The sequence below is a fragment of the Pseudomonas xanthosomatis genome, assembly GCF_019139835.1.
Lineage (GTDB): Bacteria > Pseudomonadota > Gammaproteobacteria > Pseudomonadales > Pseudomonadaceae > Aquipseudomonas > Aquipseudomonas fakonensis.
On record NZ_CP077075.1, the window covers coordinates 4,042,654 to 4,100,324 of the forward strand.

Sequence of the window (57,671 nt, forward strand, 5' to 3'; positions counted from 1 at the left end):
ACAAACCACACCAGCAGCGCGGTCAGCAGCACCAGCAGCAGGGTCCAGACCCAGGTCCTGGTCAAGAATGCCCAGGTCTTGCGGAAAAAGTTTTTCATTGTACGTCCCTGAAATTACGACTTGGCCTGGACCACGACCGGGTCGGCCGGCTGGTAGCGCTGCAGTACCGCTTCGCGCTTGCCGCCCAGCACGTAGGCGAAGCCCGAGAACATCACCACCAGGCAAATGCCGGTGAACGCCGCCACCAGCCACCAGGGCACCATGCGCACCACGCTGCGGCGGGTGTCGGTAAGGCCGGCCCAGTGCGGCGACAGCTCGCGCGGCACGTCGCCACGCAGTTGGCGGATTTGCCGGTAAACACTGTCGCGGATGGCATCCAGCTCGATGTTGCCGCGCGCCTGCACGCGGAACTTGCCCTCGAAGCCGAGCGACATGCAGATGTACATGAGCTCGAGCATGGCCAGGTGCTTCATCGGGTTGCGGCCCATGTTCTCCACCAGCTGGAAGAACTTCTCGCCACCGAAGGTTTCGTTGTGGAAGCTGCTGAGCAGGCTGATGCTCGACCACTCGCTCTCGTTGCCCCAGCTGGTGGTCACCACCGCTTCGTCGGTGACGGTGCACAGCACGTAGCGCGCCATCATCACCTCGCCGTGGTCCACGCCCTCCTCCAGCGCCCGCGTTTCAAAATGGCGCAGGTGCTCGATCAGGCTGGTCTTGAGCGTGTTGAGGTTGTTGGCCTCGGCGCGGGACTTGATATCGATGATCGCCGACAGCAACGGCGAGGCGGCCGACACCAGCGGGTTGAGGCTGATGTTGAAGGTCTGCTCCGGGCGCCGGCTGGAGGCATACACCATGCGCTCTTCGAGGTCCTCGTAGCGCGGCGGCCGGGCAAAGTCGGTCAGCGGCTCATGGCTGGGCCGCTCGCCGTGCTGGTTGAGCAGGACGGTACGGTCGTCCTGGCTGTACTCCATATCCCTGATCATGCTCATGCGTTCCTGATGGCCCAGAATTTCAGTTCAAGCTCGGAGAACTCGCCCGAGACGTGGAAGGCGAAGCCGCCGGAGCGCTCGAGCTGGGCCAGGTCCTCGGCGCTGAAGTCCAGGGCGAAGTAGGTCTTGTCCGAGTGGAACGGGATCTGCCGCGGCGCCACCGGCATGGGGCGCACCTTGATGCCCGGCAGGTGCAGGTTGACCAGTTGGCGAATGTGCTCCACCGGGCCGACCTTGAGGTGGGTGGGCAGGCGGTGGCGCAGCTCTTCGGTGTCGCAGTTGGCCTTGGCCGCCAGCACGAACGAGGCGCGGCCGAGCAACTGGTGGTCGTGCAGCGGCGCGACCAGAATGCCGTACTGGCGCTCCTGCAGGGCCATCTCGATGGCGTGTTGCTCGAGCACCATCGACAGCACCTGGCGGATCGACTCCATCAATTTTCGGAAACTCGCGCCCTGGTCGCTGTGCTCGTAGCGGCTGTCGTTGCGCGGGCGCTTGCTGTCGCTGGAAAACGCCGACAGGTCGCCGAACAGGGTCAGCAAGGTGCGGTACAGCTCTTCGGGGTGCACCTGCTCAACGCCCATGTAGTGGCGCAGCAGCAAGCTGGTGCGGTTGATCAGCTGCAGCATGAGGAAGTCGCCCACCTCGGCGCCGCCGACCTTGCCGTTGGCGCGGATGCGGTCGGCGAGGATGTCGCCACGGTTGTCGAGGATGCTGATCACTTCTTTGAGGCACGACAGCAGGTAGGGCGAAGAATGGCTGTCGACGAAGCTCGGTACAAAATCGCTGTCCAGGGTGATCACGCTGTCGGGAGAGGTGTCGTTGATCAGGCACACCTTGAGCTTCACGTAGGCCTGGTCGTTCTGCTGCTCGCCCAGCAGCAGACGGAAGTCCGGGCGGGCGCAGCTGACCTGGCTGCTGGCGTCTTCGCCGGCGTTGGAGTCGGACACTTCAAGGCCATAGGCGGTGTAGCGCGCCAGCACGTCGGGCTGGTCGGCGCGGCGGGCTTCGATGTGGCCGCCGGTGACCAGCGGCAGGGCCAGGTACACCGGTAACTTGGTGATGTTCGGCGGCACGTCCACGGCCAGCGGCTCGGCGCTGCTCTCCAGGTTGAACAGGGTGCCGTCGGGCAGCACGCCGGAGGCCTGGCTGACCACCAGCTTGCCCATGTTGAGGAACTGCAGGTCGATTTCCAGGCTGAGGAAGCCCCAGTTGTAGCGGCCCAGCAGCTGGGTGCGCGACTTCATCTGGTTGTCGTAGTAGCGATCGTTCTGCTGGAAGTGCTGCGGGCGCAGCAGCATGCCTTCCTGCCAGATGACTTTGTCCATGTTCATGTGCGGTCATCCACCTTGGCGACGGGCTGGGCGGCATCGTGGATGCCGTTCTGGTCCAGGACCAGCTGAATGCGGGTGATTTCTTCGGGCTGCACGGTGATCACGTAGCGCCACTGGGTGTCGGTGATGTCGCGGTAGGCGGCCATCACCCCGACGTAGCGGCTGGTGCCGGCGACGGTGAGCTTGAGGTCCATGGTCTGGCCGGGGCGCAGCTCGAGCTCTTCGCTGTTGACCAGGTCCTGGGCCAGCACGTCCTTGCCGCGCTCGTACAGGCTGAAGAAGTCGGCGTTCTCGAACGCCACCGGGTGCTTGAGCTCGTACAGGCGCAGCACCAGCGGCGAGGCGCGGCCGTTGACGTCGAGGTTGAGGTGCTCGTTGCTGTCCAGGGTCAGTTGCAGCTTGGTCTGGGTGGAGTACGGCGACAGCGCCGAGCAGCCGGCCAGCAACAGCAGGCCCAGGGCGGTAGCCAGGTTCTTGAGGCAGGTCATGGGGTTCATCCTTCGTGTTCGCTGTGCAGGGTGGCGATCAGGCGCACCTGCTCTTCGTAGGCCTGGGCGAAATCGCGGGCCAGCAGGCGCTCGACGAAGTCGTCGTCAAGGCTCAGGGCTTGGTGGTAGCGCTGGAAGGCGCGCCAGCGGCTGCCAGACGTAGCCACCAGCGGCTTGCCGCGCTCGCGCTCGAAACGCAGGCTCAACTGGCTCGGGGTGAAGTGCTCAAGCGTGCTGTGCACCACCGCGCGGCTGCCGGCCAGCAGCGCCACCTGGTGCGCCTGCAGGTCACGAAAGCCCCGGGCCAGCGCTTGCTCGGCGCTACCCTGCCCGGCCTGGCCCGGCTGCAGCATCAGGCGCAGCGCCTGGCCACTGTCGCCGGCCTGGCGCAGCGGGTTGCGGCTGCTCTGCTGGGCGGTGGTGTGGCCAAGGCGCAGTTCGTTCTTCAGGTCGCTGCGGGTGCGCAGGCTCTGCTGCAGGCCGGCGATGCTCTGGTTGAGCAGGCCGGCGGCCTTCACTGCCAGGGCCTCGCGGGCCGGGCCGTCAAGGGCTTGCAGGTCGATCCCCAGGGCCTGGCCGAAGCGCGCCCAGAACTGCTCGGACACCCCCTCGCCCCTCGGCGCCGGGGCTTCGTATACCGGTGCGGCCACAGGTTCCGGCACCAGCTCCGGCACGATCAGGTTCTCGGTGTCGATGCGCGCCGCGTCGCTGCGCTGCGCCGGCTCGCGCCAGGCGCTGGCGAAGGCATCGTCGGCACCCGCTGGCGCTTTGAAGGCGTTGAGCGGGTCGAGGTCGAGGAAGGCGTCGTCCGGGATGATGCTGCCGGCAGCGGTCGGCCGGCCGATTTCACCGTCGAAGCGCGCCGGCTCGCGCACCAGGCGCGCGCGGATCTCGAAGTCGCACAGACGGAACACGCTGTCGTGCTCGATGCGAAACGGCTCGCCGCGCGGCAGTTGCACGCCGGAGCCGGTGAACACGCCATTGCGGCTGAGGTCGGTGAGGTAAAAGACGCCACGCTCGCAACTGACCCGCGCGTGGTGCCCCGACAGGTGCTTCTTGCCGTCGGGGATGGTCCATTCACAATCGCTGGCCCGGCCGATGGTGCCGCCGTCGGCGCCGAACAGGCAGGTGCGGGCATGTTGGGGTATCAGCTGGCGGGTGTTCTGAATCTCGAGCACGAGTTCCATGTGTCTGTGCACTCCTTGCGGTTATCGGCCGCGATTGACCACCTGGGGTTCACCCAGGGGCCGGTATTGGTCATCGTTGAACTTGTAGTTGCCGTTGCAGCCGGCAAGGCCGAGCAGCACCAGCAGCCCGGCGGCTATCAGCCATGGACGTGAAGGCATCAGGAAGTCTCCCTGCAGGTCAGGTATTCGTGGGTCATGCCTGGAACTCGCTCAGGTCGATGTTCAGGCGTTCGATGCGGTACAGCAGGGTGCGCCGCGGCAGCCCCAGCTGGCGGGCGGCGACGGTCTGGTTGCCGTTGTTGCGGCGCAGGCAGCCAAGCATGTAGGCGCGCTCGACGCGCTCCATGTAATCGCGCAGGTGCAGGTTGTCCGGCTCGGCCGGGGCCTGCTCGCGGGCGCCGAAGTGCTCGGCGCGCAGCTCGGCGCCCTCGCACAGCAGCACCGCACGCTCGACCATGCCCTTGAGTTCGCGCACGTTGCCGGGAAAGCCATAACCGGCCAGGTGCCCGAGCGCGCACTGCGACCAGCTCAGCGGGCCACGGCCAATGAAGCTGCAGGCCTTGGCGACGAAATGCCGGGCCAGCAGGTGCACGTCGTCGCCGCGCTCGCGCAGTGGCGGCAAGCTGATGGGGAACTGCGCCAGGCGGTAGTACAGGTCTTCGCGGAACTGCCCCTGGGCAACCATGGCCGCCAGGTCGCGGTGGGTGGCGGCGATGATGCGCACGTCGATCTTGCGCGTATCGTTGCCGCCCAGCGGGCGAATTTCGCCCTCCTGCAGCACCCGTAGCAGCTTGGCCTGCAACGCCAGCGGCATGTCGCCGATCTCGTCCAGCAGCAAGGTGCCGCCGTCGGCCGCCTCGAACAGCCCCACGCGGTCGCGGTCGGCGCCGGTGAAGGCGCCCTTGCGGTAGCCGAACAGCTCGCTTTCCAGCAGGTCTTCGGGGAAGGCCGCGCAGTTTTGCACGATGAAGCTCTTGCTGCGGCGTGGGCCGCATTCGTGCAGGGCGCGGGCCACCACTTCCTTGCCGGTGCCAGTTTCGCCGGTCAGCAGCACGGTGTAGGTGCTGTGCAGCACCTTGCCGATCAGCTGGTAAGTCTTGCGCATGGCGTCGCTGGTGCCGATCAGCCCGTAGTCGCTGGGGCACACGCTGTTGTCGGCTGGCGCGGCCAGCACAGCGCCGCCGCTCAGGCGCACCAGCAGGCCGATCTGGCCGAGCACGAAGCGGCCCAGTTGCGCCAGGGCATCAGCAAAGCGTTGCAGCTCCAGCGCCCGCGGGCTGGCGCAGATCAGCAGGCCGCCCACCTCGCCGCTTGCCGTGCTAAGCGGCACGCACAGCAGGCTGCGCCAGGTATCGCCGCTGGCCGGCAAGAAGCTGCTCGAATACAGCCCGTCGCCGAGCGAGTCCAGGCACAGCACGCGGTTCTGGCACAGGCTGAACTGCAGCAGTTCATCACCGTGGTAGTCGGCCGACAGCGCCGAGCCGTCCGCAGCGCGCAGTTCACCGTGCAGGCACTCGGCGCTCAGCCCCAGGGCGCTGTGCCCGGCATCAAGCAGGTACACCTGGGCCAGCTCGCAACCGCTCAGGGCGCAGGCCTGGCGGGCGAAGGCGCCCAGCAGCGCGCCCTGCTCCGCCGCCTGCGCCAGCGCGCCGAACGCGGCCAGCAGCTGCTCGGCGTAGCCCGGCGGCTGCGGGTTGTGGTCGAGCAAGGCGCTCATCTCAGCCGAACTCACAGACCACACCACCGTCACCGTCCAGGGTGGCGTGCACCTGGGTCAGTTGTTCGCCGCTGGCCATGGCATCGAGCAGGCGGTCGGCGATGGTCGGCAGCAGGTGCGAGTCGATCAGGTGGTCGATCAGGCGCGCGCCGCTGTCGCTTTGGGTGCAGCGCTCGGCCAGGTGCTCGACCAGCGCCTGGCAGTGGCTGAAGCCCAGCTGGCGGCGCTGCAGACGCTCGCCCAGGCGGCCAAGCTTGATCTGTACCAGTTCGTTGAGCACCGGGCCGCCCACCGGGTAGTACGGCACCACGCGCATGCGCGCCAGCAGGGCCGGCTTGAAGTGCTTGCTCAGCGCCGGGCGAATGGCTGCTTCGAGGTCCTGCGCCGAGGGGCGCTGGCCGTCTTCGCAAAGCTGGCTGATGCGGTCGCTGGCAAGGTTGGAGGTCATCAGGATCAGGGTGTTGCGAAAATCGATTTCGCGCCCTTCACCGTCGTTGGCCACGCCCTTGTCGAAGATCTGATAGAACAGGTTGAGCACGTCGGGGTCGGCTTTTTCCACCTCGTCCAGCAGCACCACCGAATACGGCTTCTGGCGCACCGCCTCGGTAAGCATGCCGCCTTCGCCGTAACCCACATAGCCGGGCGGCGCACCGATCAGGCGCGAAACGGTGTGTTTCTCCTGGAACTCGGACATGTTGATGGTGGTAAGGAAGCGCTCGCCGCCGTACAGCAGGTCGGACAACGCCAGGGCGGTCTCGGTCTTGCCCACGCCGCTGGGGCCGACCAGCAGGAACACACCCACTGGCGCATCGGGCTTGTTCAGGCCGGCGGCGGTGGCGCGCATCGAGCGGTCCAAGGCATGCACCGCCTGCTCCTGGCCACGGATGCGCAGGCGCAGGTCGTCGGCGAAGCTGATTACCTTGGCGTTGTGCTCACGGGCCAGCTGGCTCAGGGGCACGCCGGTCCAGGCGCTGATCACCTCGGCCACCAGGCGCGGGCACACCTCGAAGCTGACCAGGCGCTCGCGCTGCTGGGCATCGGTCAGGGCGCCATGCACCTCAAGCAGTTCGGCCTGGCACTGCTCGGCATCGAAGCTTTCATCATCCACCGGTGGCTTGGCCAGGCGCTGGCGCAGGTCGAGCAGGCGCTCGGCCAGGCTGCGTTGTTCCTGCCACAGCGCCTCGAGGGCCTGCTGCTCGCCGGCGGCCTGCTCCAGGCGAGTCTGAAGCGCTTGCAGTGCGTCGTGGTCAATCGAAAGACCCGCCTCGGCGTCACGGCGCAGGGCCTGCACCTGGCGCTCGCCCTCGGCGCGCTCGCCACGCAGGCGCTCGATGCTCTCGGGGGCGGCGGCCAGGCTGATGCGTACCCGGGCGCAAGCGGTGTCGAGCACGTCGACGGCTTTGTCCGGCAGTTGGCGGCCGGCCAGGTAGCGGGCCGACAGTTCGGCGGCGGCAACCACGGCGTCATCGCGCAGGTAGATGCCGTGGCTCTTTTCGTACACCGGCGCCAGGCCACGCAGGATGGTCACCGCCTCGCCCACGGTGGGCTCGTGCAGTTGCACCGGCTGGAAGCGCCGGGCCAGGGCCGGGTCTTTTTCGAAGTACTTCTTGTACTCGGCCCAGGTGGTGGCGGCGATGGTGCGCAGCTCGCCACGGGCCAGGGCTGGCTTGAGCAGGTTGGCGGCATCGCCACCACCGGCCTGGCCGCCGGCACCGATCAGGGTGTGGGCTTCGTCGATGAACACAATGATCGGCTTGGGCGCCGACTTGACCTCGTCGATCACGCCCTTGAGGCGACGCTCGAACTCGCCCTTGACGCTGGCACCGGCCTGCAGCAGGCCCATGTCCAGGGCCACTACCTCGACGCCCTTGAGCGCCTCTGGCACTTCGCCGGCGGCAATGCGCAGGGCCAGGCCTTCGACGATGGCGGTCTTGCCGACCCCGGCCTCGCCGACCACGATCGGGTTGTTCTTGCGCCGGCGGGCAAGGATGTCGACCATCTGGCGGATCGCGCCGTCGCGGCACAGCACCGGGTCGAGCTTGCCGTCACGGGCCTGCTGGGTGAGGTTGTGGGTGAACTTGGCCAGCAGCGACTCGCCACCTGCCGCAGCCGGCTTGCCCGGGGCGGCCTCGGGGCGCTGGGCCAGGGCGTATTCGCGCAGGCGCGCAGCGTCGATGCGGGCCAGCAGCGGCTGGTAGCGGCTGCCGGCGTAACGCACCAGGTTGCGCAGCAGCGCCAGAATCAGCGCGGCCTGGTCGATCTGGCTCTGGCCCAGCTCCAGGCTTGCGGCCATCAGGCCGTCCTGCAGCCATTGCACCAGCTCCGGGGCAAACACCGGGTTGCGCGAGGCGCTGTGCTCGGGCAGCGGCTGCAGCGCCGCGGCCAGCACCTGGGCATCCACCTCGGCGTCCTGCAGGGCCTTGGCCAGCAGGCCTTCGGGGCGCTCCAGCAACGCCAGCAGCAGGTCCTCGACGAGGATCTTGCTGCCGCCACGGCTGACGCAGCGCTGCGCGCAGCCTTCGAGGTCGCGGCGGGTTTCGGCGTCCAGCGCCTTGATGAGCTGTTGCAAATCGACGTTGATCATTTCATTGGTCCTTAATGAATCCGGCTGCCGAGGGTGACAACCCCGTCGGCGCGTTCGTGTCCGAGCCAGCTGGTCCAGCCGAGGCGGCAGGCGTTGTCTTCGCCGATGCGCAGCTCGCGAACCTCCTCGTGCTTGAGCACCAGGCGCAGGTCGTAGTCCAGGGGGTCGCGCAGGGTGAAACGCACCAGTGCGCACAAAGGCTGGTAGCCCGGCCCGATGGGCAGGAACTCGTGAAAGCGCTCCCAGGTGAGCTGGTTGACGTGAATGCGGAACTTGCCGCCGCGGTCGCGCACGCTTTCGCCCAGTACCGCGTTGTCGCCCAGCAGGCTGTTGGCCAGGCCCAGGCGGTTGCGCTCTTCTTCAAGAATCACCACGCGGCGCTCGACGCACTGCTCGATCACCAGGTCTTCGTGCTTGAAGTAGTAACGCAGCACCGACTCGATCAGCGCCGCGGAGTGGGCACGCAGGCTGAGCAAACCCAGGTACGGCAGCAGGCGCCGCCAGTTCAGCTCGCCGGCCTGGCGAATGGCTTCGCCGCCCAGGCCGATCAGGGCGAACAACTGCGCCGAGAACGGGTCGGTGGCGCCGGTTTCGAAGCGCACGTGGTAGCGGTACTTGCGCCAGATCGGCAGCATCAGGCGTTGCAGGCGGTGGTGGAACAGGTCGAGGAACTGGCGCGTGGGGTTGCCGTCGTCGCCGTCGCCAATCGCCTGCTCGCCATAAAAAGCCGGCAGCGGCGAACTGGCGCCCACCAGGCCGACCAGGTTCAGGCGCAGGCGCGCGCGCAGCTCGCCGTGTTCGTGGAAGAACTGCACGCGGTCGATGTCGCTGCCCGGGAAGCCCAGGCTCGGGTTGGCCTCGAACTCCAGGCGCTCGTACAGGTCTTCCTGGCTGAGCCAGGGGCTGTCCTCGCGCAGGCGGTCGACCACCAGCAGCACCGCCTGGTACAGCGAGTATTCGCGAATGTAACGCGCCAGCCCGCTCAGAGCAGGGGCTGCATGCCCATACGTGGTGTCCATTGGTACACCTCCCCTTGCGTGCTTTTGACCCTCAGCTCATGGAACGAGTTGAGGCTGGCGTAGAGTGCGAAGAACTCGTTGAGCACCGAGGCGAAGACGAACAGGTCGCCCTCGCCCACGTAGCCTTCCGGGTCGATGGTCAGTTCGGTGCGCAGGCCGCGCAGTGGCAGGCCCTTGTGCAGGCGGTCGATGTGCTCGTGGCGCACTTTTTTCAGGCCGCCGAGCAGGCGCTTGCTGACCTTTTCCGCGTGCTGGTCGTAGTAGCGCGGCAGGTCGTAGGTTTCGAGGATCACCTTGAGCGCCTCGACGTTGGCCAGCGACAGGTAGTTCAGCGACATGTTGCTGATCAGCCGCCACAAAAAGTCGCGGCCGATGGGCGGCGCGTAGCTGGGCGTGGCGGCGGTGATGTTGCGAAAACGCAGAAACTCCGGGGTGCCTTCGGCCATCAGGCAGATGTCGCCCTCGCGCAGGCGCAGCGGCAGGTTCTGGTTGGTGCAGGTGAGCTCGATCGACAGCGTCTCGTGGGACTGAGTCTGGCGGATGCCGAAGCTCAGGTAGGTGTCCATGCCTTCGTGCAGCAGCGAGCTGCGCTGGCGCACGCTGTAGTGCGGGCTGCTCTCTTTCACGTCGAAGCTTGGGTCGTGCTCGAACGACTCGAACGGCACGTAGTTGCGGTAGCCCACCCCGCCCGGCAACCAGCCGATCACCCCTTCCACGGCGAACACACCGCAGCTTTTCAGGTCGTATTCGGCCGGCAGCAGCAGGTACTCGTCCTGCTTGCCGTCCAGGCGAATCGGCAGTGCATCGTGGCGGAACAGGTTGACGATGGGGGTGCAGTGCAGCTTGATGTTTTCAAGGCTCGGGCGCAGGCGCTGGATGCCGCCCTTGCGGATGTTGAAACGGATCGCCACGCCGCGCACCTGCTCTTGCAGGTCTTCCGGGATCGCGGCCAGGGCTTCGAGGCCTTCGAGGTCGACGAACAGGAACTTGTCCTGGAAAGAGAAGTACTCCTGCAGGAAGCGGTAGCCACGGAAGGTGTTCAGCGGGTACGGGATCAACGCGTGCTCTTCGCCAAAGCCCACCGGCGAAACCTTGTCGCCGCGCAGGGTGTAGCTGAGGTCCGGGGCGTTGATGCGCGAGAACGGTTTGCCGTGGGCGTCCAACGGCACCAGTTCGATGCTTTCGAGGTTGCGCAGCAGGCACAGGTAGAGCATCTGGCTGATGTAGCGCTCGCCGGCCAGGTGCAGGCGCAGGCGCTTGAGCTCGAGCTCGGCGAGAAAACCGTCGCAGCTCATCTCGGTGCGCAGGGTCAGCACCGCGCCGTCACCCTTGACCGCAAAGTCGATGCCGGCCAGGTCCAGGGCCTGCACTTCGGTGGCGTAGCAGGTACGGAAGCGGCAGCGCACGCCATCGACCGGCTTGCTCTCCACCGGGGTTTCCCGGGCCACGGTTTGCGCAGGGCCGGCCTGGGGCAGCGGCTCGAACTGCAGCATGCTGAACGAGGGCAGCGGGCGCATGTAGTTGGGCCACAGCAGGTGCATCAGCGAGTGGGTCAGCTCGGGCAGTTCGTCGTCGAGCTTCTGGCGCAGGCGCCCGGTGAGGAAGGCAAAGCCTTCGAGCAGGCGCTCGACATCCGGGTCGCGCCCGCTCTGGCCGAGGAACGGTGCCAGTGCCGGGCTGCGCTCGGCAAAACGCCGGCCCAGTTGGCGCAGGGCGGTGAGTTCGCTCTGGTAGTAGTGGTTGAACGACACGGGGCGGTTACCTTGGTTGAGAGACGGTTGCGCGCAGGCATGCGCGGTAGGCGATCTGGCCGAGTATCATCAGCCCGCCTTGTTGTTCAGGTACCAGGTATCCGCTGCGTGCAGCATCGGCATGCACGACATGGCCAGCACACACAGCACCGGATAGACCGGTGAGCGTCGTATGCGGCTTTGCAGACCGGCCAGCAGAACGCACAGGTTGAACAGCGCCAGGCTGCCAAACAGGTCGCTGTCGGCCAGCACGGCCAGATAGCCAGAAAGCGGGTAGTAGTCCATTCAGGGCCTTCAGTCCTTTAACGTTTGTACTGCTGTCATGTGGCCCGGCTTTGTGACGAAGTCGCTCCCGCGGCGGGCTCGCCCTCACGACTGATACACCTGCTCACTTAATTGCACTGGGGCAGCCTCCAGCCTTCCCAACCGTCGCCGGGGTATATCGCAGTGCCATTGATCCAATGCGCAGCCATATCACCACCGGATTCGCGCTTCCAAATGGTCCATTCCGAAGTTGCCAGCAGTTCACCGTCACGGCTGTACACCCGGTAGTAGTAACTGCTGCCAAACAACGAGGCGATACGACCGGCCACACCGGCAGCGCTGTAGCGCCGGGTATAAGTGTTGAGCGCGCAGCCGCCGCCATCGCTGGTCACGCTATCCAACTCGCGCCCCGCGTAGGTGGCTATCTGCCGCACGGCCAACCACGCAACAAACATCAACAAAACCAGCCCGCCGACAGCCACCCCAGCCCAAAGCAGCGCCCGCGCGGCACGTGCCCGCAAACTGTGTTGCTTTGGAAGAATCGCCTTCACGTCCGTGATCTCCTGCGGTCGGCGAAGCGTTGCAAAAAACTGCCCAGCGGCACGGAAAGCGCAATGGCCCCGCAGCTCAGGCCTGCGCTCAACAACACCAGGAAGGTCCCGCGCAGTGGGTGGTGCGCCACCAGATACAGCGCGACCAGCACTGCAAGCACTGCGGCCAGTCCATAGCGCACAACAGTGCGCGGGATGATCGCCATGACTACGTTCATCGCAACGAAGACGTAGAACACCAGCAGGGTTGCCAGGGCAAGATCGCTGCCTCGCGCCACCGCCGGCCGCACCGAGTGGGTCCAGAGTTCATAGCCCCACGACCACAGCAGGGGGAAGGCCAGGCAAGCCAGCGCATGCATGACGACTCGAGCCGATAGCTTCATTTTTTCCATACTCCGTAGTTGGCGACCGCTGCAGCATCAGCAGGGTTACGCAGACGGATATCGGACAGCGGTGTGTACTGAGTGGTCACCTGCTCGACCTTTACCACCACACGACCAGGGATGATGCGCTGGGTAATCACCGCCTTGAAGTTCTGGCTGGCCCAGTCCGCTCCCCGCAGGACCATGTAGTTGTCGTACTCGTTGGTGGGGTCGGAGGTGGGGTTGAACGGGTTGCCATCGCCGTAATCCATGCCGGTCTGGATGGTCCGTTTGATCGCCTCGTCCTTGTTCTGGCCCCGCTGTTCCTCGTAGTACATACGGAAGGTGTCCACGGCAAACGGAATCTGCCCGACACCATCAGTCCAGAAAGGCTTACCCTCGATCATGACCATGAGGAAACCGGCGCCACCCTCACTGTTACGCTTCCAGTCGCCAGGCATATAGCTGGCAAAGGAAAGTGAGGGCCGATCGACAATGGCGAAGTCGATGACCTGCTGCCATGTCAGATGCTTGAAAGCCTTGCCGGCAGTCGAGGTTGGTGCGCTGGCGTCCGGGTTCATCCAGATCAGCTCACGGTAGTTGTCGGCCAGCGGCTCGAACCACTGCACAGCCTTTGCGTACAACGCATCGGCGCTCATGATCTTGAACGGATCTTCATCAGCCTTGGGCCGCACCGCAAACAGAGGCACACCACGTTTGCGGGTGACCACCCATGCTCTGGGCACAGGGCAAGGCTTGGGTGCCTGCTCGGTACTGGGCGTGGTCTGGCAGGTCTGCTTAAGGAATGTCCCATCTTCGGTAGTGGCGAACACATAGGCAGCACCATCGATGTTCGCCGGGGTTTCCGTGACCGGCTTGGCCTCTGCTGTCTCGCTCATTCCATGCCCGCCAGGTAAAGGATGATGGGTTCGGCAGTCTTGCCAGTGTTGATCACACCCGACTTGCCTGCCCCACAGGTAACGCCGATTTTCTCGACACCACTGGCCGAGACGATTTTGTAGCTCAGCCCCGCCAAGGACTGGCCGTCAGCGGTCTTGATTTCAAAGGCCTGGTTGAAGACCCCTGGGATGACCACCGGCACAGGCGCCACGAACGGCGCCGGGCTGTGCGAGTCGCCAATGATCACCGTGCCGGAGCCAGCGGTGACGCTGTTACCGTGGCTGCCCATCGAACCGACGGTGGCGGCGTTCATGCCGTTGATGGTGACCGTGGCCGACACGCCGCCAACAATGGCGCCGCCACAGGCGCTGGCATCACCCTTGCGGGCGGCGGCCAGGCCTTCGATGATCACGTCCGGCGAGCCGGCCGCGATGGGATTGGTGCCGTGCCCGGGGATGGGGCAGGCAGTTGGGTCGCTGACCCGTGCAGCGGGTTTGCCCATGTCGAAACTCCTTATCGAACCTTGACGTTGCCGCTGCCATCGAGATGGGCGGTGAAGGAGACCGCACGGCGGATCCCCTCCACTTCCAGCCAGCCTTCGATGGCGAAGGTGAGCTTGAGCGGATCGCTGCCGCGCGGCTGCGAAACCACCTGAACATTGCTAAGGCGCGGCTCGTACGCTTCGATGAAGCGGCGAATCGCCTCCTTGGCCTGGCTCAGGGCGTCGTGCAGGCTCAGGCGCATGTCGTTCAGGTCTGGCAGCCCGTAGTCGGGCAGCGTCTGCACGCTGCCGGCACGGGTGCTGAGCATCTTGCCCAGGTGGCTGGCCACCGAAGCCGTCACGCCGCCTTCGCGGTTGTATTCGCTGCGCCCGGCGGCTTCACCACCGAGGCGTTCGAACAAGCTGCCGTATCCGCTCATGCCCTACTCCACTCAGGCCTTGTCGAGCTTGCCGACCAGCGACAGGGTGAAGTCGGCACCCATGTACTTGAAGTGCGGGCGCACGTTCAGGCTCACGCGGTACCAGCCCGGCTCGCCTTCGACATCGCTGACGGCGATGGCGGCAGCACGCAGCGGGCGACGGCCACGCACTTCGGCGCTCGGGTTTTCCTGGTCGGCCACGTACTGGCGGATCCACTTGTTCAGCTCGGCTTCAAGGTCGGTGCGCTCTTTCCACGAACCCAGTTGCTCGCGCTGCAGCACCTTCAGGTAGTGGGCCAGGCGGTTGATGATCATCATGTACGGCAGCTGGGTACCGAGCTTGTAGTTCAGCTCGGCGTTCTTGCCTTCTTCACTGATGCCGAAGAACTTGGGCTTTTGCACCGAGTTGGCCGAGAAGAACGCGGCGTTGTCGCTGCCTTTGCGCATGGTCAGGGAAATGAAGCCTTCCTCGGCCAGTTCGTACTCGCGGCGGTCCGATACCAGCACTTCGGTCGGGATCTTGGTCTCGATCTCGCCCATGCTCTGGAAGTGGTGCAGCGGCAGGTCCTCGACCGCGCCACCGCTCTGCGGGCCGATGATGTTCGGGCACCAACGGAACTTGGCAAAGCTGTCGGTAAGGCGGGTGGCGAAGGCGTAGGCAGTGTTGCCCCACAGGTAGTGCTCGTGGCTGTTGGCAACCACTTCCTTGTACACGAAGGTCTTCACCGGGTTGTCTTCCGGGTCGTACGGGTTGCGCAGCAGGAAGCGCGGCACGGTCAGGCCCATGTAGCGCGAGTCTTCGGACTGGCGGAAGCTCTGCCACTTGGCGAACTGCGGGCCTTCGAAGTGGTCCTTGAGGTCTTTCAGGTCCGGCAGGCCGGTGAAGGCTTCGAGGCCGAAGAATTTCGGGCCGGCAGCGGCGATGAACGGCGCGTGGGACATGCACGAAACGCTGGAGACGTACTGCATGAGCTTGACGTCAGGGGCGTTGGGCGACATGAAGTAGTTGGCGATGATGGCGCCTACCGGCTGGCCACCGAACTGGCCGTATTCTGCGGTGTAGACGTGCTTGTACAGGCCGGCCTGCATCACTTCCGGGGAGTCTTCGAAGTCGTCCAGCAGGTCTTGCTTGGAGGCGTTGAGGATCTCGACCTTGATGTTTTCGCGGAAGTCGGTGCGGTCCACCAGCAGCTTCAGGCCGCGCCACGAGGCTTCCAGCGACTGGAACTCGGGGTTGTGGAGAATTTCGTCCATCTGCCGGCTGAGCTTGGCGTCGATTTCGGAGATCATCCGGTCGACCATGGCCTTCTTGACCGGCTCGCCCTGGTTTTGCGGCTTGAGCAGTTCTTCGATGAAAGCCGACACGCCGCGCTTGGCGATGCCATAGGCTTCGTCTTCAGGGGTGAGGCTGGTTTCGGCGATGATCTGGTCGAGGATGCCGAAGTCGGCGAGGTCCTGGGTTTCTTGCTGTGCTGCGGTGCTCATGGGGTGGCGTCCTTATGGGGTCCGGGCTCAAGCGTCCTGTTGCGGGGTGGCATCCATGCCCAGCTCGCCGAGCACACGATTGCGCGCTTCGTCGTCAGCCAGGACGCCTTCGATGGCCTTGCGGAAGGCCGGTGCGTTGCCCAGCGGGCCCTTGAGCGCCACCAGTGCCTCACGCAGCTCCATCAGCTTTTTCAGCTCCGGGATCTGCTCGACCAGGTTGGCCGGGTTGAAGTCCTTCATGGCGCCGACCTTGATCTTCACCGCCAGCTCTTCGCCTTCGGCGACATCGTCCTGCAGGCGGTTAGGCACGCTGAGGGTGAGGCTCAGGCTCTGCTTGGCCAGTACGTCATCGAAGTTGTTCTTGTCGATGCTGATCGGCTTGCGGTCTTCGATCTTGCGATCGTCGAGACGCTGGGTGAAATCGCCGAGCACCATCAGTTTGAGCGGCAGCTCGATTTCTTCCTGGGCATCGCCCAGGGCCGGTTTGAAGGTGACGTTGATGCGTTCCTTGGGTGCTACCGAGCCTTCTTTGGCCATCGGTCTTCTCCTTTGCGGTTACGGCCCGAGGGCCTAATCGAGCACCACCTCGAGATCGAGGTGGCACAACCTGCGGTAAACCTCGTCCTTGCGCTCGCGCACCTCATGGTTCTGCGGCAGCAGTTCGCAGCTGCTGTGCAGCAGCTGCAGCACCTGCAGGGCCAGCGCCGGTTCCCAGGCATCCAGCCCTGAGTCGTGCAGCTGGCGGTCGAGGGATTCGAGCTGGGTACGGGCCAGCTCGTACTTCTTGGCGTGGTGGCAAAGCCGCGCCAGGGTGAATTGCCAGAAAAACCGTTCGCGCCCGCCCTGGGCGGCCTGCATGGCTTGCTTGAGTTGCTGCACGGCAGCCTTCAGGCCGTCCTTGCGCAGCACTGGTTGGGCCGCCTCCAGGGCTTGCTCCCAGGCCGGCAGGCGCTCTTGCTCGCTGGGCTCGGGCGGGCGCACCGCGGCCGGGGCCTGCAGGTGCGGCAGCACGGTGGCGCTGATCCAGGCCAGGGTGGCGGGGCCGGCGAACGGCTGGCCGTCGTGAAAGCGCAGGCCGGTGATGCCCGGCAGGCGCTGCAGGAACAACGCAAAAGTCATCTCTACCTCGCGCAGGGCGGCGTCGCTGCCCAGGGCCTGCAGGCATTCCCAGGCCAGGTGCTGGCCATCGAACCAGAATGGCGAACGGGCCAGGCTGGCTTCGACGTCCACCAGCAGGTCGGCGTACTTGCCGGCCTCGAAACGCTGGCGGTAATCACTGAGCTTGTCGGCAGGCAGGCCGCGCAGCGCGGTCACCTGCTCGGCATTGCGGTCGGGCAGGCCTTCGATCGGCAGCCAGGCCAGGGTGCGGTTCAGGCGCAGGGCGCGCAGGTCGCTGGCTTTTTGCTTGAGCCACCAGGCGGCCAGCGGCCGGCCGCCGTCCTGCAGGCCACGCAGGGCCTTGTGGGCGTCTTTTTCGTTGTCGATGGCAGCGCCGGGGGTGAGCAACTGGGTGGCGGCCTGCTTGACCTGGGCCACCACCGCACCGACGCTGCCGGGCTCGGGCTGGCCTTCGCCGCCGCGCTGGACCTTCTGCGCCAGGCGCCGGCGCATCGGCAGCAGCAAGGGCGCGGCATCGCCCAGGTGGGCGCCGAGGGTTTCGTCCAGTGCTTCGAGGTGCTCGACCATGGCCCTGAACAGCGGCAACTGGTCCTTCACCGGCACATCGTCGCTGAGCACCAGCTCCAGGCGCGGCATCAGCCAGGCGAAGGCGCCGCTGCGGGTGCGCACCTTGAGCGGGTGCACTTCGGCCCAGTGCTGCTGGCACAGGTGGCGCAGCATGCCCAGGCCGGCCAGCAGGCCGACGAAGGATTCACGCTGGTGCAGGGCCCAGATCAGCCAGACGCAGATACGCAGGTCGCGGGTTTGGTCGCGCAGCAGTGCCTCGCAACCTTCAACCACTTTGGCCCAGTCGATGCGCCCGGCATCGTGCATCGCCAGGCCCTTGTTGAGCTCTTCTTCCAGCGCCTCGAACTCACTGGAAAAACGCACGTCTTCACCGGCGAATGCAGCGCCGGGCACAGGCGTTTTCACCAGCTCGAGATAATGTGCGCACAACTTGCTTGAATAGGTCATCCGTGGCTTCTGTAAACAATTACCGGGCGCGTTGCGATCAACTTCCATAACGCGGTGGTAATGAATGCCGTACACCGTTTTTTCCTTGGCAGTACTGGCACCCGGGGGGTTAGGCGGTTGGATCCTAAATGGCGTTTTAAGCAGATGCAAGCACACTGATATCACTGATTTTTTTACATTTTGCCCTTGTAAGGCGATTTTCGGCAGATGCGGATTGCGCCGAAAATAAAGCGAAATACCCCGCAAAATGCCTGATTTAGAGAGGTTGAAACGAGAAATGCATCACACAAATGATGCTGGACTTTCGGAAATTTCCCACGAGCACCTCTCCATGCGCCCTACGGGCCGTAGGGGTTTCCCCTACATCAAATGGAGACTTCCCTGATACAAAAAACACCCTTTTGAAAGTTTTAAAAGTAACCGAGCAAGCCTTCGCGGCAGCAGGCGACTGGAAAAGCGCAAAAAGCAGCACTGCGCAAAAAGTTGCGCAGTCGGCCGGGCCAAAGTGTGCGGCAAATGAGGCTCAAGGGCAGAGCCGACAAGGGCTGGAGTACAAGTGCGCAACTTTTTGCGCACTACTGCGCAAAAAGTTGCGCAACTTCATACTGTTTTTGCCGCAGCAGTGAACTTCCAGCACAACAAAAAGCCCGCAACCCCTTGAATTTGCTGGGCGCGAGGTTTTCTGGCACGCAAATTGGAATGCACTTGGGCAACCGGGCCAGAAGTTCCCGGCCAACCGATACCCATTCCGCAAGGAGAGCTGCAATGCCAACACCCGCGTACCTGACCCTGCAGGGCACCAAACAAGGCCTGATCACCGCCGGCACCTTCACCGAAGATTCGGTCGGCAACATCTTCCAGGAAGGCCACGAGGACGAAATTCTCGTTCAAGCCTTCGACCACCAGGTGATCATCCCGCGTGACCCGCAGTCCGGTCAGCCAACCGGCCAGCGCGTACACAAGCCGCTGAAAATCACCAAGGTGTTCGACAAGTCCTCGCCGCTGATCTTCACCGCCCTGACCAGCGGTGAGCGCCTGACCGAGTGCACCCTGAAGTGGTTCCGCACCTCGGCTTCCGGCACCCAGGAGCACTACTACACCATCAAGCTCGAAGACGCGATCATCGTCGACGTGCAGTCCAACATGGCTAACTGCCAGGACCCGAACATGGCGCACTTCACTCACCTCGAAGACGTCTACTTCACCTACCGCAAAATCACCTGGACCCACGAAGTCTCCGGCACTTCCGGCTCCGACGACTGGCGTGCCCCGGTCTCGGCCTAAGCACCCGTGACCCCGCCGGCGGCCCTTCGGGGCCGTCGGCGCTTGCCGCGCAATACCCACCTGCACCTCGGCCCCGCCGAGCCCAGGGCCTTGCCAGCAGGCATGCCCGCCCCCGCGCCACCGCCACCTTGACCAGGAGGACACTGGATGTTCACGCCGGCCAACCAGCCATCGTTCACCCTCGCCATCCAGGGCGCCAACAGCGACCTGCGGGTACTGGCCTTCACCGGCTTCGAGGCGCTCAACCAGCCCTACGCCTTCGACCTGCAGCTGATCAGCGAATACCCCGCGCTCGACCTTACCGAGCTGCTGCACAAGCCCGCCTTCTTCAGCTTCACCCCCGAAGGCCAGGGTATCCACGGCATCATCGACCGCATCGCCCAGGGCGATTCGGGCAAGCGCTTCACCCGCTACGAAATCACCCTGCGCCCGCGCCTGGCGCGCCTGGCCCACCGGGTGAACCAGCGCATCTTCCAGGACCTCACGGTCCCCGAAATCATCACCCAGGTGCTCAAGGACCACGGCATCCTCGCCGACGCCCACCACTTCCACCTGGGTTACCAGTACCCGCCGCGCAACTACTGCGTGCAGTACGACGAGTCCGACCTGCACTTCATCCAGCGCCTGTGCGAGGAAGAGGGCCTGAGCTACCACTTCCAGCACAGCAGCCGCGACCACCGCCTGGTATTCGGCGACGACCAGACCGTGTTCCCCAAGCTGGCCGCCGTGACCTACCAGCAAGACAGCGGCCAGGTGGCCGACGACCCGGTAATCAAGCAACTGGCCGTGCGTGTGGAAACCCGCACCACCCGCGCCACCCGCCGCGACTACGACTTCAAGAACCCGCGCCTGCTGCTGGAAAGCGACCACAGCACCGAGCGCGCCCCGGACCTTGAAGACTACGACTACCCCGGGCGCTTCACCGACCGCGAGCGCGGCAAGCTGCTGGCCACCCGCGCGGTACAGCGCCACCGCGCCGACTATCGCCTGGCCGAAGGCCGCGGCGACGTGGCGCGGCTGGTGAGCGGGCACTTTCTGCCCCTGGCCGGCCACGGCCGCGACGAGTGGAACGACCTGTGGCTGCTGACCAGCATCCGCCACGAGGGCAAGCAGCCCCAGGTGCTGGAAGAAGCCCTGCCCAGCGCCACCACCGCGCACAAGGACGACTTCCATCAGGGCTACCGCAACAGCTTCACCGCCACCCCTTGGGACCAACCCTTCCGCCCTGCCCTGCGCCACGACAAGCAGCGCATCCGCGGCAGCCAGCGCGCCCTGGTCACCGGCCCTGCCGGCGAAGAGATCCACTGCGACAGCCACGGCCGGGTCAAGGTGCAGTTCTTCTGGGACCGCGAAGGCGCCGGCGACGACCAGACCAGCTGCTGGCTGCGGGTGTCTTCGGCCTGGGCCGGCGCGCGCTACGGCGGCGTGGCCATTCCGCGCATCGGCATGGAAGTGCTGGTGGGCTTTCTGGAGGGCGACCCCGACCAACCGCTGGTCACCGGCTGCCTGTACCACCGCGAGAACGCGGTGCCCTACCCGCTGCCGGCAAACAAGACCCGCAGCGTGTTCAAGACCCTCAGCAGCCCCGGCGGCAAGGGCTTCAACGAGCTGCGCATCGAGGACAAAAAAGGCCAGGAGCAGATTTTCATCAACGCCCAGCGCGACTGGGAGCAGCGCATCCTGCATGACCAGAAGATCCGCGTGGGCCGCCAGCGCCACGACACCGTCGAGGCCGACAGCCACACCGAATTCAAGGCCGAGGAACACACCACCGTCGACCTCGACCGCAAGGCCGAATGCCGCGCCGACGACCACCTGAGCATCGCCGTCAGCCAGCACCTGAAAATCGCCACCGGCCAGTTCATCGAGGCCGGCACCGAGATTCACCTGGGCAGCGGGCAGAAGATCGTGATGGAGGCCGGCGCGGCGCTGACGCTCAAGGCCGGCGGCAGCTGGGTGCAGATCGACGGCGGCGGCGTGGCCATGAGCGGCGCCGCCATCAAGCTGAACCAGGGCGGCGCACCGGGCGTGGGTACCGCGGTGGCGGCGCTGCTGCCGGGGCTGTTGCGCCAGGCAGTGAACGCCGTGGCCGGCGCCGTGCTGACCCCGGCGCAGATCAACACCCTCAAGCGCAGCGCGCCGTTCTGCGAAGAATGCGAGAAGTGCAAGGGGGGCGCCTGTGCCATCTGAGCCCCTGAGCCCTATGGACTGGCTGCAACAGCAGCCACTGGCCGAAGGCGAATACCTGTACGCGGTGATGGGCAGCGCCAGTGACGCCGAGCCCATGGCCAACTACTACCGCAAGGCCAGCCCCGAGGCGCCGATTCCACTGTGGGGCGGCACGCCCTACGCCGGCTGGCGCGAGCTGATGCCCTATCTCGACCGCCTGCCTGCAGACAGCCCGATGCTCGACTGGGTCGCCGCCACCGATGCCTGCGACTGGGGCTGGCTGGCGGTATCCCGGGCGCAACCGGCCGAGGTGGCCGAGCACCTGCGCGGCCTCACCCAGGTGCTGATGCCCGATGGCACCGGGGTGTTCTTCCGCTTCTGGGACGGCCAGCACCTGCTGCCGATTCTCGACTGGCTGGGCGAGCGCAGCGGCGAACTGTTGCCGGTGTTCATCCGCTACTGGGTCAATGGCCAGCCCCGCGACGGGCATGCCCTGCCCCACCAGGGGCCGCAGCCCTACCCGTGGTGGGAGGTGCCCCAGGCGCTGCTCGATCACCTGACCCAGCAAGACCCGTCCACCCTGATCGACAACCTGCTGCAAACCCTGCGCGAAGACCACGCCGACCTGTACTTCGCCCAGCCCGAGGCCAACCTGCGCCTGAAAGTTGCGCAATTCGTCCGCTATCACGCCGAGCCCATGGACAGCCTCGGTGAACGCGTCGTCGACCACCTGATACAGGAAGTAGCACCTTGATCTCCTACATCATCGGCAAGTTCCTGGCCGAGGCCATTTCGGCCGAGACCCCGGACGCCCCACGCATCATCGCCGACTTCAGGCAAAACAGCCTGACCGACTACCAGGAATGGGCCGACAGCTGGACCCTAGGCTGGGCGCTGGACACCCAGCAGAAGTTCGAGGTCGGCGACGAGGTGCTGACGGTCAAGGACAAGGACGACACAAAGGTCCAGGGCTACGCCACCTGCCAGAAGAACGGCGTAATGACCCTGCTGCACAGCTTCGAGACGGTCAATTTCGTGCCGATCGGCAACACCCCTTTCGAAGCTCGCGAAGTGCTGGCCAAGGGCAAACTGGGCGAGGCAATCCGCGGTGCGCTGGATGAAAACGGCTTGGGCACAGTGACGGGCTGCGAACCGAACAAGCCGTACCAGATCACCTTCTTCCCCGATGTGGGCGAAAACGAAATTCGCGCGCTGCACGCCTCCTACGGCGGGGTGCTCGACAAGCTGCAGGGCTGGCTGACCCAGGAGTGGTCCAGCAGCATCGAACCTCAGTGGAAAGCCTACGTGCAGAAGGATACCCCCGACCGCCTGCTCGAGATCGGCGAGGCGTTCGCCAGCGGCGCGTGGGAGGTGCTGAAGTCGCTATGGGACGACATCAAGAGCGTCTTCGACATGCTGCTCAATGCCCGCGAGTACGCCGGCAAGATCGTCGATTACATCAGCAAGGCCGATTTCGACGAGCTCAAGAAGAAGGCCAAGAAGGCGCTGCACGACGGCCTGATGCTGCTCAGCGACGAGCCGCTGATGTACCTGTATGCCATGGCGGTGATCACCTGGGTGCAACTGCAACCGCCCCCCGTGATCGCCGAACTGGCGGGCGGGGCCATGATGCGGATCGTACTGGACGTGATCATCGGCATGGTGCTGACCGGCGGCGTCGGTATTGCCGTGCGCCTCGGCACCAAGACGGTCAGCGCAGTGCGCAGCGAGCTGACCGCCCGGCGTGTGACCAAGGCCTTCCAGGACCTGATCGATCTGGAGACCCAGCTGGCTGAGCATGCCAACAAGGTCAAGCCGCTGGCAGCCCATGGGCAGGTGATGGTCAACAGCTCGAAGAAGGCCGACGTGCAGATCGACAGCCCTTTACAGCACATCGACCTTAACAAGCCGGACACCATCGTGCTGACCCGCGGGCCGGACAAGAAAGTGACCGTTACCCAGGGCGAAAAAACACCGGACGCCCCCAAGCAGTCAACAACACCGGACGACAAGCCGGCAGCGTCCGAATCAGAAACCGTAAAAAAGAAGTGCCCGGTATCGATGGTCACCGGCGAAGAGCTTCTGACCCTCACCGACACCGAACTCGACGGCCTGCTGCCCTTCGAATGGACCCGCCTGTACCGCACCTCGGCCGTGGAGCACGAGTGCGGCCTGGGCCCCGGCTGGAGCCACGCCCTGGCCCAGCGCGTGACCATCGAAGGCGACGCGGTGATCTGGCTGGACCACGAAAACCGCCGCACCGAGTTCCCGCTGCCCTCGGTGCAGCGCCCGGCCATCAGCAACAGCCTGTCCAAGGCCGCCATCTACCTGGGCGAAGGCGCCAACGAGCTGATCCTGACCCAGGCCGGCAACCAGCCGCGCTTCTACCACTTCCGCCATGACGGCCGGGTGGCCGCGCTGTTTGCCATCAGCGATCGCTACGACAACCGCCTGCACGTGCAACGCGATGTGCTCGGCCGCATCGCCCGCCTGCACAACGGCGCCGGCCGCGCCCTGCAACTGCGCTACGACCGCACGGTAATCGTTGCCGTCGACTACCAGACCCGCGTGCTCGATGCGCCCAACCAGAACACCTGGCACACCGAGCAAACCGTCGCCACTTACCGCTACGACGCCCACAACCGGCTGATCGAAGCCAGCAACGCCGCCGGCGAAAGCGAGCACTACCGCTACGACAGCGAACACGTGATCCAGAGCCGCCAGCTGGCCGGTGGCGCGCAGTTCTTCTGGGAATGGGAAGGCACCGGCAAGTCAGCCCGCTGCATCCACCACTGGGCTAACTTCGCTCAGATGGAAACCTGGTTCGACTGGAGCGACGACGGCAGCGTCACCATGCGCAACGCCGACGGCAGTGAAGAAGTCTACGTTCACGACGAGAACGCACGGCTGGTCAAACAGGTCGACCCCGACGGCGCCACCCACGAGAAGGCCTACGACGAACAAGGCCGGCTGATCGCCGAAAAGGACCCGCTGGGCGCCGTTACCGAGTACCAGTACGAAGACGGCCGCCTCAGTGCGGTGATACCGCCTGAAGACGAGCCGGTGCTTTACGAGTACGACTACCACGGCCACGTCAGCGCCGTGGAGCGCGGCAAGGCACGCTGGGAATACCGCCGCAACGCCCAGGGCGACATCACTGCGCAAACCGACCCCAGCGGCGTACGCACCGACTACCGCTACGACGAGCATGGCCGCCTGCTGGAGATCCACCACCCCGACGGCAGCCTGCACCGCCTGGGCTGGAACAGCCTCGGCCAGCTGATCGACGAACAACTGCCCGACGGCGGCCAGCGCCGCTACCGCTACGACGCCCTCGGCCGGCAGATCACCCGCCAGGACGAAACCGGCGCCCTCACCCACTACCAGTGGACCGCAACAGGCCGCCTGGCGCAGATCACCCTGCCCGGCGGCGGCACCCGCGCCTACCGCTACAACGCCTACGGCAAGGTCACCGAGGAGCGCGACGAACTCGGCCGCATCACCCGCTACGAGTACGCCGAGCACCTGCACCTGGTCAGCCGGCGCATCAACCCCGACGGCAGCGAGCTCAACTACCGCTACGACAACACCCGCCTGCTGCTGACCCAGATCGACAACGAGCGCGGCGAGCAGTATCGCCTCGACTACCACCCCAACGGCCTGATCAGCCAGGAAACCGGCTTCGACGGCAAGCGCACCGCGTATGTCTACGACCTCAACGGCCAGCTGATCGAAAAGACCGAGTTCGGCGAGGACGACACCCCGCTCAAGACCGAATACCAACGCGACAGCGCCGGCCGCCTGCTGGTCAAGACCCTGCCCGACGGCAACACCGTGCACTACAGCCACGACAGCCTCGGCCGCCTGGTCAGCGTCGACGACGGCCACTGGCCGCTGGCCTACGAGTACGACCTCAACGACCGCCTGGTCACCGAGCACCAAGGCCGCGCCACCCTGCGCTACCGCTACGACGCCCTCGGCCAGCTCAGCCACGCCCGCCTGCCCGACGGCAACCGCCTGGACTACCACTACCTGCCCGGCGGCAACCTGGGCAGCATCGACCTGAACGGCCAGCCGCTGACCCGTCACCAGTTCCAGGCCGGGCGCGAGCTGGCGCGGCAGCAGGGGCAACTGGTCAGCCAGTATCAGTACGACGAGCAAGGCCGACTGGTGCTGCACCGCGTAACCCAGCGCCAGGACAAGAAGTGGCTGCTGACCCGCGGATACGGGTACGACGCCAACGGCAACCTGGCCAGCATCGACGACAGCCGCAAGGGCCTGCGCGAGTACCGCTACGACCCGCTCGACCGCTTGGTGGCGGTGCGTGGCGATATCGGCGAGAGCTTCCAGCATGACCCCGCCGGCAACCTGCTCGCCCAGACCGCGCAGCTCGATCCGAAATTGGTCAACGTGCAGGGCAACCGCCTGCTGATGCAGGGCGATGCGCATTTCGACTACGACGTGTTCGGCAATCTGGTGCGCGAGCGACGCGGGGCCGGGCAGAAGTTGGTGACCGAGTATCGGTATGACTGCCAGCACCGGTTGAGCGAGGTTTTGCTACCCAACGGGCAAACGGCCAAGTACCGGTACGACGCGTTTGGGCGGCGTATCGAGAAGGATGTGGCCGGGGCGCTGACCGAGTTCTTCTGGCAAGGGGAACGGTTGATCGGCGAATGGTCGCCGGGGCGCAGCCGCAGCTACGTGTATGAGCCGGGGAGCTTCCGGCCGTTGGTGATGGTGGATGGCGACGGGCCGGAGAACGCCCGCCCCTACTACTACCAGCTCGATCACCTGGGTACGCCGCAGGAGCTGACTTCGGCGCAAGGCGGGATCTGCTGGTCGGCGCGGTATAAAGCCTACGGAAACGTCGCCAAGCTCGATATCGAAGAGATCGACAACCCGCTGCGGTTCCAAGGGCAGTACTTCGATGCGGAAACGGGGCTGCATTACAACCGGCATCGCTACTACAATCCCGGCACCGGGCGGTACCTGACGGCGGACCCGATCAAGCTGGCGGGGGGGTTGAACAGCTATCGGTATGTGCCTAACCCTACGGGGTGGGTGGATCCGTTGGGGCTAAGTGGTAGCTGCCCAGGTACGGATTGTTCGAACACTGGTGCGGAATCACCCGACTCAAATGCTAAAGTTGAAAAAAACGAGGCAAGCCCACCCGAAACCGATAAGGTATACACAGGTAGTCTTCCAGAAGCTCTACAGAAAAAAATACTATATGGCGCGAGAAATCCTAGCTCGAATAAACCGGTTGGAGGACACTCCGCAAAGGTATTGACATCTCCAGAGCACCAAATGGATGTAGTCAAAGTTAACCCTGACGGCACAATACAGGTACAGAATGTCAAGATTATGTTGACGCGCAAGGATGGCACCTATGACTGGTCCGCACAAAAATCCCCCAACATACACACGCTCGCTCCAGAGTCATGGAGCGACGCAAAGATCTTACGTGTGACAGATGAAGTGTCCGCAGAACCTGGCGTAGTGATGAGAGAGACACCTGACTCCGTGACAACTTTGCATACGAAAACAGTAGACGGCGTTCAGTGGCAAGTTGTGAAAGAAAATGGAACCGTCACTTCTTCTTTCCCGTCGGGTGACAAGCCAATGAAAGCAGATTAATAGGAGCAAAGCTTAATGGACGAAAAGATCATCAAAGAGTTTCTTCGCTGGATTGGTGAGACCGAATGCTCTGGATGGAATGAATACTATTCAGAGCAGGTCGCCAAAGGAATTCTTCCAAAATTCTCCAGCGCCGAATGGGAATGGCTAGAGCAACATATAAAAACCAAACCAGATTACTGGATCCAACGCTGTGTAGCCGCACTAGGAGACTCGAGAATTCCTCAAGGGATACCGATACTAAAAAACCAGCTCTCATCAAATAATTTCGACACTCAAATAATGGCCGCCAGCGAACTTGACTGGCTCGAGGCACCAATAGAAAGAGAATACTCACCAACCATTGAAAGCATACTTTTCCGCATACCACACGAAGATCACCACCTATACCCAGAAATAATAAATCTACTCAAAAAATCCAATTTGAGTAAAGGTTAGGAACGAGACTCAACCGCTACCAAATACGATGGAATTTCCGCGAAGGTGGCCCTATGGAACTTCAGACGAGGAGCCCCACGACCACACCAGCGCCGTGAGCGCGACAAGGCGCGTGGAACTACCTTTCAACTCCAAGGGCGACATCACTGCGTAGACAGCCCTCAACAGCACGCGCACCGGCTACTGCCACGACAGCCTCGGCCGCCTGGTCAGCGTCGACGACGGCCACTGGCCGCTGGCCTACGAGTACGACCTCAACGACCGCCTGGTCACCGAGCACCAGGGCCGTGCCACCCTGCGCTACCGCTACGACGCCCTCGGCCAGCTAAGCCACGCCCGCCTGCCTGATGGCAACCGCCTGGACTATCACTACAAGCCCGGCGGTGATCTGGACAGCATCGACCTCAACGGCCAGCCGTTGACCCGTCACCAGTTCCAGGCCGGACGCGAGCTGGCGCGGCAGCAGGGGCAACTGGTCAGCCAGTATCAGTACGACGAGCAAGGCCGACTGGTGCTGCACCGCGTAACCCAGCGCCAGGACAAGAAGTGGCTGCTGACCCGCGGTTACGGGTACGACGCCAACGGCAACCTGGCCAGCATCGACGACAGCCGCAAGGGCCTGCGCGAGTACCGCTACGATCCGCTCGACCGCTTGGTGGCGGTGCGTGGCGATATCGGCGAGAGCTTCCAGCACGACCCCGCCGGCAACCTGCTCGCGCAGACGGCGCAGCTCGATCCAAAGCTGGTCAACGTGCAGGGCAACCGCCTGCTGATGCAGGGCGATGCGCATTTCGACTACGACGTGTTCGGCAACCTGGTGCGTGAGCGACGCGGGGCCGGGCAGAAGCTGGTGACCGAGTATCGGTATGACTGCCAGCACCGGTTGAGCGAGGTTTTGCTACCCAACGGGCAAACGGCCAAGTACCGGTACGACGCGTTTGGGCGGCGTATCGAGAAGGATGTGGCCGGGGCGCTGACCGAGTTCTTCTGGCAAGGGGAACGGTTGATCGGCGAATGGTCGCCGGGGTGCAGCCGCAGCTACGTGTATGAGCCGGGGAGCTTCCGGCCGTTGGTGATGGTGGATGGTGACGGGCCAGAGAATGCCCGTCCCTACTACTTCCAGCTCGACCATTTGGGCACACCGCAGGAGCTAACCTCCGCGCAAGGCGGGATCTGCTGGTCGGCGCGCTATAAGGCGTATGGCAACGTCGCCCGGCTCGATATCGAAGAGATCGACAACCCGTTGCGGTTCCAGGGGCAGTACTTCGATGCGGAAACGGGGCTGCATTACAACCGGCATCGCTACTACAATCCCGGCACCGGGCGGTATCTGACGGCGGACCCGATCAAGCTGGCGGGGGGGGTGAACAGCTATCGGTATGTGCCTAACCCTACGGGATGGGTGGATCCGTTGGGGCTTGAAGTAGTTTCATGTGACGACCCCGACAGCAAAAAAAATGTAACCAATAGTGATACCGCTAGCACGGGAGAGCCAACACCCCCAAGCTCCACAGGTTATGGCCCCAATGATCCGCCGGTAAGGATTCAAGGTGAATGGTCCATTAATGATATGAAACAGGCATTACTAGGATATTCACCGAGAGGTTTGGGCAGTCCGGACCTCCACCATGCTGATCAAATGCCTGGCTCAGCAATTCATGAAATTCTTCCTGAGGAGCACCGAGGAAACAAAGCACTTCATCAAAACAAGTACAACCAAGGCGTTACCGCTCAAATGAGAGATCAAGATCGAAAACTACACTGGTGGTATCGCGCAAGAGAACAGGGCGCAGACCAAATCCTCCCAAATTGGATATACAACAATTAAGGTTTAACAAATGAATTTTGAAGAATTCTCAAAACTTGCCAACGAAAAAATTCAAAAAAATCCTATATGGTTCCAACTGGAGCGCGATGCCCCTTCTAACGACGAGGAAGTAATTCGGGTAGAAAGCAACCTTGGCATTCAGCTGCCGGACGAGTACAAACAGTTCGTAAAAACCTACGGCGGAGGATATTTCGCTTTCAGCATAGTCTACTCACCAAACCCTAACAGCGACTTCCCCTTAGAAAAAATAAACACCGACAATACGTTCGACACATACATTCTCTTCTCAGAAAATGGTTCAGGCGATTATTACGGATTCCCTGTATCCGACAAAAAATGTAGCAGCTCGATATTTTTTTGGGACCATGAATCTGGACAATGGAACGGCACAGAATATTTGAACTTCTACTGCTTTTTAGCTGACAAAGCGCTCAGCAGTGAATAATCATCCACCTTCTTCATAATGAGTAGCAGCGGAGAACAGGAAATTTCTGAGCACGGCGAGATCAACGTTCAAGCAGGAAGGAAGAAACCGGAGCACAGTGCAGAACTATCCGTACAAGATCGCCGTCCACCCAGATATTAAAGAGGCCGAAACCCAACGCCCCCAAGCAGGCGAAAAACCCCGACGACAAACCCACCGACGCCTGCAGCGCCACCTGCGTCAACGGCTGCCCGGTATCGATGGTCACTGGCGAAGAGCTGCTGACCCTGACCGACACCGAGCTCGACGGCCTGCTGCCCTTCGAATGGACCCGCCTGTACCGCACCTCGGCCGTGGAGCACGAGTGCGGCCTGGGCCCCGGCTGGAGCCACGCCCTGGCCCAGCGCGTGACCATCGAAGACGACGCGGTGATCTGGCTGGACCACGAAAACCGCCGCACCGAGTTCCCGCTGCCGTCGGTGCAGCGCCCGGCCATCAGCAACAGCCTGTCCAAGGCCGCCATCTACCTGGGCGAAGGCGCCAACGAGCTGATCCTGACCCAGGCCGGCAACCAGCCGCGCTTCTACCACTTCCGTCATGACGGCCGGGTGGCCGCGCTGTTTGCCATCAGCGACCGCTACGACAACCGCCTGCACGTGCAACGCGACGTGCTTGGCCGCATCGCCCGCCTGCACAACGGCGCCGGCCGTGCCCTGCAGCTGCGTTACGACCGCACGGTAATCGTTGCCGTCGACTACCAGACCCGCGTGCTCGACGCGCCCAACCAGAACACCTGGCACACCGAGCAAACCGTCGCCAGCTACCGCTACGACAGCCACAACCGGCTGATCGAGGCCAGCAACGCCGCCGGCGAAAGCGAGCACTACCGCTACGACAGCGAACACGTGATCCAGAGCCGCCAGTTGGCCGGCGGCGCGCAGTTCTTCTGGGAGTGGGAAGGCGCCGGCAAGTCGGCGCGTTGCGTGCGCCACTGGGCCAACTTCGCCCAGATGGACACCACCTACAGCTGGGGCGACGACGGCAGCGTCACCGTGCGCAACGCCGACGGCAGTGAAGAAGTCTACGTTCACGACGAGAACGCACGGCTGGTCAAGCAGGTCGACCCCGACGGCGCCACCCACGAAAAGGCCTACGACGAACAAGGCCGGCTGATCGCCGAAAAGGACCCGCTTGGCGCCGTTACCGAGTACCAGTACGAAGACGGCCGCCTGCGCGCAGTCATCCCCGCCGAAGACGCGCCGGTATTCTACGAGTATGACTACCACGGCCACGTCAGCAGCGTGGAGCGCGGCAAGGCACGCTGGGAATACCGCCGCAACGCCCAGGGCGACATCACTGCGCAAACCGACCCCAGCGGCGTACGCACCGACTACCGCTACGACGAGCATGGCCGCCTGCTGGAGATCCACCACCCCGACGGCAGCCTGCACCGCCTGGGCTGGAACAGCCTCGGCCAGCTGATCGACGAACAACTGCCCGACGGCGGCCAGCGCCGCTACCGCTACGACGCCCTCGGCCGGCAGATCACCCGCCAGGACGAAACCGGCGCCCTCACCCACTACCAGTGGACCGCAACAGGCCGCCTGGCGCAGATCACCCTGCCCGGCGGCGGCACCCGCGCCTACCGCTACAACGCCTACGGCAAGGTCACCGAGGAGCGCGACGAACTCGGCCGCATCACCCGCTACGAGTACGCCGAGCACCTGCACCTGGTCAGCCGGCGCATCAACCCCGACGGCAGCGAGCTCAACTACCGCTACGACAACACCCGCCTGCTGCTGACCCAGATCGACAACGAGCGCGGCGAGCAGTACCGCCTCGACTACCACCCCAACGGCCTGATCAGCCAGGAAACCGGCTTCGACGGCAAGCGCACCGCGTATGTCTACGACCTCAACGGCCAGCTGATCGAGAAGACCGAGTTCGGCGAGGACGACACCCCGCTCAAGACCGAGTACCAGCGCGACAGCGCCGGCCGCCTGCTGGTCAAGACCCTGCCCGACGGCAATGCGGTGCACTACACCCACGACAGCCTCGGCCGCCTGGTCAGCGTCGACGACGGCCACTGGCCGCTGGCTTACGAGTACGACCTCAACGACCGCCTGGTCACCGAGCACCAGGGCCGTGCCACCCTGCGCTACCGCTACAACGCCCTCGGCCAACTCAGCCACGCCCGCCTGCCCGACGGCAACCGCCTGGACTACCACTACAAGCCCGGCGGCGACCTGAGCAGCATCGACCTCAACGGCCAGCCGCTGACCCGTCACCAGTTCCAGGCCGGGCGCGAGCTGGCCCGCCAGCAAGGGCAACTGGTCAGCCAGTACCAGTACGACGAGCAAGGCCGACTGGTGCAGCACCGCGTAACCCAGCGCCAGGACAAGAAGTGGCTGCTGACCCGCGGCTACGGGTACGACGCCAACGGCAACCTGGCCAGCATCGACGACAGCCGCAAGGGCCTGCGCGAGTACCGCTACGACCCGCTCGACCGCTTGGTGGCGGTGCGTGGCGATATCGGCGAGAGCTTCCAGCACGACCCCGCCGGCAACCTGCTGGCCCAGACCGCGCAGCTCGATCCAAAGCTGGTCAACGTGCAGGGCAACCGCCTGCTGATGCAGGGCGATGCGCATTTCGACTACGACGTGTTCGGCAACCTGGTGCGCGAGCGACGCGGGGCTGGGCAGAAGTTGGTGACCGAGTACCGGTATGACTGCCAGCATCGGTTGAGTGAGGTTTTGCTGCCTAACGGACAAACGGCCAAGTACCGGTATGACGCGTTCGGGCGGCGTATCGAGAAGGATGTGGCCGGGGCGCTGACCGAGTTCTTCTGGCAAGGGGAACGGTTGATCGGCGAATGGTCGCCGGGGCGCAGTCGCAGCTACGTGTATGAGCCGGGGAGCTTCCGGCCATTGGTGATGGTGGATGGCGACGGGCCGGAGAATGCCCGCCCCTACTACTACCAGCTGGATCACCTGGGTACGCCGCAGGAGCTGACTTCGGCGCAAGGCGGGATCTGCTGGTCGGCGCGGTACAAGGCGTATGGCAACGTCACCAAGCTCGATATCGAAGAGATCGACAACCCACTGCGCTTCCAGGGCCAGTATTTCGATGCGGAAACGGGGCTGCATTACAACCGGCATCGCTACTACAATCCGAACACCGGGCGGTACCTGACGGCGGACCCGATCAAGCTGGCGGGGGGGCTGAACAGCTATCGGTATGTAACTAACCCTATCGGTTGGGTAGACCCTTTAGGACTCAGCGAAAACTGTCCTCCTGGCTGCGGCGGTAAACCGAATACTGATAGCTCTGGTGAAGCCTCTACCGATCATGGTTCACCGCCTCCACCAGCACCGAGAGACTTTGCCACAGATGAAAAGCTCGAACAGCACTACGAAAAGCACGGCCACGAGTTCAACGCCCAAAATAAAGAAGAGTACTTAGATACGGCAAGGTTCGTTGTGGATACGGGCTACCAAATTGAATATCCCTACAAAGGAAAAATGCGAATAGGATACATAAAATTCATGAAAACCAACAAAAAGGGGCAAGCAAAATTTGCCTTTGTCGGGATTAATGAAAAAAACGAAATCGCAACCTTGCATACCAAAAGCGGTAAAGATGCTTGGAAGCTGCAAGGAAACCCAGCATCTGACAAAACAATCAGGCCTATGCAAAATGAATAAGACCCCCATCAAAATTCTGAAACTTAGCCCCGATGATGAAAACGAAGCCACCCTTGAAATTGGAGGCTTCCCCATCAGATGCTTCATCAGTCACTGCCCCAACGTCATAAACGAAGGAGAACAACACCTCGTCGAGCTTACAATGTATCTAGAGGACGATTACAAGGTAGTAGAAAGCCCTAAACGGGATCCTTTTATAAGAAACATAAACAACGGATTCAGCGTCGAGATAGCAGGATACTTGAACTCAAACACCCTCAGATCAATAACGACACTTGACGACGAAGGCATTCACTATGACTACCCCGAACTCAACGACAAATTCGTAATCATATACGCCGATCGCCTTCAAGTAGACTTCGACTAAGCTTCACTGACTAAGAAGTTCAGACCCGAAATTCGAAATCGATGATATAGACTGCCAGCATCGCTTGAGCGAAGCGCTGCTGCCCAATGGGCAGGAGGCCAAGTATCGGTACGACGCGTTCGGGCGGCGGATCGAGAAGGATGTGGCTGGGGCGCTGACCGAGTTCTTCTGGCAAGGGGAACGGTTTATCGGCGAATGGTCGCCGGTGCGGTGCCGCAGCTATGTGTATGAGCCGGGATCGTTCAGGCCGTTGGTTATGGTGGACAGTGACGGGCCGGAAAACGCCCGTCCCTACTACTTCCAGCTCGACCATTTGGGCACACCGCAGGAGCTAACCTCCGCGCAAGGCGGGATCTGCTGGTCGGCGCGCTATAAGGCGTATGGCAACGTCGCCAAGCTCGATATCGAACAGATCGACAACCCGCTGCGGTTCCAGGGGCAGCACTTCGATGCGGAAACGGGGCTGCATTACAACCGCCATCGCTACTACAATCCCTGCACCGGGCGGTATCTGACGGCGGACCCGATCAAGCTGGCGGGTGGGTTGAACAGCTATCGGTATGTGCCTAACCCTACGGGGTGGGTGGATCCGTTGGGGTTGACATCTATTGGCTACAACTGCCCTGATGCAGATAAAGTAGAAGCAGCAACTGAAGCAAAAGCCGAAAATAGTTTACCCGTTGTCAGTGGTGGTTATCGAGAATTAGTACGAGCCGGAGCAAAAGGCCCTCACCATATCATTCAAGATGCCGCCGTAAAAGATCTACCAGGCTATGATCGAAATGTAGCACTATCAGTGCAGCTACCTGGACCATCTACAAAAATTGGAACACCGCATTACATAGCCACCCAAGTTCAACGACAAAAAGGAGGCGGCACATATATGATTGAACGAAGAACCGCTTACAAAGCGCTCCGAAAAGCAGGCATTTCAAGAGACGATGCAAGAGGTCTTATAAAAGACACCGATGCTCACTTCGAAAAAATTGGCGTAGAGCCAAATACCAAAACTCGCATACCGGGAAACAGGAAAAAATGACGATCTCGAAAGAAATTATTGCTGATATAAAAGATCTTGTGACAGCCATATCCACCTTAGACGTCCCAACCATAACTCAACGAAACTGGCAAAGCCGAACCACAACAATCGACCTTGAGCGCGTTATGCTTGAGTATGGCAACACATTCATTGCTCCTCCGGAGAATTTTTTTGACTACGCTGAATGCTACGACTTCGAAGATGGAACAGGGTATCAAATCGAGATACCGCTGTGGACTCTAGAAGAAGGCAGAAGTGACCTTGTGGTCACGATAGAGCTGAATAACAACTCCAAGGAAATTTCCATTAGCGACCTCAGGGTTCCTTGAGTCTCGTTATTAAATCTGATTATCCAGTCAAGTCGGCCACCCCGTCACTTGAGTTTGCACTCACACCTACCTTCCCGCCCGGATAGTTCGTTAATCCCCCAAACTCATTGGCCAAAATCTTTCAAATGCATACATAAATTAACCACACTAGATGGCGGCTAACCGGCGCATTAACCCCAACGACCTGATCAGCCAGGAAACCGGCTTCGACGGCAAGCGCACCGCGTATGTCTACGACCTCAATGGCCAGCTGACTCAATATTTATCCAGCCACTCGCTATGAGCACCTTCATCGCTGGCACGGAGGAAATTTCCGAAATGACACGAAAGGCTCTCCACTAAACCCAGCAACACCAGAGGAGTTCTAAATGCCAAAAATCAGCATATCAGCCGCTTCGCCCACGAGAAATTTGGCGGCAACAAAATTTCTTCATAAAACGCTGGGGTGCGCTCTAGCCAGCGCATCAAGGATGCTTGAATCAGGAAAGGCCAGCGTCTTCTTTACATGTCAACTGTTCATGAATGATCACGTAGAAAAAGATAAGAAAATCAGGAAGATCATTGATTTCTTTACAAAGGAAAATATAGAGCTTTGCATTGTTGAAATTGACGACGACGCCAATTGGAGCGATGTAGATTTTAACAACCCTGGCAACCTAGAAATATCAAAAACCTTATTACTCAACATGCTCGACGAAGCAAAAGGGAGATACAGATAGGCTCTCCGCATACGAAGCGACTTCAGCGTAATAGTTACGTCAACACGACAACTCTCGCAAAGTCCAATCTCTTTAAAAAAGCGCGCACTACACTTGCAGTACCCTCCACAGTACTGCCGGTGGAAATCAGTCAGACTGACCTAACAGCAGCAAGCTGAGCGACAGTCTCGGCCGCCTGGTCGGCAACGGCCGCAGGCCTACGAGTACGACCTCAACGACCGCCTGGTCACCGAGCACCAGGGCCGCGCCACCCTGCGCTACCGCTACGACGCCCTCGGCCAGCTAAGCCACGCCCGCCTGCCTGATGGCAACCGCCTGGACTATCACTACAAGCCCGGCGGTGATCTGGACAGCATCGACCTCAACGGCCAGCCGTTGACCCGTCACCAGTTCCAGGCCGGGCGCGAGCTGGCCCGCCAGCAAGGGCAACTGGTCAGCCAGTACCAGTACGACGAGCAAGGCCGCCTGGTGCAGCACCGCGTTACCCAGCGCCAGGACAAGAAGTGGCTGCTGACCCGCGGCTACGGGTACGACGCTAACGGCAACCTGGCCAGCATCGACGACAGCCGCAAGGGGCTGCGCGAATACCGCTACGACCCGCTGGACCGGTTGGTCGCGGTACGGGGCGATATCGGCGAGAACTTCCAGCATGACCCCGCCGGCAACCTGCTGGCGCAGACGGCGCAGCATGGTTCAAAACAACACCTAACCCAAATGGAGACTTAAAATGAAGCCTGTAACCATAAAAATTTTAATAGACGGTGAACGCACCGATATAAGCCTACGCTTGAAGATGTCACCATCAAAAATCACAACCACCATTAGAAACCAAGAAAAAACAGTGTTGGGCGACAACATATTCGACTGCTTCGTCAAAATGAGAAAAGAATATCCCGATGTGAAATTTCTATGCAAGGGGGCCAAAACAAATGTATTCCCTTCAAGAATGAGCTCGCAGATGTCTGGCATGACCGCTTATGAGATGACACTAGGATGCCCAGCCCTAGATAAAGACAAAGTCGATATTTTCGACTATGACGACGCGGACATCGCCGACAATTACGAGCAGCAATTGAATTTTTATAAAAGCTGGATTGACTCGATCCGAAACCGATCTAAAAGCGTCAACCCTGATTAAACAAAAGTCGTGCTTGCGGCAATAGGCTTGTACAACCGCGACGGTCGCCCTCTGCAGATACGCGAAGACCGCATGTTGAGGGACTCACGGCCGGCAGATCACCCGCCAGGACGTGACTGGCGCCCTCACCCGCTACCCGTGGGCCCCGACAGGCCGCCTGCCCGACTCCAACCCATGATGCGCTTACGGCTCGAGGCCAAGCCATGCACAAGGTGCGTGCGAGTTCTCGAGTCACCCTGCCCGGCCTATCCTTGCCTCACCCACCCCAGCGGAGCCTGCCCATGCCCACTAGCCCCCCCCTGCTGCACAGCTGGCACTTGAACGCCCAGGCCTGGATCGACGCGGTGCGCTCAGGCGCCATCGCCTCGCGCCACCAGGTCACCGACCAGGCCATGCTGCTGGCCGTGCTCGGCCTGCAACCGCAGCGCGTGCTCGACCTGGGCTGCGGCGAAGGCTGGCTGTTGCGCGCGCTGGCTGAGCGCGGGGTTGCGGCGGTGGGCGTGGACGGCGATGCGCAATTGGTAGCGGCGGCGCAGGCCGCAGGTTCGCCAGCGGTGCACCAGGCCAGCTACGAGCAACTGGCCGAGGGGCTGCTGGATATTGGCCATGGCTTTGACGCGGTATGCGCCAACTTCGCCTTGCTGCACCAGGACATCATCCCGCTGCTGCAGGCCATGCATGGGTTGCTCGCGCCCGATGGTGCGCTGGTGATCCAGACCTTGCACCCCTGGGCCGCGGCGGCCGGCGACTACCAGGACGGCTGGCGCGAAGAGTCGTTTGCAGGCTTTGCCGGCGACTGGCAACCGATGCCCTGGTACTACCGCACCTTGAGCAGCTGGCTGAACGCGCTGGCCCTGGCAGGTTTCAACCTGTTTGAGCTGCGCGAGCCGCAACACCCGCAAAGCCCGCTGCCGCAATCGCTGCTATTGCTGGCGCGGCCTTGTTAGCCACCACTGCCAGGCGCTATCGTCGGCAGCTGACTACCGCCGCCTGCAAGGACCACCCCAATGCCCCGCCCCACTGCCATGCTGCTGACTGCGGCCCTGGCACTGATCGCCCCGCCGCTGCTGGCCGCCGACCTGCAAACCACCGTTGACCACACCATCGAACCCCTGATGCGCGAACACGGCATCGCCGGCATGGCGGTGGCGGTGTACGCCAACGGCCAGGCGCATTACTTCAGCTATGGCTGGGCCAGCAAGCGCGACAAGCAGGCGGTGACCCGCGACACGCTGTTCGAGATCGGCTCGGTGAGCAAAACCTTCACCGCCACCCTGGCCGCCCTGGCCAGCGCCGAAGGCAAGCTCGACCTCAACGCCCCGGCCAGCCAGTACCAGCCAGCCCTGGCCGGCACGCCGATCGGCAGTGCCACTGTGCTGGAGCTTGGCGCCTACAGTGGCGACTGCCTGCCGCTGCAATTTCCCGACGCTGTTCAAACCCCCGAGCAAACCCTGGCGTTCTTCCAGCAATGGCAACGGCGCAGCGAGCACGGCACCCAGCGTTGCTACTCCAACCCCAGCCTTGGCCTGTTTGGCGACCTGGCCGCGCGGGCGCAGCAAAAGCCCTTCGCCGAGGTGATGAACAGCGTGCTGCTGCCGCGCCTGGGCCTGCAACACACCTGGCTTGAGGTGCCGGCCAGCGAGCGCGGGCTGTACGCCCAGGGTTTTGATGCCGACAACAAGCCGGTGCGGGTAAGCCCCGGCCCCTACGCCGACCAGGCCTACGGCATCAAGACCAGCGCCAGCGACCTGCTGCGCTACGTGCAGCTGCAATTGCAGCCTGCCGGGCTGGACCGGCCGCTGCGCCAGGCCATCGGCATTACCCAGGGCGGCTACTTCCAGGTTGGCGCCATGCTCCAGGGCCTGGGTTGGGAGCGCTACCCGTGGCCGGCCAGCCTCGACACCCTGCTGGCCGGCAACAGCGCGCAGATGATCCGCAAACCCCAGGCCACCCACGCCCTCAGCCCGGCGCTGCCGGCCGCCCCGGCCGCCTGGTACAACAAGACTGGCGCCACCAGCGGCTTCGGCGCCTACATCGCCTTCGTGCCGTCGCAGCAGATGGGCATTGTGCTGCTGGCCAACCGCAACTACCCCAACGAAGCCCGGGTGCGCGCCGCACACCGTATTCTGACCAGCATGGAGCAATGAAGATGTTGAGAATCCTTGGCAAGGCCGCGTCGATCAACGTGCGCAAGGTGTTGTGGGCCTGCAGCGAACTGAACCTGGCCTATGAGCGCGAAGACTGGGGCAGCGGTTTCCAGCCCACCGATGCGCCCGACTTTTTGGCCCTGAACCCCAACGCCATGGTGCCGGTGATCGTCGACGGCGATTTCGTGCTGTGGGAGTCCAACACCATCATCCGCTACCTGGCCAACCAGCATGGTGGCGCCCACCTGTACCCCGCCGCCCCGCGGGCCCGCGCCGCCGTGGACCAGTGGCTGGACTGGCAGGCCACCGACCTCAACGATGCCTGGCGCTACCCGTTCATGTCGCTGGTGCGCCAGTCGCCAGCGCACCAGGACCCGGCGCTGCTGGCCGCCGGCTGCGAAACCTGGAACAAACGCATGGAGCTGCTGGAGCGGCGCCTGGAAGCCACCGGCGCTTATGTCGCCGGCAACGACTTCAGCCTGGCCGATGTGGTCATCGGCCTTTCGCTGAACCGCTGGCGGCGCACCCTGCAGCAGCGCCCGCAGCTACCGGCGCTGGAGGCCTACCATGCGCGCCTGCGCCTGCGCCCGGGCTACCTGGAGCACGGTGATAACGGCCTGGTCTGATAGCTGCTGAAGGATTGTCCGACAAGATGTAGTGACAAAAAATAAACACTACAAAACTGTTGACGCCCCTCTCGGCCCTTGTGCATGATGAGGCCGTCTCCCTGATCGGGAGCGGTGGCAAGGGTGTTCCAGACGGCCTGCGCGGTAACGCAGGCCGTTCGTGGAGAGGGAAACTGCCCAGAAGGCAGCGTGAGAAAGCCCCTGTTGCGATGCTGCTGTAGCAGCCTTGGTTAGCGCGCTACATGAGTAGTGCCGAATGTGAAATTCACAACGAACTTCACCAACAAATGAGAGTAATGGGGGCTTTATGATGAACTTGAACAACAATCCAACCATCGACCAATTGGCCCAGCTGTTCGCCGCGCGCAAGGACAGCCTGGACGACCACCTGCTGTGGGTCAGCCAAACCGGCGAGGTCCGCCTGGACCGCCTGCCGCCGAACACGGTCGAAGATGAATTCGAATCGCACATGCCCAGCATGCGCGCCCGCTTCAAGGTCTACCGCCGTGGCCAGGGCTACGTCGGCAAGAAGGCCGCGGCCGACACCACCTTCGTCGGCCAGGTGCTCGAGACCCTGCAACAAGAATGGCCCGACGCCCGTGAGCGCCAGGCAGTCAAGGTGATCGACACGCTGAACTGACACGGCGTATCAACCACCACAGCTTGAGCCCGGCCCAAAAGGCCGGGCTTTTTCATGCCTGCTAGGCTTTGTACGAAAAATGCCTGCGCGACGATCATGCTGCGTTGAAAACAGGCTCGGAATGCTCATTTACAACCCGTAAACTCCGCTTCCTCGCCTGTTTTCGCCTTGCCTGATCGCCGCTCGGCGACTTTTCGTACAAACCCTAGAATGTGCCCCCCTACCCTCGGAGCCTCGAATGAACGCCCCCACCTACGGCACCGACGATGCCTCATACCAGGCCGCGGGCGGTATCGACGGCCTGCGCCGGCTGGTCGACGACTTCTACCGCCTGATGGATGAACGCCCCGAGGCCGCCAGCGTGCGGCAGATGCACCCGGCGGACCTGGCAGGCTCGCGGGACAAGCTTGCGTGCTTTCTCAGTGGCTGGCTGGGCGGGCCACGCCTGTACAGCGAGCGTTATGGCTCGATCGCCATCCCGTCGTTCCATGCACAGTGGCCGATCGGCGAGGCGCACAGCGCCATCTGGCTGGACTGCATGGCGCGGGCCATCGCCCTGCAGCCGTGGCCGGCGGATTTTGCCAAGTACTTGCTGCGCCAGTTGCGGGTGCCGGCGCAGCGGATTGTGCAGGCCAGTGGCAACCGGCATGGCCAGGGCGGTGCTGGCCTGTAGTGCGTGGGAGCATCTGTCTTGTGCTGCCTGTACCGGCCTCATCGCCGGCAAGCCGGCTCCTACAGGTACAGCGCAGGCTTGAATGCTACGCGATCCCTGTAGGAGCGGCTTCAGCCGCGAACACCGGCAGAGCCGGTGCCATCTACCGTGTCGTCTGATTCGCGGGTAAACCCGCTCCTACAGGGGCCACACTCAGGCCTGAAGCCTGCGCGGCAACTGCACCGGCATCGGCAAGGCCCCGGTCGCCAACGCCCGCGCCCGGTCCACGCCCCACACCAGCGCGCGGGTCATGGTTTCGCCCGGCCGCGCCGGGTAGTACTCCTCCAGCAACGCCTCGCCATTACGTGCATAGAGCCCTAGAAACAGCTGGGTCGCCCCCAGCCGCGACAAGCGCACCTGCACATCCAGGCTGGTGCCGTCGCTGAGTTCTTCATCGTGGCTGCGGCTGTGCAGTTGCGCATCGGCCCATTGCCAGTAGGTTGCTTCCCTGATTCGCATCGGCGGCGGTACTCCCTGTATTCGAATGCCGCGCAAGAAAAACACACACCCGCGCCAACGGCGAGGGCGACCTGCCGATTCTCTGCGCGGGATCAACAAAGTGAAGGAAAAGATGACCGTTAGGCGGCTGGCCAACCCCGGCAGCCAAGCCCCCTGTAGGAGCCGGCTTGCCGGCGTTAGCCCTGATGCGGTCTAAAGAGGGTTACTTCTTCGACGGAACACGCGGGGTAAAGCGGCCCTTCTTGCTGCGCTGCAGGTGCGCAGGTTGCAGCTGCTCCGAATCATCCAGGGTCATGTGGGCAAAGCCCAGGCGAAACGCCGCCTGGCCACAGCGCACCTGGCTGTTGATCGGAAATGAATCGTTCAAATCTTCGAAGTAGGATTCGCTCATGCCCTTGTCTCCCTCCAATGGTGACCGTGCCGGCAGGCAATGCGCCCGCCTGTGTAAGCTGCGGCCCGGATGAAGTGAGACTAGCCGGTCATTTGCAGACCGGCCGGACAAAACCGCCTTGCCCGACCAGTGGCACTTGGCCTTACTTCAAGCGCACCGCAGTACCAGTGGCGAACACCACGACCATGCCGCCCTGCACCGACGGCATGCTGATTTCGAAGTCCACCCCCAGCACTGCATCGGCGTGCAACAGCCGTGCCCGTGCCTGCAATTCTTCGGTGGCCTGCTCGCGGGCCAGCTTCAGCGCGCTCTCCAGGGTTTGCGAGCGGCCGCCGAAGAAGTCGCGAAAACGTGCGAAGAAATCGCGCACGAAGTTGATCCCCTGCACCGATTCGGCGCTGACCACGCCGAGGTATTCGGCAACAGGGCGGCCTTCGAGCTGGCTGGTGGTGGAGATGATCATGGGTGAGGCTCCGTGCGGCTGGCGTTGAAAAAACGCCGAGTCTAACAGAGCCTCCAGACAGGCTCCTACACGCTGGCGGCGCGCAGGCGTTGGCCCAGGCGCGGGCCGAATACATTGATCAACAGGCCCAGCATCACCAGCAGCGCGCCCCAGCCCTGGGCGGCACTCAGGCGCTCGCCCAGCAGCAGCGCCGAGGAGCTCAGGCCAATCACCGGCACCAGCAGCGAGAACGGCGCCACCTTGCCCGCCGGGTGGCGCGACAGCAGTGTGCTCCACAGGCTGTAGCCAAGCATGGTGGCGATAAAAGCCAGGTAGATCAGCGCCAGCACCGAGCTCCAGCTGATGTTGAGCAACGCATGGCTGATGCGCTCCGGCCCCTCCAGCCACCACGACAAGGCCAGAAACGGCAGCGGCGGGATCAACCCGCCCCAGATCACCAGGGCCACCAGGTCGACCTTGCCGAAGCGCCGGGTGATGATGTTGCCCATGCCCCACATGGCGCCGCCGCACAGGGTCAGCAGCAATGCGATTACCGGCACGTGGCTGCTGTTCTCGCTGCCGATCACCGCCAGCCCGCTGGCAGCCACCAGCAAGCCGATCACCCCGGCCAGGCGCAGGCGCTCACCGAGGAACAATGCAGCGAAGCCCAGGGTGAAAAACGCCTGCGACTGCAGCACCAGCGAGGCCAGCCCCGGCGGCATGCCGCTGTACATGGCCTGGAACAGGAAGGCGAACTGGCCCAGGGAAATGGTCGCGCCATAGGCGATCAGCCAGCGCCACGGCAGCTTCGGGCGCTTGACCAGCAGCACCGCCGGGAACGCCACCAGGGCAAAGCGCAGCGCGCCGAGCAACATCGGCGGCAGGCCATCGAGGCCGACCTTGATCACCACGAAATTGACGCCCCAGGCGATGATCACCACCAGGGCGATCAGCAGGTCCTTGAGTGGCATGGCACGCATTCCTTCTTCAGGCTTGTTCTAGTCATATTTGGTTACAGCATAAGGTTATTCCCGGCCGACGGACCAGCACAGTTATGCAAAGCCCTTGCGTAACAGTGCGCTGTGATGGCCCAAGTGGGTGGCCCACCGGAGTGAAATCCTTCACTTGACCTTACTTGTATAGACATGCTCATATGAAAGCTCGGCCCTGGCCCTGCGCCGCGCCGATATGACCGCCTAAAACAACAACGAAGCGGAGCCCTCCCTGATGTCCAGCAAACCTGTGATCGAGCGGCGCTCGATCGACTACATCCCGGAATCCGAGCGCCATGGGCGCGTGTACAGCCAGTTCACCCTGTGGTTGGGTGCCAACCTGCAGATCACCGCCATCGTCACCGGGGCCCTGGCCGTGGTGCTGGGCGGTGATGTGTTCTGGTCGCTGATCGGGCTGTTGCTCGGCCAGTTGATCGGCGGCGCGGTGATGGCCCTGCATGCAGCCCAGGGCCCGCGACTGGGGCTGCCGCAGATGATCTCCAGCCGCGTGCAGTTCGGTGTGTATGGCGCGGCCATCCCCATGGTGCTGGTGTGCCTGATGTACCTGGGCTTCACCGCCACCGGCACGGTGCTGTCGGGCCAGGCCATCGGCCAGTTGCTCAGCGTCAGTGACAGCACCGGCATCCTGATTTTCGCCGGGGTGATCGTGCTGGCCACGTTGGCCGGCTACCGGGTGATTCACTGGATCGGCCGGGTGGCCAGCGTGCTGGGCATCATCGCCTTCGTCTACCTGTTCAGCCGCATCCTGCTGTTGGCCGACATCGGCCAGTTGCTCGACAACCGTCACTTCAGCTGGGCCAGCTTCCTGCTGGCGGTGTCGCTGGCGGCGTCCTGGCAGATCGCCTTCGGCCCTTACGTGGCCGACTACTCGCGCTACCTGCCCAGCCACACCTCGCCGCTGAAGACCTTCCTGGCCGCAGGCCTGGGCTCGGTGCTCGGCGCCCAGGCGTCGATGATCCTCGGGGTATTTGCCGCAGCCATTGCCGGCGGGCAGTTCTCGGGGCGCGAGGTGGCCTACATCGTCGGTTTGGGTGGCGCTGGTACCACGGCGGCGCTTTTGTACTTTTGCATCGCCTTCGGCAAGGTGACCATTTCGACGCTCAACAGCTACGGCAGCTTCATGTGCATCGCCACCATCATCAGCGGGTTCCGTGGCCACCTGCAGATCAGCCGCCTGCAACGCCTGGTGTTCGTGCTGGCCATCGTTGGCGCGGCCACCCTGGTGGCGTTGCTGGGGCAGCATTCGTTCCTCAGCGCGTTCAAGTCGTTCATTTTGTTCCTGCTGACCTTCTTCGTGCCGTGGAGCGCGGTGAACCTGGTGGACTACTACTTCATCACCAAGGAGCGCTACGACATCCCGGCGCTGGCCGACCCGGACGGGCGCTACGGGCGCTGGAACTGGCCTGGCATTGGCGTTTACACCTTTGGGGTGATGGTGCAGATGCCGTTTATCGACACCAAGCTGTATACCGGGCCGATGGTGGCGCATTTGGGGGGCGTGGATGTGTCGTGGTTGATCGGGTTGGTGGTGCCTAGCGTGTTGTATTACTGGGTGGCGCGGCGGCGGGGGCGTGAGGTGCCGGCGGGGATTATTGTGCCTGGGGGGCGGTGAGGTTCGGGTTCGGGGCTTTATGGCGATTGCTTTGGGAGATGTATGCGCATTCATTGACGATGAGCGCTTTTCGTCACCTTTCCGCCCTTACGGCGGGTTACTTTGGTCGCGGCCAAAGTAACCAAAGCCGCCCTGCTCCCATCATCCGGCCCCCTACGCTGCGCTTCGGGGGTTCCCTCGCTCCGGGCTTGCTACGGAGGTACGCGCCGACGGGCCGTCCCTGGCCCGATCGGCGCTCGACCGGCATCCATGCCGGTCGCCCTCCTACGCAATCCCTACGCTCGGCCTCCTGAAGTCGCGATTTGTGTTGTCTGAACTACCGCGCGCTTAGAAGCAAGATCAACAGCCAGATCAAGAGCCAGATCAAGAGCCAGATCAAGAGCCAGATCAAGAGCTGGGGTGTTGGTTTGATTGTTATTGATGTGTTGTTTGTTCTGACGCCATCGCGGGGCAAGCCCGCTCCCACGTTAGTTGTGCGCACCAAGTTCTGCCGTGGGAGCGGCGGTGCGCCGCTGCGACTTGCCCCGCGATTCAATCCTGAGTTCCCACGGTGGCAACTAGTGTCCTGTCTCGGAAATAACTTAACCCACTTGAGCTACGCTTCGTTGGTCAGCCACAAAGAGGAGTGGAGCCGTGAACTCTCAAGCCATTGTGCTCAGTGACGATGAGCAGGTTGAGTTGAGCCGGCGGGTTCGCTCGGCGACCATCAGCCAGCGCGACGGTCGCCGAGCGCGTGTAATCTTGCTGGCTGCTCAAGGTCATTCACGTAACGAAATCGCTGAATTGACCGGCCTCTCCGTTGTTTCGATCACCCGCTGGTGCAAGCGTTTTCAAGCCCAGCGCCTACAAGGCTTAGTGGATTTGCCTGGGCGAGGACGCAAAACTTCCTTACCTGCCGAAGCTTTGAAACGAACGCTTGAGCAGGTCACTCAACCACGCATTGGCCAACCTCGTTGGAGCTGCCGCAGCATGGCGCGAGTCGCCGGTATTTCGCCTGCCAGCGTCCAACGAATTTGGGCCGCGAACGACATCAAACCGCACCTGACTCGCACCTTCAAACTGTCCAATGACCCGCATTTCGAAGAGAGATTCTGGGACGTCATTGGACTGTATCTGGCGCCACCGGATAAAGCGCTGGTGCTCTGCTGCGATGAAAAGAGCCAGGTTCAAGCCTTGCAACGCACGCAACCAGGCTTGCCATTGGGCATTGGCCACATCCGCACACAGACCCATGACTACGTTCGTCACGGCACGCTAACGCTGTTCGCGGCCATGGATTACCTCCAGGGTCGGCTGATCAGCAGCATCGAAACACAGCACCGGCATCAGGAGTGGCTGGCTTTCCTGAAAAAGATCAACCGGGAAACACCCAAGAACCTGCAATTGCACTTGATCGTGGATAACTACGCCACGCACAAGCATCCGGTCGTCAAGGAATGGCTCAAACGCCATCCACGATTTCATCTGCACTTCACCCCGACCTCAAGCTCCTGGATGAACATGGTTGAACGCTTTTTCCGGGACATCACCGTCTACCTGCGCGATGGCAGCTTTAGTTCGACACGCGAACTGGCTAGCTCCATCACCGCGTTCTTGGCGCTGCACAACGCTCAGCCCTGCCGGTACGTCTGGAACGCGAAAGGTGAAGACATCTTGCGCAAGATCCAGAGTGCCCGAGACGCGATGGCAGGCGCGATGAAAAAGAACGTTTTATCTGAGACGGGACACTAGCGACCGAGCTGCGTACTTACAGGCGCCGCCCCTAACTTCGCGACTTCAGGAGGCCGAACGCAGGGATTGCGGAGGGGGGCGACCGGCATGGATGCCGGTCGAGCGCCGATCGGGCCAGGGACGGCCCGTCGGCGCGTACCCCCGGAGCAAGCCCGGAGTGAGGGAACCCCGGAGCGCAGCGCAGGGGCCGTATGAATGGAGCGAGGATTTTTTGGTGACTTTTTGATCCTTCAAAAAGTTACCCGCCGTAAGGGCGGAAAGGTGAATAAGCGTCACTACAAATAATGAATGCGCATACAACTTTCAAAACCAACCAACTAATCAACAGATCAACAGATCAACAAACAATAGCCCCTCGGAAAAACCGCAATCCCCCCACAAAACCTCAATGCCCAGCCGAAGCCGGCCCCGCCTTGGCCGTAAACGGCGGCTTGGCAAACCACACCAGCAAAATCAACCCCGCAAACACCCAGGTCAGCAAGGTGAAATAGTCCACCGTCGACATCATGTAAGCCTGCCCGTTGAGAATCTGCTCAAGCTGCGCATAACTCTGCGGCCCCGCCCCTCCCAACTGCTCCAGCGTATGCCGGGTAGCCGGGTCGAACGCGCTGATGTGCTCGCTCAGGTAAGCATGGTGCTGGTCGGCCCGGCGAATCCAGATCCAGGTCGTCAGCGACGCGGCAAAGCTGCCACCCAAGGTACGCAGGAAGGTCGCAAGCCCCGAGCCATCGGCGATCTGCTGCGGCGGCAGGTCCGACAGCAGAATGCTCAAGGTCGGCATGAAGAACAACGCCACACCAATGCCCATGAACAACTGCACCAGGGCAATGTGGGTAAAGTCCACCTCGCTGGTGAAGCCCGCACGCATGTAGCAACTGGTGCCGATCGCCAAAAACGCGATGCCGGCCAGCAGGCGCAGGTCGAAACGGTGCGCGTACTTGCCCACGAACGGCGACATGATCACCGGCAGCAAACCGATCGGCGCCACGGCCAGGCCCGCCCAGGTGGCGGTGTAGCCCATCTGCGTCTGCAGCCATTGCGGCAGGATCAGGTTGATGCCGAAGAACCCGGCATAACCGCCCACCAGCACGATGGTGCCGACGCGAAAGTTGCGGTGTACGAACAAGCGCAGGTTAACCACCGGGTGGCGGTCGGTCAGCTCCCAGATGATGAAGATGGCCAGGAACACCACCGAAATGATCGAGCCAATGATGATGAACGACGACTCGAACCAGTCCAGGTCGTTGCCCTTGTCCAGCACCACCTGCAACGCCCCTACCCCGACGATCAGGGTCAACAGGCCGATGTAGTCCATCGGCTGGCGGCTGGTGACCACCGGCCGCGCGCGCATTTGCTGGCGCACCACGGCGGCGGCGAACAGGCCGATGGGCACGTTGATGAAGAAGATCCACGGCCAGCTGTAGCTGTCGGTGATCCAGCCGCCGAGAATCGGCCCGGCAATCGGCGCCACCACCGTGACCATGGCCAGCAATGCGAGCGCCATCCCCCGTTTCGCCGGGGGGTACACGGCAATCAGCAAGGTCTGGGTCATCGGGTACAGGGGCCCTGCGACCACGCCCTGGAGCACGCGAAAGCCCACCAGCTCAGGCATCGACTGCGCGATGCCGCACAGGAACGAAGCCAGCACGAACAGCAGCGTGGCCCAGATGAACAGCTTCACCTCGCCAAAGCGCCGGCTCAGCCAGCCGGTCAGCGGCAAGGCAATGGCGTTGCTCACCGCGAACGAGGTAATCACCCAGGTGCCCTGCTCGTAGCTCACCCCCAGGTTGCCGGAAATGGTCGGCAGCGCCACGTTGGCGATAGTGGTATCCAGCACCTGCATGAAGGTGGCCAGCGACAGGCCGATGGTGGTCAGCAGCAGGCTGGGGGGCGTGAACTGCGCAGCGCCGCCCTGGCTCATCGCTGGGCCGTCTTGCCGGTGGCGCTGTTTTCGTGAATCAGCCGGGCAATCAACTGGTCAGCCTCGCCCAACTGGCGGTCGTACACCTGGGTGGTGTAGCTGGCCTGCTGCGGCGGCTGCTGGGCCAGGGTCGGGCCGCTCTGGTCGTGCAGGTCGACCTCGGCCACGGTGGACAGGCCGATGCGCAGCGGGTGGTCCTTGAGCTGCTCGGAGTTCAGGTGAATGCGCACCGGCACCCGCTGGACGATCTTGATCCAGTTGCCGGTGGCGTTCTGCGCCGGCAGCAATGCGAAAGCACTGCCGGTGCCGGCGCCGAGGCTGTCGACGGTGCCGCTGTATTTGACTTCGCTGCCGTACAGGTCGGCGGTGATCTCCACCGGCTGGCCGATGCGCATGTCGCGCAGCTGGGTTTCCTTGAAGTTGGCGTCCACCCATACCTCGTCCAGCGGGATCACCGCCATGGTCGCGGTACCCGGTTGCAGGCGCTGGCCCAACTGCACGGTGCGCTTGGCCACGTAACCGGTAACCGGCGCCACCAGGGTGGTGCGGGCGTGGTCCAGGTAGGCCTGGCGCAGCTCGGCAGCGGCGGCCATCACCTCGGGGTGCGAGGACACCACGGTGTCGTCCACCAGCGCGCTGCTGGTGTTGAGCTGCTGGCGGGCACTGTTGACGGCGGCCTGGGCCACGGTCAGGTCGTCACGCGAATGGGAGATTTCTTCCTGGGCGATGGCGCCGCTGTCGGCCAGTACCTTGCGCCGGTTGTAGTTTTGCTGGGCCTTTTGCAGCTCGGCCTGGCGGGTTTGCAACTGGGCCTTGAGCGAATCGACATTGCTGTACAGGCCGCGGGTCTGGCGCACGGTGCGCGCCAACTTGGCTTCGGCGGCCTGCAGGGCCACTTCGCTGTCGGCCGGGTCGAACTGCAGCAGCACTTGGCCGGCGTGCACCAGGTCGCCGTCGTCGGCACCAATGCTGGTGACGGTGCCGGTGATCAACGGGGTGATCTCTACCACGTTGCCGTTGACGTAGGCATCGTCGGTGCTTTCATGCCAGCGCCCGACCAGGCTGTACCAGGCCCAGGCGCCGGCCCCGGCAACCATCAGGATGAGCAGCAGGCCGAGCAGCCAGGCCTTGCGCTTGCGCGTGTCCTGCGGGGCTGGCTGGGTGGAGGTGTCAGCGGAAGTAGCCATGACAGTACCTTGGAGAATGCGTGACAGGGATCAACGGTCGCCGAAACGGCGGATCGTCAGGGGGTCGCCGGCGCTGAGCAGCACCTTGGCCAGCAGGCCTTCGAGGGTTTTCAGCTCCTCGGGCTGCAACACACCGACCAGCTCGTTCATTGCCGCGGCGCCCACCTGCGGCAGGCGGTCGGCCAGGCGCTGGCCGTCAGCGGTAAGCGCCAGGCGCACCTGGCGGCGGTCGTCGGGGCAGCGGTTGCGCAAAATCAGGCCCTTTTGCTCGAGGCGGTCGAGCATGCGGGTCATCGAACCGCTGTCCAGGCCGAGGTAGCGGCACAGCTCGGCCGGGGTGTCGACCTGGTACTGGGTGACGATGATCAGCACCTTGAACTGCGCGGCAGTGACGCCGTCGGCTTCCAGGTGCCAGTCGAGGATGCGGTCCTTCAGCACGGCGGCGCGGCCAAGCAGCATGCCGATGGCGCAGGTCTGGAAGTTCTCCGGGGTGAAATGGGCCATCGGCGCTCTGCTCGGGAAAGTGTGTAGAAATATTACTGCTTAGGCAGTGAATGTCAAAGCCTTGATTAGCGTGCTAACTAAAATTTCATGCAGCCGCCGGGTTTCGCCAAGCGCCGCCCGGGCAGATATGCTGACCCCTGCCCCGAGTCACCCGTTCAAGGAAATGCATGCGACTTGCCCCATTGGCCACCCTTTGTGCCCTGGCCCTGCTGACCACAGCCTGCGGCTCCTCTCACCCCCCGGCTGCGCTCGCGCCAGAGATCGGCACCGGCTACCGCAGCGGCCTGCAACCAGTACATGCCAAGCGCCACATGGCCGCGGCCGCCAACCCGCTGGCGACCGCGGCCGGCCTTGAAATGCTGCGCAAGGGCGGCTCGGCCATCGATGCCGCAGTCGCCATGCAGGCCGTGCTGACCCTGGTGGAGCCACAGTCCAGCGGCATTGGTGGCGGCGCCTTTATCCTGTACTGGGACGGCCGGCAGGTGCAGGCCTACGACGGTCGCGAAACCGCGCCGCAAGGTGCCAGCGCCATGCAGTTCCTCAAACCCGACGGTACGCCCATGGCCTTTGCCCAGGCGCAGATCGGCGGGCTGTCGGTGGGAGTGCCAGGGGCGCTGAGGGCCCTGGAACTGGCGCACAGGCAGCACGGCAAGTTGCCGTGGAAGACGCTGTTCGGCCCGGCCATCGAGCTTGCGCGCAACGGCTTTGCGGTGTCCCCGCGGCTGCATGCGCTGATTGCGGCCGACCGGTTCATCGCCCGCTCGCCTGAGCTTGCACGCTACCTGCTCACCCCCGAGGGCAAGCCGTTGCCGGTTGGCAGCCAACTGAAGAACCCGGCACTGGCCGACACCTTGCAGGCCATTGCCAGCGAGGGCGCAGATGCGCTGTACCAAGGCAGGCTGGCCCAAGCCATTACCCGGCAGGTGAACCGCCACGCCAACCCCGGCAGCCTGGCCCTGGCCGACCTTGCGGCTTACCGCGCCGTGGAGCGCCAACCGGTGTGCGCGGATTACAAACAATGGCGCATCTGCGGCATGCCGCCGCCCTCCTCCGGCGGTGTGGCAGTGCTGCAGACCCTCGGCATCCTGGAGGCACTGGGCCGGCATGACCCACGCCAGGACATTGCCCGCATGCCGCCAGTGGCGGCCGCCACACCTGCAGGCCTGACGCCCGACGCCAACGCCGTGCACCTGGTGGCCGAGGCCGAGCGCCTGGCCTATGCCGACCGCGCCCAGTACCTGGCCGACCCGGGCTTTGTGCCGGTGAACGTCAAGGGCCTGACCAGCAGCGCGTACCTGGACGAGCGTGCGCGGCTGATCGGCGAGCGCAGCATGGGGCATGCCGAAGCCGGCGTGCCACCGGGTGCCAACCTGGCACTGGCGCCGGACCGCTCGCCACTGCGCATCTCCACCTCGCAGGTTTCGGTAGTGGACAGCTTGGGTGGCGCCCTGTCGATGACCACCTCGGTTGAGGCAGCCTTTGGCTCGCACCTGCTGGTGGAGGGCTTTTTGCTCAATAACCAGCTCACTGACTTTTCCTTCATTCCAGAGGAGCACGGGCTACCGGTGGCCAACCGCATCGAGCCGGGCAAGCGGCCGCGCTCGTCCATGGCCCCGACGCTGGTGTTCGAGCGCTCCAGCGGGCAACTGGTGGCTACGCTGGGCTCGCCGGGCGGCTCGCAGATCATTCAGTACGTCAACAAGGCGCTGCTCGGCCTGCTGGACTGGAAGCTGGACCCACAGGCGGCCGTTGGCCTGCCGAACTTCGGCAGCCGCAATGTGCAGACCGAGGTCGAGGCCGGGCTGGTGGGGCCGCAGATCATTCGGCAGTTGCGGGCGCGCGGGCACGATGTAGCGGAACTGGAGATGACCAGCGGCACACAGGTGATCGTGCGCGATGGCGAGGGTTGGGCGGCGGGCGCCGACCCGCGCCGTGAAGGCAGCGCTGCCGGAGATTGACGCCCCCCTGAAGGAGCGGCCTCGTGTCGCGAAAGGGCTGCGTAGCAGCCCCCGCGATTTTGCATAAGTTCGAGATCCTGGGGCTGCTCTGCAGCCCTTTCGCGACACAAGGCCGCTTCCCACAAGGATTGCATAAGCTTCAGGGCAATGCGTACCTGCAGGAGCCGGCTTGCCGGCGATGAGGCCGGCACAGCCAGCACAACAATCGCCCACAAGAGGCGCGTCAGCTTTTTCAAACTGAACGAGCCAGTTGCACTCATCACCCGCTATAGAGACGGCGCGTCAATAAGAGCCATGCGCATCAACGCCGAATTTCCATACAATTGATAGTCATTCGCCATTAACCCGTTCTCGGAAGCCGCGCCCAAGAGTAGAATGCCGCAAAACCGGGAGCCGTAATGAATCACGACCGCCTCATCCCCAGCGAAGACGATGCCATCACCGACGCCGCCGCGCATTGGTGCATGCGCCTGCACGCCGAAGATTGCACGGCCGCAGAGCGGGCGGCGTTCAGCCAGTGGCTGGCGGCCGATCCGCGGCACGCCGGGGAATACCAGGCCATGCTGGAGATCTGGCAAACCGCCGACCTGCTGCCGCGCACGCACAACGTGGTCGAGCTCAAGCCGCAACGCCGCACCCAGTCGCGCAACTGGCGGCCCTTTGCTTCGGCTGCGGCCATCGCCCTGCTGGCCCTGCCCCTGGCCGGCTGGGTGGGTTGGGAGCAAGGCTGGCTGCCCAGCAGCTATCAGCACTTCAAGACGGGCGACCAACTGCAGCAGGTGCAACTGAGCGACGGCAGCACCGTCGACCTGAACCTCAACAGCGAGCTGCGCTACCTGAACTACAAGGATGAGCGCCGGGTCACGCTGGTCAGGGGCGAGGCGTTCTTCAAGGTTACCCACGACAGCACCCACCCGTTCATCGTACATGCCGGCAACGGCCAGACCCGGGTCACCGGCACCCAGTTCAACGTGTGGAAGTATCAGGACGAGGTCAAGGTGACGCTGGTGGAAGGCTCGGTGCTGGTCAGCAGCGACGGCAACGGCGGTTACCACCTGGGCCCCGGCATGCAGGCCAGCTACCACCAGGGTGATTTCGACCCCCACCTGGCCCAGAGCGAGGACTTCGACAATGCCCTGGCCTGGCGCAACGGCAAGCTGGTGCTGGACAACCTGAGCCTGCGCCAGGCCTTGCCGGTGATCAACCGCTACCTGGACAAACCCCTGCTGCTGGCCGACGACAGCACCGCACGCATTCGCATCAGCGGCATCTACAACACCCGCGAAGTCGCCCGCCTGGTCGACACCCTGCCCAAGGTGCTGCCGGTCTACCTGACTCGCAGCAAGGACGGCAGCACCGTGCTCAACCGCATCGTCCCGGCGCCAAGCCGGGGCTGAGCCTGCGCCCTGCCGGGGCTTTGTGCGTGCAACTGCCTCGTATTGCCGGCGATAAGGCCCCTCACAACACCATCGCCGCCAACCAGCCAAAGCCCAGCAACGGCAAGTTGTAGTGGATGAACGTCGGCACCACCGTGTCCCAGATATGGTGGTGCTGCCCGTCCACGTTCAGCCCCGAGGTCGGCCCAAGGGTGGAGTCCGACGCAGGCGACCCGGCATCCCCCAGGGCGCCGGCCGTACCGACGATGCACACCGTGGCGATCGGGTCGAAGCCCAGTTGCACGCACAGGGGTACGAAGATCGCCGCCAGAATCGGCACGGTGGAAAACGACGAGCCGATACCCATGGTTACCAGCAGGCCCACCAGCAGCATCAGCAGCGCACCGATGCCCTTGCTGTGGTCGATCCACTGCGCCGAGGCCTCCACCAGGCTCTTCACCTCGCCGGTGGCCTTCATCACGTCGGCAAAGCCTGAGGCGGCGATCATGATGAAGCCGATCATGGCCATCATCTTCATGCCTTCGGTGAACAGGTCGTCGGTATCCTTCCAGCGCACGATGCCCGACAGCGAGAAGATCAAAAAGCCCACCATGGCACCGATGATCATCGAGTCCAGCCACAGCTGGATGATGAACGCCGCGGCAATCGCCACCCCCGCCACCAGCAAGGTCAGCGGGTTGTACTGCACGCTCACCTGCTCCACCTGCTCGATACGCGCCAGGTCGTAGTCACGCTTTTTGCGGTAGCTGAAGAACACTGCCAGCAATAAACCGGCGAGCATGCCGGCGGCCGGGATGGCCATGGCGTGTGTGACATTGACCCCGCTCACGTCCACCCCGGCGCGGCTGACGTTGGCCAGCAGGATCTCGTTGAGGAAAATGTTGCCAAAGCCCACCGGCAGGAACATGTACGGGGTGATCAGGCCGAAGGTGATCACGCAGGCGATCAGCCGCCGGTCTATGCGCAGGCGCGTGAGCACGTACAGCAGCGGCGGCACCAGCAGCGGAATGAAGGCAATGTGGATGGGCAGGATGTTCTGCGACGACACCGCCACCACCAGCATCAGGCCGATCAGCAACCATTTCACCTTGCCGCCCTCGGCATGGCCCTGACGGTCGATCATCGCCAGGGCGCGATCAGCCAGCGCGTGGGCCAACCCGGACTTGGCGATGGCCACGGCGAAGGCACCGAGCAAGGCGTAGGACAACGCCACCGTGGCACCGCCCCCCAGCCCGCCATTGAAGGCCTTGAGCGTGCCCTCGATACCCAGCCCGCCAACCAGCCCTCCGGCCAGGGCGCCGATGATCAGGGCGATCACCACATGCACGCGGGACAGGCTCAGGACCAGCATGATCCCGACCGCGGCTATCACTGCATTCATGATGTGCAAACCTCGTTACTACAGGCAAAAAGAAGACAAAAAGCGAGTGTTCCGGCGACAGCTGCACGCAGGCAGTGGCCGGGCCAAAGGATGTTGTTATGAAGGGCGCACACTCTGAAGCACCGGCCGGCAGAAGTCAAAGCCGCGTGGGATGCGGGTTGTTGCGGCAATAGACCAAAGTCCTAGGAAATTGATTGATCGTTCAATCAAGAAAGCGCCACCTTGGCCGAAACAGTCGGCAGCATCAAACCTATTACAAGGGATTTGCCCCCATGCCTGTGCTGCGACAACTCTCGATTCAATGGAAGATCACCCTGCTGGCCGGCCTGTGCCTGGCCAGTATCGTCACCCTGCTGGTCGGCCTTTCGCTGTACCGAATGGACCACAGCTCCGACCTGGTCAAGGCCAGCAGCATGCACATGCTGACTGAAGCTGCGCAGTCGCGCATCGAGTCCCAGGGCGAGGTTCAGGCCCTGAACATTCGCCGCCAGTTCATGGACGCCTACCAGTACGGCGCAGGCTTCGCCCGCCAGGTACTGTTCCTGCGCGAGCAGGCCGAAAAGCGCTTCCTCGATGCCTACGACCTGCGCCAGGACATGACCGCCCAGGTGCGCGCCGCCTTGCAGGCCAACCCCGACCTGCTTGGCCTGTCGCTGGTGTTCGAGCCCGGCGCGCTGGACGGCAAGGACAAGCTGTTCGCCGGCCAAGCCGCGCTGGGCAGCAACGAGACCGGGCGCTTCGCCCTGTACTGGTCGCAACCCCGGGCCGGCGAGCTGACCTCGATGGCCTTGCCTGAGCACGACATGGCCAACACCGCCATCGGCCCCAGTGGCCAGCCGGCCAACACCTGGTGGGTGTGCCCGCGCCAGAGCGGCCAGGTGTGCGTGGTCGAGCCGTACTTCTATGACATCGACGGCCAGCGCGTGCTGATGACCAGCATCGTGTTCCCGCTCAAAAGCAACGGCAAGGTGATCGCCACCCTGTCCATCGACATCAACCTCAACAGCCTGCAGGCCCTGAGCGAGTCGGCCAGCCGAGGGCTGTACGAGGGCCGTACCACGGTCGGTATCCTCAGCCCGGTGGGCCTGCTGGCCGGCTACAGCGCCGACGCCGGCAAACTGGCCCAGCGCATGGACCAGGTCGACCCGGCCCAGGGCGCCGAGCTGGTGCGCAGGCTGGCCGAAGGCAAGCTGCAGATTCTGCACGGCCAGCAGCGCCTGAAGGTGCTGGCTGCGTTCGAGCCGATCCCCGGCGGCAAGCCCTGGGGCGTGCTGCTGGACGTGCCGGAAAGCGCCCTGACCGGCCCCGCCGAAACCCTCAAGCAGGAGCTGGACGCCCTCAACACCAGCGGCACCCTGCTGGAGCTGGGCCTGGGCCTGGCTGCCGCCATCGCCGGCCTGCTGCTGGTGTGGCTGATGGCGCGCACCGTGACCCGCCCGATCCTCGGCGTGGCCGCCATGCTCAAGGATATCGCCAGCGGCGAAGGCGACCTGACCCGCCGCCTGCAGTACGACAAGCGCGACGAGCTGGGCGAGTTGGCCGGCTGGTTCAACCGCTTCCTCGACAAGCTGCAACCCACCATCGCCGAGGTGAAACGCTCGGTGCAGGCCGCCCGCGGCACCGCCGACCAGTCTGCGGCCATCGCCGCCGAGACCAGCGCCGGCATGGAGCAGCAATACCGCCAGGTCGACCAGGTGGCCACCGCCTCCCACGAAATGAGCGCCACCGCCCAAGACGTGGCCCGCAGCGCCGCCCAGGCGGCCCAGGCGGCCCGCGATGCCGACCAGGCCACCCGTGAAGGCCTGGCGGTGATCGACCGCACCACCACAAGCATTGGCACCCTGGCCGCCGACATGAGCAGCGCCATGGGCCAGGTCGAAGGCCTGGCGCGCAACAGCGAGAAGATCGGTTCGGTGCTGGAGGTGATCCGCTCGATCGCCGAACAAACCAACCTGCTGGCGCTCAACGCCGCCATCGAGGCCGCCCGTGCCGGTGAAGCCGGCCGTGGCTTTGCCGTGGTCGCCGACGAGGTGCGCAACTTGGCCCGTCGCACCCAGGAATCGGTGGAAGAAACCCGCCAGGTCATCGAAGCCCTGCAGGCCGGTACGCAAGAAGTGGTCGGCGCCATGGACGGCAGCCACCGCCAGGCCCAGGGCGGCGTCGAGCAGGTTGGCCAGGCGGTCAGCGCGCTGCAACGCATTGGCGAGGCGGTCACGGTGATCACCGACATGAACCTGCAGATCGCCAGCGCCGCCGAAGAGCAAAGCGCGGTGGCCGAGGAGATCAACCACAACGTCGCCACCATTCGTGACGTCACCGAGTCGCTGAGCGGCCAGGCCAACGAATCGGCGCGGGTCAGCCAGTCGCTGAACAGCCTGGCCAACCAGCAGCAGGGGCTGATGGACCAGTTCCGCGTCTGACCGCCATCGCAGGCTTGCCGGCTCCTACAAGGCTTGCGCTGTACCTGTAGGAGCCGGCAAGCCTGCGATGGGGCCCGGACAGGCGCCATCCAACAATCCGCCTGCCCCTCACCCCTGCCAGAACCGCCCCCCACCCAACAACCTGTCGAGCAACGCCAGCGCCCCCTGCACATTGGGCCTGGCCCCCATGGGCAACACGTCGGTCAACGGCAGGGTGGCATCCTCATACCCCGACGCCATGATCAACAGGTGCATCTGCCCGGCATCCAGGTACACATGGTGTTCGGTCATGGCATAGGACTGGACAAGGCTCAACGCACCGGTCACCAGTGGCGTGGCCGCTGAAGTGCCGCCGTAGTTGGCGGTGTAGTC

The 57,671-nt window shown here is 63.4% G+C and carries 50 protein-coding genes and 5 pseudogenes (2 of these 55 only partly in view); 26 read left to right on the forward strand and 29 right to left on the reverse strand.

The window, feature by feature from the left end; genetic code table 11:
- The 19 genes from tssM to tssA all read right to left on the reverse strand — a co-directional run.
- Positions 1-98: the start of a type VI secretion system membrane subunit TssM gene (tssM, locus tag KSS93_RS17865; RefSeq protein ID WP_217885302.1), read on the reverse strand. Its footprint begins 3,415 nt before the window's first position; only the first 98 of its 3,513 coding nucleotides appear in the window; it begins with the start codon at positions 96-98; the stop codon falls past the left edge of the window.
- Positions 99-113: 15 nt separating this feature from the next.
- Positions 114-983 carry a type IVB secretion system protein IcmH/DotU gene (gene icmH, locus KSS93_RS17870; RefSeq protein WP_217885303.1) on the reverse strand — a complete coding sequence of 290 codons (870 nt, stop codon included), beginning with the start codon at positions 981-983 and terminating at the stop codon, positions 114-116.
- A gap of 2 nt (positions 984-985) precedes the next feature.
- Complete coding sequence (gene tssK, locus KSS93_RS17875; protein WP_217885304.1) at positions 986-2,320, reverse strand: type VI secretion system baseplate subunit TssK; 1,335 nt, start codon at positions 2,318-2,320, stop codon at positions 986-988.
- Complete coding sequence (tssJ, locus tag KSS93_RS17880) at positions 2,317-2,808, reverse strand: type VI secretion system lipoprotein TssJ (RefSeq protein WP_369986688.1); 492 nt, start codon at positions 2,806-2,808, stop codon at positions 2,317-2,319. The genes tssK and tssJ overlap by 4 nt, the downstream gene beginning before the upstream one ends.
- Positions 2,809-2,813: 5 nt before the next feature.
- Complete coding sequence (gene tagH / locus KSS93_RS17885) at positions 2,814-3,995, reverse strand: type VI secretion system-associated FHA domain protein TagH (RefSeq protein WP_217885305.1); 1,182 nt, start codon at positions 3,993-3,995, stop codon at positions 2,814-2,816.
- Between the two features lie 21 nt (positions 3,996-4,016).
- Positions 4,017-4,154, reverse strand: a complete 138-nt coding sequence (locus KSS93_RS17890) for a type VI secretion protein (RefSeq protein ID WP_217838799.1) — start codon at positions 4,152-4,154, stop codon at positions 4,017-4,019.
- A 34-nt stretch (positions 4,155-4,188) separates the two neighbouring features.
- A complete protein-coding gene (locus KSS93_RS17895; protein ID WP_437182132.1) occupies positions 4,189-5,703 on the reverse strand; it encodes a sigma-54 interaction domain-containing protein in 1,515 nt (504 codons plus the stop codon).
- Positions 5,704-5,713: 10 nt separating this feature from the next.
- On the reverse strand, positions 5,714-8,296 hold the full coding sequence (tssH, locus tag KSS93_RS17900) for a type VI secretion system ATPase TssH (protein ID WP_217885306.1): 2,583 nt from the start codon (positions 8,294-8,296) through the stop codon (positions 5,714-5,716).
- An 11-nt stretch (positions 8,297-8,307) separates the two neighbouring features.
- Positions 8,308-9,315 carry a type VI secretion system baseplate subunit TssG gene (gene tssG, locus KSS93_RS17905; RefSeq protein ID WP_217885307.1) on the reverse strand — a complete coding sequence of 336 codons (1,008 nt, stop codon included), beginning with the start codon at positions 9,313-9,315 and terminating at the stop codon, positions 8,308-8,310.
- The gene (gene tssF / locus KSS93_RS17910; protein ID WP_217885308.1) at positions 9,279-11,066 is read right to left on the reverse strand and encodes a type VI secretion system baseplate subunit TssF; all 1,788 of its coding nucleotides are present in this window, start codon (positions 11,064-11,066) and stop codon (positions 9,279-9,281) included. Before tssF ends, tssG begins: the two co-directional genes overlap by 37 nt.
- A gap of 69 nt (positions 11,067-11,135) precedes the next feature.
- Positions 11,136-11,351, reverse strand: a complete 216-nt coding sequence (locus KSS93_RS17915) for a hypothetical protein (RefSeq protein ID WP_217885309.1) — start codon at positions 11,349-11,351, stop codon at positions 11,136-11,138.
- A gap of 107 nt (positions 11,352-11,458) precedes the next feature.
- A complete protein-coding gene (locus KSS93_RS17920; RefSeq protein ID WP_217885310.1) occupies positions 11,459-11,881 on the reverse strand; it encodes a hypothetical protein in 423 nt (140 codons plus the stop codon).
- The gene (locus KSS93_RS17925; RefSeq protein WP_217885311.1) at positions 11,878-12,240 is read right to left on the reverse strand and encodes a hypothetical protein; all 363 of its coding nucleotides are present in this window, start codon (positions 12,238-12,240) and stop codon (positions 11,878-11,880) included. The genes KSS93_RS17920 and KSS93_RS17925 overlap by 4 nt, the downstream gene beginning before the upstream one ends.
- Positions 12,241-12,260: 20 nt before the next feature.
- Positions 12,261-13,142 carry a hypothetical protein gene (locus KSS93_RS17930; RefSeq protein WP_217885312.1) on the reverse strand — a complete coding sequence of 294 codons (882 nt, stop codon included), beginning with the start codon at positions 13,140-13,142 and terminating at the stop codon, positions 12,261-12,263.
- Positions 13,139-13,645, reverse strand: a complete 507-nt coding sequence (locus KSS93_RS17935; RefSeq protein ID WP_217885313.1) for a PAAR domain-containing protein — start codon at positions 13,643-13,645, stop codon at positions 13,139-13,141. Before KSS93_RS17935 ends, KSS93_RS17930 begins: the two co-directional genes overlap by 4 nt.
- 11 nt (positions 13,646-13,656) lie before the next feature.
- Entirely contained in the window at positions 13,657-14,064 is a 408-nt protein-coding gene (gene tssE / locus KSS93_RS17940; protein WP_217885314.1) for a type VI secretion system baseplate subunit TssE, read from the reverse strand.
- Positions 14,065-14,076: 12 nt separating this feature from the next.
- Positions 14,077-15,549 carry a type VI secretion system contractile sheath large subunit gene (gene tssC / locus KSS93_RS17945; protein WP_217838810.1) on the reverse strand — a complete coding sequence of 491 codons (1,473 nt, stop codon included), beginning with the start codon at positions 15,547-15,549 and terminating at the stop codon, positions 14,077-14,079.
- A 27-nt stretch (positions 15,550-15,576) separates the two neighbouring features.
- Positions 15,577-16,086: a type VI secretion system contractile sheath small subunit gene (tssB, locus tag KSS93_RS17950; protein WP_217838811.1), complete on the reverse strand. Its 510-nt coding sequence runs from the start codon at positions 16,084-16,086 to the stop codon at positions 15,577-15,579.
- A gap of 33 nt (positions 16,087-16,119) precedes the next feature.
- Positions 16,120-17,682 carry a type VI secretion system protein TssA gene (tssA, locus tag KSS93_RS17955; protein WP_217885315.1) on the reverse strand — a complete coding sequence of 521 codons (1,563 nt, stop codon included), beginning with the start codon at positions 17,680-17,682 and terminating at the stop codon, positions 16,120-16,122.
- Between the two features lie 765 nt (positions 17,683-18,447).
- Between tssA and KSS93_RS17960 the strand changes: the two genes are divergently transcribed.
- From KSS93_RS17960 to KSS93_RS17990, 7 genes and pseudogenes are all read left to right on the forward strand, one after another.
- Complete coding sequence (locus KSS93_RS17960) at positions 18,448-18,966, forward strand: Hcp family type VI secretion system effector (protein ID WP_217838813.1); 519 nt, start codon at positions 18,448-18,450, stop codon at positions 18,964-18,966.
- Between the two features lie 147 nt (positions 18,967-19,113).
- Positions 19,114-21,156, forward strand: coding sequence for a type VI secretion system Vgr family protein (locus KSS93_RS17965; protein WP_217885316.1), 2,043 nt, complete (start codon positions 19,114-19,116; stop codon positions 21,154-21,156).
- Complete coding sequence (locus tag KSS93_RS17970; RefSeq protein ID WP_217885317.1) at positions 21,146-21,889, forward strand: DUF4123 domain-containing protein; 744 nt, start codon at positions 21,146-21,148, stop codon at positions 21,887-21,889. The genes KSS93_RS17965 and KSS93_RS17970 overlap by 11 nt, the downstream gene beginning before the upstream one ends.
- Positions 21,886-26,772, forward strand: coding sequence for an RHS repeat-associated core domain-containing protein (locus KSS93_RS17975; RefSeq protein ID WP_217885318.1), 4,887 nt, complete (start codon positions 21,886-21,888; stop codon positions 26,770-26,772). The genes KSS93_RS17970 and KSS93_RS17975 overlap by 4 nt, the downstream gene beginning before the upstream one ends.
- A 15-nt stretch (positions 26,773-26,787) precedes the next feature.
- Entirely contained in the window at positions 26,788-27,210 is a 423-nt protein-coding gene (locus KSS93_RS17980; protein ID WP_217885319.1) for a HEAT repeat domain-containing protein, read from the forward strand.
- A 181-nt stretch (positions 27,211-27,391) separates the two neighbouring features.
- Positions 27,392-28,640 (forward strand): annotated as a pseudogene (locus tag KSS93_RS17985) (RHS repeat domain-containing protein); the annotation flags it as partial.
- Positions 28,641-29,048: 408 nt separating this feature from the next.
- Positions 29,049-29,483, forward strand: a complete 435-nt coding sequence (locus KSS93_RS17990; protein WP_217885320.1) for an SMI1/KNR4 family protein — start codon at positions 29,049-29,051, stop codon at positions 29,481-29,483.
- Between the two features lie 61 nt (positions 29,484-29,544).
- On the opposite strand, the gene KSS93_RS17995 is transcribed toward KSS93_RS17990, so the two are convergent.
- Complete coding sequence (locus tag KSS93_RS17995; protein WP_217885321.1) at positions 29,545-29,730, reverse strand: hypothetical protein; 186 nt, start codon at positions 29,728-29,730, stop codon at positions 29,545-29,547.
- Here KSS93_RS17995 and KSS93_RS18000 point away from each other — a divergent pair.
- The 13 genes and pseudogenes from KSS93_RS18000 to KSS93_RS18055 form a co-directional block, all read left to right on the forward strand.
- A pseudogene (locus KSS93_RS18000) lies at positions 29,639-33,166 on the forward strand (RHS repeat-associated core domain-containing protein); the annotation flags it as partial. The gene KSS93_RS17995 and the pseudogene KSS93_RS18000 overlap by 92 nt on opposite strands.
- Positions 33,159-33,533, forward strand: coding sequence for a UCP019853 family protein (locus KSS93_RS18005; protein WP_217885323.1), 375 nt, complete (start codon positions 33,159-33,161; stop codon positions 33,531-33,533). The pseudogene KSS93_RS18000 and the gene KSS93_RS18005, both read left to right, overlap by 8 nt.
- 49 nt (positions 33,534-33,582) lie before the next feature.
- Positions 33,583-34,572 (forward strand): annotated as a pseudogene (locus tag KSS93_RS27090) (RHS repeat domain-containing protein); the annotation flags it as partial.
- Positions 34,569-34,901 (forward strand): DUF7668 domain-containing protein, encoded by a 333-nt coding sequence (locus KSS93_RS18015; RefSeq protein WP_217885324.1) that lies wholly within the window; start codon positions 34,569-34,571, stop codon positions 34,899-34,901. The pseudogene KSS93_RS27090 and the gene KSS93_RS18015, both read left to right, overlap by 4 nt.
- Positions 34,902-35,052: 151 nt before the next feature.
- On the forward strand, positions 35,053-35,184 hold the full coding sequence (locus KSS93_RS26660; RefSeq protein ID WP_263975030.1) for a hypothetical protein: 132 nt from the start codon (positions 35,053-35,055) through the stop codon (positions 35,182-35,184).
- Positions 35,185-35,269: 85 nt separating this feature from the next.
- Positions 35,270-35,620, forward strand: a complete 351-nt coding sequence (locus KSS93_RS18020; protein WP_217885325.1) for a hypothetical protein — start codon at positions 35,270-35,272, stop codon at positions 35,618-35,620.
- A 189-nt stretch (positions 35,621-35,809) separates the two neighbouring features.
- A pseudogene (locus KSS93_RS18025) lies at positions 35,810-36,307 on the forward strand (RHS repeat domain-containing protein); the annotation flags it as partial.
- A 40-nt stretch (positions 36,308-36,347) separates the two neighbouring features.
- Entirely contained in the window at positions 36,348-36,758 is a 411-nt protein-coding gene (locus KSS93_RS18030) for a hypothetical protein (protein WP_217885326.1), read from the forward strand.
- A gap of 275 nt (positions 36,759-37,033) precedes the next feature.
- Positions 37,034-37,705: a class I SAM-dependent methyltransferase gene (locus KSS93_RS18035; protein WP_225917383.1), complete on the forward strand. Its 672-nt coding sequence runs from the start codon at positions 37,034-37,036 to the stop codon at positions 37,703-37,705.
- A gap of 60 nt (positions 37,706-37,765) precedes the next feature.
- On the forward strand, positions 37,766-38,905 hold the full coding sequence (ampC, locus tag KSS93_RS18040) for a class C beta-lactamase (RefSeq protein WP_217885328.1): 1,140 nt from the start codon (positions 37,766-37,768) through the stop codon (positions 38,903-38,905).
- Positions 38,906-38,907: 2 nt separating this feature from the next.
- Positions 38,908-39,531: a glutathione S-transferase family protein gene (locus KSS93_RS18045; protein WP_217885329.1), complete on the forward strand. Its 624-nt coding sequence runs from the start codon at positions 38,908-38,910 to the stop codon at positions 39,529-39,531.
- 307 nt (positions 39,532-39,838) lie between these two features.
- Entirely contained in the window at positions 39,839-40,171 is a 333-nt protein-coding gene (locus KSS93_RS18050; protein WP_217885330.1) for a hypothetical protein, read from the forward strand.
- A 238-nt stretch (positions 40,172-40,409) separates the two neighbouring features.
- Positions 40,410-40,844: a group II truncated hemoglobin gene (locus KSS93_RS18055; RefSeq protein ID WP_217885331.1), complete on the forward strand. Its 435-nt coding sequence runs from the start codon at positions 40,410-40,412 to the stop codon at positions 40,842-40,844.
- A 192-nt stretch (positions 40,845-41,036) separates the two neighbouring features.
- Here KSS93_RS18055 and KSS93_RS18060 read toward each other — a convergent pair whose 3' ends face one another.
- The 4 genes from KSS93_RS18060 to KSS93_RS18075 all read right to left on the reverse strand — a co-directional run bounded on the left by KSS93_RS18060 (position 41,037) and on the right by KSS93_RS18075 (position 43,146).
- The gene (locus tag KSS93_RS18060; RefSeq protein ID WP_217885332.1) at positions 41,037-41,342 is read right to left on the reverse strand and encodes a hypothetical protein; all 306 of its coding nucleotides are present in this window, start codon (positions 41,340-41,342) and stop codon (positions 41,037-41,039) included.
- A 202-nt stretch (positions 41,343-41,544) separates the two neighbouring features.
- Complete coding sequence (locus KSS93_RS18065) at positions 41,545-41,733, reverse strand: hypothetical protein (protein WP_217838825.1); 189 nt, start codon at positions 41,731-41,733, stop codon at positions 41,545-41,547.
- Positions 41,734-41,875: 142 nt separating this feature from the next.
- Positions 41,876-42,196, reverse strand: a complete 321-nt coding sequence (locus KSS93_RS18070; protein WP_217838826.1) for a heavy metal-binding domain-containing protein — start codon at positions 42,194-42,196, stop codon at positions 41,876-41,878.
- Positions 42,197-42,261: 65 nt separating this feature from the next.
- A complete protein-coding gene (locus KSS93_RS18075; protein WP_217885333.1) occupies positions 42,262-43,146 on the reverse strand; it encodes an EamA family transporter in 885 nt (294 codons plus the stop codon).
- A gap of 256 nt (positions 43,147-43,402) precedes the next feature.
- On the opposite strand from KSS93_RS18075, the gene KSS93_RS18080 reads away from it, so the two are divergent.
- Together KSS93_RS18080 and KSS93_RS18085 are read left to right on the forward strand one after the other, a co-directional pair.
- A complete protein-coding gene (locus KSS93_RS18080) occupies positions 43,403-44,800 on the forward strand; it encodes a purine-cytosine permease family protein (protein ID WP_217885334.1) in 1,398 nt (465 codons plus the stop codon).
- Between the two features lie 633 nt (positions 44,801-45,433).
- Positions 45,434-46,531: an IS630 family transposase gene (locus KSS93_RS18085; RefSeq protein WP_217885335.1), complete on the forward strand. Its 1,098-nt coding sequence runs from the start codon at positions 45,434-45,436 to the stop codon at positions 46,529-46,531.
- A 385-nt stretch (positions 46,532-46,916) separates the two neighbouring features.
- On the opposite strand, the gene KSS93_RS18090 is transcribed toward KSS93_RS18085, so the two are convergent.
- The 3 genes from KSS93_RS18090 to KSS93_RS18100 are packed head-to-tail and all read right to left on the reverse strand — an operon-like array spanning position 46,917 to position 50,143.
- Positions 46,917-48,452, reverse strand: a complete 1,536-nt coding sequence (locus KSS93_RS18090; protein ID WP_217885336.1) for a DHA2 family efflux MFS transporter permease subunit — start codon at positions 48,450-48,452, stop codon at positions 46,917-46,919.
- A complete protein-coding gene (locus KSS93_RS18095) occupies positions 48,449-49,639 on the reverse strand; it encodes an HlyD family secretion protein (RefSeq protein ID WP_217885337.1) in 1,191 nt (396 codons plus the stop codon). Before KSS93_RS18095 ends, KSS93_RS18090 begins: the two co-directional genes overlap by 4 nt.
- A 30-nt stretch (positions 49,640-49,669) precedes the next feature.
- Positions 49,670-50,143: a MarR family winged helix-turn-helix transcriptional regulator gene (locus tag KSS93_RS18100; protein WP_217838886.1), complete on the reverse strand. Its 474-nt coding sequence runs from the start codon at positions 50,141-50,143 to the stop codon at positions 49,670-49,672.
- 167 nt (positions 50,144-50,310) lie between these two features.
- Between KSS93_RS18100 and ggt the strand changes: the two genes are divergently transcribed.
- Positions 50,311-52,101, forward strand: coding sequence for a gamma-glutamyltransferase (gene ggt / locus KSS93_RS18105; protein WP_217885338.1), 1,791 nt, complete (start codon positions 50,311-50,313; stop codon positions 52,099-52,101).
- A gap of 398 nt (positions 52,102-52,499) precedes the next feature.
- Entirely contained in the window at positions 52,500-53,498 is a 999-nt protein-coding gene (locus tag KSS93_RS18110) for a FecR family protein (RefSeq protein ID WP_217885339.1), read from the forward strand.
- Between the two features lie 61 nt (positions 53,499-53,559).
- Here KSS93_RS18110 and KSS93_RS18115 read toward each other — a convergent pair whose 3' ends face one another.
- Positions 53,560-54,879, reverse strand: a complete 1,320-nt coding sequence (locus tag KSS93_RS18115) for a Na+/H+ antiporter family protein (RefSeq protein ID WP_217885340.1) — start codon at positions 54,877-54,879, stop codon at positions 53,560-53,562.
- 596 nt (positions 54,880-55,475) lie between these two features.
- Here KSS93_RS18115 and KSS93_RS26985 point away from each other — a divergent pair.
- Positions 55,476-56,441: pseudogene (locus tag KSS93_RS26985) on the forward strand (methyl-accepting chemotaxis protein); the annotation flags it as partial.
- Between the two features lie 102 nt (positions 56,442-56,543).
- Entirely contained in the window at positions 56,544-57,299 is a 756-nt protein-coding gene (locus tag KSS93_RS26990; protein WP_404671487.1) for a methyl-accepting chemotaxis protein, read from the forward strand.
- Positions 57,300-57,407: 108 nt separating this feature from the next.
- On the opposite strand, the gene KSS93_RS18125 is transcribed toward KSS93_RS26990, so the two are convergent.
- Positions 57,408-57,671: the final stretch of a S8 family serine peptidase gene (locus KSS93_RS18125; protein ID WP_217885342.1), read on the reverse strand. Its footprint extends 1,656 nt past the window's final position; the window shows 264 of its 1,920 coding nt (coding positions 1,657-1,920); its start codon lies off the right edge, out of view; it ends in the stop codon at positions 57,408-57,410.

Coding starts and splice junctions, on each gene's coding strand:
- icmH (WP_217885303.1), bottom strand. CDS start 983: ATGATCAGGGATATGGAGTACAGCCAGGACGACCGTACCGTCCTGCTC.
- tssK (WP_217885304.1), bottom strand. CDS start 2,320: ATGAACATGGACAAAGTCATCTGGCAGGAAGGCATGCTGCTGCGCCCG.
- tssJ (WP_369986688.1), bottom strand. CDS start 2,808: ATGACCTGCCTCAAGAACCTGGCTACCGCCCTGGGCCTGCTGTTGCTG.
- tagH (WP_217885305.1), bottom strand. CDS start 3,995: ATGGAACTCGTGCTCGAGATTCAGAACACCCGCCAGCTGATACCCCAA.
- KSS93_RS17890 (WP_217838799.1), bottom strand. CDS start 4,154: ATGCCTTCACGTCCATGGCTGATAGCCGCCGGGCTGCTGGTGCTGCTC.
- tssH (WP_217885306.1), bottom strand. CDS start 8,296: ATGATCAACGTCGATTTGCAACAGCTCATCAAGGCGCTGGACGCCGAA.
- tssG (WP_217885307.1), bottom strand. CDS start 9,315: ATGGACACCACGTATGGGCATGCAGCCCCTGCTCTGAGCGGGCTGGCG.
- KSS93_RS17915 (WP_217885309.1), bottom strand. CDS start 11,351: ATGGACTACTACCCGCTTTCTGGCTATCTGGCCGTGCTGGCCGACAGC.
- KSS93_RS17925 (WP_217885311.1), bottom strand. CDS start 12,240: ATGCATGCGCTGGCTTGCCTGGCCTTCCCCCTGCTGTGGTCGTGGGGC.
- KSS93_RS17930 (WP_217885312.1), bottom strand. CDS start 13,142: ATGAGCGAGACAGCAGAGGCCAAGCCGGTCACGGAAACCCCGGCGAAC.
- KSS93_RS17935 (WP_217885313.1), bottom strand. CDS start 13,645: ATGGGCAAACCCGCTGCACGGGTCAGCGACCCAACTGCCTGCCCCATC.
- tssE (WP_217885314.1), bottom strand. CDS start 14,064: ATGAGCGGATACGGCAGCTTGTTCGAACGCCTCGGTGGTGAAGCCGCC.
- tssC (WP_217838810.1), bottom strand. CDS start 15,549: ATGAGCACCGCAGCACAGCAAGAAACCCAGGACCTCGCCGACTTCGGC.
- tssB (WP_217838811.1), bottom strand. CDS start 16,086: ATGGCCAAAGAAGGCTCGGTAGCACCCAAGGAACGCATCAACGTCACC.
- tssA (WP_217885315.1), bottom strand. CDS start 17,682: ATGACCTATTCAAGCAAGTTGTGCGCACATTATCTCGAGCTGGTGAAA.
- KSS93_RS17960 (WP_217838813.1), top strand. CDS start 18,448: ATGCCAACACCCGCGTACCTGACCCTGCAGGGCACCAAACAAGGCCTG.
- KSS93_RS17965 (WP_217885316.1), top strand. CDS start 19,114: ATGTTCACGCCGGCCAACCAGCCATCGTTCACCCTCGCCATCCAGGGC.
- KSS93_RS17980 (WP_217885319.1), top strand. CDS start 26,788: ATGGACGAAAAGATCATCAAAGAGTTTCTTCGCTGGATTGGTGAGACC.
- KSS93_RS17990 (WP_217885320.1), top strand. CDS start 29,049: ATGAATTTTGAAGAATTCTCAAAACTTGCCAACGAAAAAATTCAAAAA.
- KSS93_RS18005 (WP_217885323.1), top strand. CDS start 33,159: ATGAATAAGACCCCCATCAAAATTCTGAAACTTAGCCCCGATGATGAA.
- KSS93_RS18015 (WP_217885324.1), top strand. CDS start 34,569: ATGACGATCTCGAAAGAAATTATTGCTGATATAAAAGATCTTGTGACA.
- KSS93_RS26660 (WP_263975030.1), top strand. CDS start 35,053: ATGGCGGCTAACCGGCGCATTAACCCCAACGACCTGATCAGCCAGGAA.
- KSS93_RS18020 (WP_217885325.1), top strand. CDS start 35,270: ATGCCAAAAATCAGCATATCAGCCGCTTCGCCCACGAGAAATTTGGCG.
- KSS93_RS18030 (WP_217885326.1), top strand. CDS start 36,348: ATGAAGCCTGTAACCATAAAAATTTTAATAGACGGTGAACGCACCGAT.
- ampC (WP_217885328.1), top strand. CDS start 37,766: ATGCCCCGCCCCACTGCCATGCTGCTGACTGCGGCCCTGGCACTGATC.
- KSS93_RS18045 (WP_217885329.1), top strand. CDS start 38,908: ATGTTGAGAATCCTTGGCAAGGCCGCGTCGATCAACGTGCGCAAGGTG.
- KSS93_RS18050 (WP_217885330.1), top strand. CDS start 39,839: ATGATGAACTTGAACAACAATCCAACCATCGACCAATTGGCCCAGCTG.
- KSS93_RS18055 (WP_217885331.1), top strand. CDS start 40,410: ATGAACGCCCCCACCTACGGCACCGACGATGCCTCATACCAGGCCGCG.
- KSS93_RS18060 (WP_217885332.1), bottom strand. CDS start 41,342: ATGCGAATCAGGGAAGCAACCTACTGGCAATGGGCCGATGCGCAACTG.
- KSS93_RS18065 (WP_217838825.1), bottom strand. CDS start 41,733: ATGAGCGAATCCTACTTCGAAGATTTGAACGATTCATTTCCGATCAAC.
- KSS93_RS18070 (WP_217838826.1), bottom strand. CDS start 42,196: ATGATCATCTCCACCACCAGCCAGCTCGAAGGCCGCCCTGTTGCCGAA.
- KSS93_RS18075 (WP_217885333.1), bottom strand. CDS start 43,146: ATGCCACTCAAGGACCTGCTGATCGCCCTGGTGGTGATCATCGCCTGG.
- KSS93_RS18080 (WP_217885334.1), top strand. CDS start 43,403: ATGTCCAGCAAACCTGTGATCGAGCGGCGCTCGATCGACTACATCCCG.
- KSS93_RS18090 (WP_217885336.1), bottom strand. CDS start 48,452: ATGAGCCAGGGCGGCGCTGCGCAGTTCACGCCCCCCAGCCTGCTGCTG.
- KSS93_RS18095 (WP_217885337.1), bottom strand. CDS start 49,639: ATGGCTACTTCCGCTGACACCTCCACCCAGCCAGCCCCGCAGGACACG.
- KSS93_RS18100 (WP_217838886.1), bottom strand. CDS start 50,143: ATGGCCCATTTCACCCCGGAGAACTTCCAGACCTGCGCCATCGGCATG.
- ggt (WP_217885338.1), top strand. CDS start 50,311: ATGCGACTTGCCCCATTGGCCACCCTTTGTGCCCTGGCCCTGCTGACC.
- KSS93_RS18110 (WP_217885339.1), top strand. CDS start 52,500: ATGAATCACGACCGCCTCATCCCCAGCGAAGACGATGCCATCACCGAC.
- KSS93_RS18115 (WP_217885340.1), bottom strand. CDS start 54,879: ATGAATGCAGTGATAGCCGCGGTCGGGATCATGCTGGTCCTGAGCCTG.
- KSS93_RS26990 (WP_404671487.1), top strand. CDS start 56,544: ATGGAGCAGCAATACCGCCAGGTCGACCAGGTGGCCACCGCCTCCCAC.